Source organism: Streptomyces sp. Ru73 (assembly GCF_002920575.1).
In the GTDB taxonomy this organism is placed as follows: Bacteria; Actinomycetota; Actinomycetes; order Streptomycetales; family Streptomycetaceae; genus Streptomyces.
Map to the genome: position 1 here is coordinate 1 of NZ_PQSQ01000043.1, position 57671 is coordinate 57671.

The 57671-nt window shown below is 73.4% G+C and carries 48 protein-coding genes (1 of these 48 running past the window's edge); 16 read left to right on the plus strand and 32 right to left on the minus strand.

Annotated features, from left to right (window positions below; all coding sequences use genetic code 11):
- Positions 1 to 69 precede the first annotated feature (69 nt).
- Positions 70 to 831 carry a hypothetical protein gene (locus tag C3486_RS38795; protein WP_374936897.1) on the minus strand — a complete coding sequence of 254 codons (762 nt, stop codon included), beginning with the start codon at positions 829 to 831 and terminating at the stop codon, positions 70 to 72.
- Complete coding sequence (locus C3486_RS19460) at positions 828 to 2282, minus strand: aminotransferase class III-fold pyridoxal phosphate-dependent enzyme (protein ID WP_103834007.1); 1455 nt, start codon at positions 2280 to 2282, stop codon at positions 828 to 830. The genes C3486_RS38795 and C3486_RS19460 overlap by 4 nt, the downstream gene beginning before the upstream one ends.
- Before the next feature lie 355 nt (positions 2283 to 2637).
- On the opposite strand from C3486_RS19460, the gene C3486_RS19465 reads away from it, so the two are divergent.
- Complete coding sequence (locus C3486_RS19465; RefSeq protein ID WP_103834008.1) at positions 2638 to 3864, plus strand: serine protease; 1227 nt, start codon at positions 2638 to 2640, stop codon at positions 3862 to 3864.
- Between the two features lie 102 nt (positions 3865 to 3966).
- On the opposite strand, the gene hflX is transcribed toward C3486_RS19465, so the two are convergent.
- From hflX to miaA, 6 genes are all read right to left on the minus strand, one after another.
- Positions 3967 to 5466: a GTPase HflX gene (gene hflX, locus C3486_RS19470; protein WP_103834009.1), complete on the minus strand. Its 1500-nt coding sequence runs from the start codon at positions 5464 to 5466 to the stop codon at positions 3967 to 3969.
- Between the two features lie 205 nt (positions 5467 to 5671).
- Positions 5672 to 7219 carry a M1 family metallopeptidase gene (locus C3486_RS19475; protein WP_103834010.1) on the minus strand — a complete coding sequence of 516 codons (1548 nt, stop codon included), beginning with the start codon at positions 7217 to 7219 and terminating at the stop codon, positions 5672 to 5674.
- 165 nt (positions 7220 to 7384) lie between these two features.
- Positions 7385 to 9754: a bifunctional (p)ppGpp synthetase/guanosine-3',5'-bis(diphosphate) 3'-pyrophosphohydrolase gene (locus tag C3486_RS19480; protein ID WP_103834011.1), complete on the minus strand. Its 2370-nt coding sequence runs from the start codon at positions 9752 to 9754 to the stop codon at positions 7385 to 7387.
- A gap of 216 nt (positions 9755 to 9970) precedes the next feature.
- Positions 9971 to 10861 carry a diaminopimelate epimerase gene (dapF, locus tag C3486_RS19485; RefSeq protein WP_103834012.1) on the minus strand — a complete coding sequence of 297 codons (891 nt, stop codon included), beginning with the start codon at positions 10859 to 10861 and terminating at the stop codon, positions 9971 to 9973.
- Between the two features lie 83 nt (positions 10862 to 10944).
- Positions 10945 to 11592 (minus strand): hypothetical protein, encoded by a 648-nt coding sequence (locus C3486_RS38080; protein ID WP_258052869.1) that lies wholly within the window; start codon positions 11590 to 11592, stop codon positions 10945 to 10947.
- 182 nt (positions 11593 to 11774) lie between these two features.
- Entirely contained in the window at positions 11775 to 12725 is a 951-nt protein-coding gene (miaA, locus tag C3486_RS19495; RefSeq protein ID WP_103834013.1) for a tRNA (adenosine(37)-N6)-dimethylallyltransferase MiaA, read from the minus strand.
- Between the two features lie 172 nt (positions 12726 to 12897).
- Between miaA and C3486_RS19500 the strand changes: the two genes are divergently transcribed.
- Positions 12898 to 13185, plus strand: coding sequence for an antitoxin (locus C3486_RS19500; protein WP_103834014.1), 288 nt, complete (start codon positions 12898 to 12900; stop codon positions 13183 to 13185).
- Between the two features lie 96 nt (positions 13186 to 13281).
- On the opposite strand, the gene C3486_RS19505 is transcribed toward C3486_RS19500, so the two are convergent.
- From C3486_RS19505 to C3486_RS19520, 4 genes are all read right to left on the minus strand, one after another.
- On the minus strand, positions 13282 to 14001 hold the full coding sequence (locus C3486_RS19505) for a class III extradiol dioxygenase subunit B-like domain-containing protein (protein WP_103834015.1): 720 nt from the start codon (positions 13999 to 14001) through the stop codon (positions 13282 to 13284).
- A 148-nt stretch (positions 14002 to 14149) separates the two neighbouring features.
- Complete coding sequence (gene miaB, locus C3486_RS19510; RefSeq protein ID WP_103834016.1) at positions 14150 to 15637, minus strand: tRNA (N6-isopentenyl adenosine(37)-C2)-methylthiotransferase MiaB; 1488 nt, start codon at positions 15635 to 15637, stop codon at positions 14150 to 14152.
- A gap of 93 nt (positions 15638 to 15730) precedes the next feature.
- Positions 15731 to 18565, minus strand: a complete 2835-nt coding sequence (locus C3486_RS19515) for an FUSC family protein (RefSeq protein WP_258052870.1) — start codon at positions 18563 to 18565, stop codon at positions 15731 to 15733.
- Positions 18562 to 19020, minus strand: a complete 459-nt coding sequence (locus tag C3486_RS19520; RefSeq protein ID WP_103834017.1) for a MarR family winged helix-turn-helix transcriptional regulator — start codon at positions 19018 to 19020, stop codon at positions 18562 to 18564. Before C3486_RS19520 ends, C3486_RS19515 begins: the two co-directional genes overlap by 4 nt.
- Positions 19021 to 19137: 117 nt before the next feature.
- Between C3486_RS19520 and C3486_RS19525 the strand changes: the two genes are divergently transcribed.
- Positions 19138 to 20133 carry a TAXI family TRAP transporter solute-binding subunit gene (locus C3486_RS19525; RefSeq protein WP_103834018.1) on the plus strand — a complete coding sequence of 332 codons (996 nt, stop codon included), beginning with the start codon at positions 19138 to 19140 and terminating at the stop codon, positions 20131 to 20133.
- A gap of 48 nt (positions 20134 to 20181) precedes the next feature.
- On the opposite strand, the gene C3486_RS19530 is transcribed toward C3486_RS19525, so the two are convergent.
- Positions 20182 to 21612 (minus strand): HAMP domain-containing sensor histidine kinase, encoded by a 1431-nt coding sequence (locus C3486_RS19530; RefSeq protein ID WP_103834019.1) that lies wholly within the window; start codon positions 21610 to 21612, stop codon positions 20182 to 20184.
- 15 nt (positions 21613 to 21627) lie between these two features.
- The gene (locus tag C3486_RS19535) at positions 21628 to 22347 is read right to left on the minus strand and encodes a response regulator transcription factor (protein ID WP_103834020.1); all 720 of its coding nucleotides are present in this window, start codon (positions 22345 to 22347) and stop codon (positions 21628 to 21630) included.
- 309 nt (positions 22348 to 22656) lie between these two features.
- Here C3486_RS19535 and C3486_RS19540 point away from each other — a divergent pair, with 309 nt between their 5' ends.
- The 8 genes from C3486_RS19540 (at position 22657) to C3486_RS19575 (ending at position 30213) form a co-directional block, all read left to right on the plus strand.
- A complete protein-coding gene (locus C3486_RS19540) occupies positions 22657 to 23442 on the plus strand; it encodes an amino acid ABC transporter ATP-binding protein (protein ID WP_103834021.1) in 786 nt (261 codons plus the stop codon).
- A gap of 54 nt (positions 23443 to 23496) precedes the next feature.
- A complete protein-coding gene (locus C3486_RS19545) occupies positions 23497 to 24405 on the plus strand; it encodes a glutamate ABC transporter substrate-binding protein (RefSeq protein WP_103834022.1) in 909 nt (302 codons plus the stop codon).
- A gap of 150 nt (positions 24406 to 24555) precedes the next feature.
- Positions 24556 to 25203 (plus strand): amino acid ABC transporter permease, encoded by a 648-nt coding sequence (locus C3486_RS19550; protein WP_103834023.1) that lies wholly within the window; start codon positions 24556 to 24558, stop codon positions 25201 to 25203.
- A 73-nt stretch (positions 25204 to 25276) separates the two neighbouring features.
- Positions 25277 to 26212 (plus strand): amino acid ABC transporter permease, encoded by a 936-nt coding sequence (locus C3486_RS19555; RefSeq protein WP_103834024.1) that lies wholly within the window; start codon positions 25277 to 25279, stop codon positions 26210 to 26212.
- A gap of 487 nt (positions 26213 to 26699) precedes the next feature.
- Complete coding sequence (locus tag C3486_RS19565; RefSeq protein ID WP_103834026.1) at positions 26700 to 28838, plus strand: FAD-dependent monooxygenase; 2139 nt, start codon at positions 26700 to 26702, stop codon at positions 28836 to 28838.
- Between the two features lie 130 nt (positions 28839 to 28968).
- Positions 28969 to 29055 (plus strand): putative leader peptide, encoded by an 87-nt coding sequence (locus C3486_RS38800; RefSeq protein ID WP_324605607.1) that lies wholly within the window; start codon positions 28969 to 28971, stop codon positions 29053 to 29055.
- Positions 29056 to 29266: 211 nt separating this feature from the next.
- Positions 29267 to 29827 carry a cysteine dioxygenase gene (locus C3486_RS19570; RefSeq protein WP_103834027.1) on the plus strand — a complete coding sequence of 187 codons (561 nt, stop codon included), beginning with the start codon at positions 29267 to 29269 and terminating at the stop codon, positions 29825 to 29827.
- A complete protein-coding gene (locus C3486_RS19575; protein ID WP_103834028.1) occupies positions 29824 to 30213 on the plus strand; it encodes a rhodanese-like domain-containing protein in 390 nt (129 codons plus the stop codon). Before C3486_RS19570 ends, C3486_RS19575 begins: the two co-directional genes overlap by 4 nt.
- Positions 30214 to 30555: 342 nt before the next feature.
- Here the strand turns inward: C3486_RS19575 and recX are convergent, their stop codons facing one another.
- From recX to C3486_RS19595, 4 genes are all read right to left on the minus strand, one after another.
- Positions 30556 to 31182, minus strand: coding sequence for a recombination regulator RecX (gene recX, locus C3486_RS19580; protein WP_103834029.1), 627 nt, complete (start codon positions 31180 to 31182; stop codon positions 30556 to 30558).
- A 6-nt stretch (positions 31183 to 31188) separates the two neighbouring features.
- On the minus strand, positions 31189 to 32310 hold the full coding sequence (gene recA / locus C3486_RS19585) for a recombinase RecA (protein ID WP_103834030.1): 1122 nt from the start codon (positions 32308 to 32310) through the stop codon (positions 31189 to 31191).
- Between the two features lie 217 nt (positions 32311 to 32527).
- Positions 32528 to 33790, minus strand: coding sequence for an AI-2E family transporter (locus tag C3486_RS19590; RefSeq protein WP_103834031.1), 1263 nt, complete (start codon positions 33788 to 33790; stop codon positions 32528 to 32530).
- A 159-nt stretch (positions 33791 to 33949) separates the two neighbouring features.
- The gene (locus tag C3486_RS19595; protein WP_103834032.1) at positions 33950 to 34144 is read right to left on the minus strand and encodes a DUF3046 domain-containing protein; all 195 of its coding nucleotides are present in this window, start codon (positions 34142 to 34144) and stop codon (positions 33950 to 33952) included.
- Between the two features lie 79 nt (positions 34145 to 34223).
- Here C3486_RS19595 and C3486_RS19600 point away from each other — a divergent pair, with 79 nt between their 5' ends.
- Positions 34224 to 35147, plus strand: coding sequence for a prenyltransferase/squalene oxidase repeat-containing protein (locus C3486_RS19600; protein ID WP_103834033.1), 924 nt, complete (start codon positions 34224 to 34226; stop codon positions 35145 to 35147).
- Here the strand turns inward: C3486_RS19600 and C3486_RS19605 are convergent.
- On the minus strand, positions 35126 to 36376 hold the full coding sequence (locus C3486_RS19605) for a CdaR family transcriptional regulator (protein ID WP_258052872.1): 1251 nt from the start codon (positions 36374 to 36376) through the stop codon (positions 35126 to 35128). The genes C3486_RS19600 and C3486_RS19605 overlap by 22 nt on opposite strands.
- A 196-nt stretch (positions 36377 to 36572) precedes the next feature.
- On the opposite strand from C3486_RS19605, the gene C3486_RS19610 reads away from it, so the two are divergent.
- Together C3486_RS19610 and C3486_RS19615 are read left to right on the plus strand one after the other, a co-directional pair.
- Positions 36573 to 38015: an alkyl sulfatase dimerization domain-containing protein gene (locus C3486_RS19610; RefSeq protein WP_103834034.1), complete on the plus strand. Its 1443-nt coding sequence runs from the start codon at positions 36573 to 36575 to the stop codon at positions 38013 to 38015.
- On the plus strand, positions 38012 to 39400 hold the full coding sequence (locus C3486_RS19615; protein ID WP_146075016.1) for an MFS transporter: 1389 nt from the start codon (positions 38012 to 38014) through the stop codon (positions 39398 to 39400). Before C3486_RS19610 ends, C3486_RS19615 begins: the two co-directional genes overlap by 4 nt.
- Before the next feature lie 69 nt (positions 39401 to 39469).
- Here the strand turns inward: C3486_RS19615 and C3486_RS19620 are convergent, their stop codons facing one another.
- The 3 genes from C3486_RS19620 to C3486_RS19630 form a co-directional block, all read right to left on the minus strand.
- Positions 39470 to 39778, minus strand: a complete 309-nt coding sequence (locus C3486_RS19620; RefSeq protein ID WP_103834036.1) for an AzlD domain-containing protein — start codon at positions 39776 to 39778, stop codon at positions 39470 to 39472.
- Entirely contained in the window at positions 39775 to 40512 is a 738-nt protein-coding gene (locus C3486_RS19625) for an AzlC family ABC transporter permease (protein ID WP_258052874.1), read from the minus strand. Before C3486_RS19625 ends, C3486_RS19620 begins: the two co-directional genes overlap by 4 nt.
- Before the next feature lie 202 nt (positions 40513 to 40714).
- Positions 40715 to 41602, minus strand: a complete 888-nt coding sequence (locus C3486_RS19630) for an AraC family transcriptional regulator (protein ID WP_103834038.1) — start codon at positions 41600 to 41602, stop codon at positions 40715 to 40717.
- Between the two features lie 101 nt (positions 41603 to 41703).
- Between C3486_RS19630 and C3486_RS19635 the strand changes: the two genes are divergently transcribed.
- Both C3486_RS19635 and C3486_RS19640 read left to right on the plus strand, forming a co-directional pair.
- The gene (locus tag C3486_RS19635; RefSeq protein WP_103834039.1) at positions 41704 to 46416 is read left to right on the plus strand and encodes an ATP-dependent helicase; all 4713 of its coding nucleotides are present in this window, start codon (positions 41704 to 41706) and stop codon (positions 46414 to 46416) included.
- A gap of 73 nt (positions 46417 to 46489) precedes the next feature.
- Entirely contained in the window at positions 46490 to 47296 is an 807-nt protein-coding gene (locus C3486_RS19640) for a DNA-formamidopyrimidine glycosylase family protein (protein ID WP_103834040.1), read from the plus strand.
- Between the two features lie 106 nt (positions 47297 to 47402).
- On the opposite strand, the gene C3486_RS19645 is transcribed toward C3486_RS19640, so the two are convergent.
- The 10 genes from C3486_RS19645 to C3486_RS19690 all read right to left on the minus strand — a co-directional run.
- A complete protein-coding gene (locus C3486_RS19645; RefSeq protein ID WP_103834041.1) occupies positions 47403 to 47888 on the minus strand; it encodes a hypothetical protein in 486 nt (161 codons plus the stop codon).
- A gap of 216 nt (positions 47889 to 48104) precedes the next feature.
- Complete coding sequence (locus C3486_RS19650) at positions 48105 to 48575, minus strand: Dps family protein (RefSeq protein WP_103834042.1); 471 nt, start codon at positions 48573 to 48575, stop codon at positions 48105 to 48107.
- Between the two features lie 195 nt (positions 48576 to 48770).
- The gene (locus C3486_RS19655; RefSeq protein WP_030618852.1) at positions 48771 to 49154 is read right to left on the minus strand and encodes a helix-turn-helix domain-containing protein; all 384 of its coding nucleotides are present in this window, start codon (positions 49152 to 49154) and stop codon (positions 48771 to 48773) included.
- Between the two features lie 109 nt (positions 49155 to 49263).
- Positions 49264 to 49752: a CinA family protein gene (locus tag C3486_RS19660; RefSeq protein ID WP_103834051.1), complete on the minus strand. Its 489-nt coding sequence runs from the start codon at positions 49750 to 49752 to the stop codon at positions 49264 to 49266.
- 119 nt (positions 49753 to 49871) lie between these two features.
- On the minus strand, positions 49872 to 50564 hold the full coding sequence (gene pgsA, locus C3486_RS19665; protein WP_103834043.1) for a CDP-diacylglycerol--glycerol-3-phosphate 3-phosphatidyltransferase: 693 nt from the start codon (positions 50562 to 50564) through the stop codon (positions 49872 to 49874).
- Complete coding sequence (rimO, locus tag C3486_RS19670; protein WP_103834044.1) at positions 50561 to 52057, minus strand: 30S ribosomal protein S12 methylthiotransferase RimO; 1497 nt, start codon at positions 52055 to 52057, stop codon at positions 50561 to 50563. Before rimO ends, pgsA begins: the two co-directional genes overlap by 4 nt.
- 137 nt (positions 52058 to 52194) lie before the next feature.
- Positions 52195 to 52998 (minus strand): helix-turn-helix domain-containing protein, encoded by an 804-nt coding sequence (locus tag C3486_RS19675; RefSeq protein WP_258052873.1) that lies wholly within the window; start codon positions 52996 to 52998, stop codon positions 52195 to 52197.
- A gap of 235 nt (positions 52999 to 53233) precedes the next feature.
- The gene (locus tag C3486_RS19680; RefSeq protein WP_103834046.1) at positions 53234 to 56002 is read right to left on the minus strand and encodes a DNA translocase FtsK; all 2769 of its coding nucleotides are present in this window, start codon (positions 56000 to 56002) and stop codon (positions 53234 to 53236) included.
- Between the two features lie 192 nt (positions 56003 to 56194).
- Entirely contained in the window at positions 56195 to 56878 is a 684-nt protein-coding gene (locus tag C3486_RS19685) for a two-component system response regulator (protein WP_103834047.1), read from the minus strand.
- 253 nt (positions 56879 to 57131) lie between these two features.
- Positions 57132 to 57671, minus strand: part of the annotated coding region (locus tag C3486_RS19690; protein WP_103834052.1) for a HAMP domain-containing protein (this coding region is incomplete at its 5' end). 3216 nt of the annotated region lie beyond the right edge of the window; 540 of its 3756 annotated nt are in view.

Genomic DNA, 57671 nt, shown 5'->3' on the forward strand with positions numbered 1-57671 from the left:
GGTCCCCGGGCGGCCGCGTTGTCCCGCGGCGCGCGCCGGCCGACGCGCCGTCGTCCGCTGCCGTGCCCCTCATCGCCTCGCGGCGGAGCAGGGCTGCGAGGGTGACGGCGTCGACGGGCGGGGCGCCGGCCGGTGCGCGTTTCCAGTACGGGCGGGCCGAAGCGGTGGCAGCCGGTGCGCGACCAGTAGCGGACGGGGACGCCGGAGTGCCGTGCCGCTGGCGTCGAGCGGGAGCCGGAGGTACCCGCCGGCCGGGCGCGGGGTGCCGTTCTCACGGGTCCAGCAGCGGAGGAGGTTCTCCACGCCGGCCGCGTCCGCCGCGACCGCCGGGTCGGGGTGTTCCAGCGGATCGGGGCCCGTTTCGGGTGCGGCGGTGGCGTACGCCGAGGAGGCGGCGGAATCGTCCCGTACGTCGACCGCCACCGCTCCCCCGTCCATCCCGTCCGGCAGGCTCGCCTCGCACACGTGGCCGATGCGGCGCGCCTGGCGGGGAACGCTGGGCTCGGCGCCGGACGACGCGCCGGCCGGCCCGTCACCGTCCTCCGTAGCGCGGCGTACGTCCGGTGCCGCCGCGTCCCGGCCGGAGCCGGGTGCGCGGCCGGAGCCGGGTGCGCGGCCGCCCTCGGGGGACGCCGGGTCTTCCGGGGAGTCCTGGTGCGAGCCGTCGGAGGAGGCTCGCGCGGGTGCCTGCGACGACGGCGCGGAGGGGGCGGAGCCGTCCTGCGACGGCGGGGCCTCGTGTGCTTCGTCCACCGGGGTCTCGGCCGCGGGGGCTGCGTCCGGAGAGGGGCCGGCCGGCCCGTTCGTCGCAGGGCCAAGGCGTTCGGTCATGGGGTGGTGCCTCGCATCGTGGGGAGGGGGGAACCCGTCGGTCCCGGGGTGGGGCGGACCGCCGCCGCGATGGCGTCGGCGAGGCGGTCGAGGACGGCGTCGGCCTGTTCGTCGGTGAGGGTGAGCGGCGGGAGCAGCCGGACGACGGCGGATCCGCGGCCGCCCAGCTCCACGATCAGTCCGCGGTCCAGGCACTGCCGCTGGACCTCGGTGGCGAGCCCGGAGGCGGGTGGCGGGGCGCCGTCGGGGCCCACCGGGCCTTCCGGGTCGACCAGTTCGACGCCGAGCATCAGGCCGCGGCCGCGGACGTCGCCGACGCAGTCGTGGTGCGTGGCCAGGCCGCGCAACCGGGTGAGCATCCGTGCGCCCAGTTCAGCGGCGTGTGCGGCGAGGCCGTTCTCGCGTACGTAGGCGAGAGTGGCGGCGCCCGCTGCCATGGCGAGCTGGTTGCCGCGGAAGGTGCCGGCGTGCGCGCCGGGGCGCCAGGTGTCCAGCTCCTCGCGGTAGACGATCACCGCGAGCGGCAGGCTGCCGCCGATGGCCTTGGAGAGGACCAGGACGTCCGGGACGATGCCGCTGTGCTCGACGGCCCAGAAGGCGCCGGTGCGGCCGACGCCGGTCTGCACCTCGTCGACGATCAGCGGGACGTCGTGGGCCGTGGTGATCTCGCGCATCCGGCGCAGCCAGCTGTCGGGCGCGGGGATCACGCCGCCCTCGCCCTGCACCGGTTCCAGGATCATGCCGGCCGGGTGCGGCACGCCGCTCTTGGTGTCGGCGAGGGCGTTCTCGGCCCAGCGCGCCGACAGCTCGGCGGCGCGTTCGGCGGCGTCCTCGGCGTCCTGCGCTCCCCCGCCGCCGGCGTCCTGACCGGCGCCGCGGCCGCCGCCGGTCCCGAAGGGGCAGCGGTAGGCGTACGGATACGGGAGCCGGATCACGGAGGTGTCCCGCGCGCCCCCGGACGCGGCGAGCGCCCCCGCCGTCATGCCGTGGTACGCGCCGGTGAAGGCCATCAGGCCGGCGCGGCCGGTCGCGGTCCGTACGAGGGTCAGCGCCGCCTCGACGGCGTCGGTGCCGGCCGGGCCACAGAACTGGATCCTGCCGTGCTCGGCCAGCTCCCGCGGCAGAGTGGCGAACAGCTCGGTGGTGAAGGCGTCCTTCACCGGGGTGGCGAGGTCCAGGACGTGCAGCGGAGCGCCGGAGTCGAGGACGCCGCGGATGGCTTCGAGCACGACGGGGTGGTTGTGCCCCAGCGCCAGGGTGCCGGCACCGGAGAGGCAGTCCAGGTAGCGGCGCCCGTCGGCGCCTTCGATCGTCAGCCCGCGGGCGCGGACCGGGACGACGGGCAGCGAGCGCGCGTACGTACGAGCGGCGGACTCGCGGAGCGACTGCCGCCGCAGGATCTGCTCGCGGTCCAGCGGCGGTGCCGTCGGCGGAGGCTGGGTCAAGGCCACGGCTGTGTTGTCCTCCTGCTGTTCAACGGACCACCGGTGCGCGCTTCGGCGCCGGTGGCCGGCTGTGTGGGCCGCACCGTGAACACGGGCCGGCCTTCCCCCGTACGTACCAACGACGCCACGGGCACCGGATCACGGTCTCGGCGAAGATCCTTGACCGCCGGAACCGCGGACCCGCCCGGCGCCGTCCCCCACGGCACCGGCATAGTGGGGCTCTGCATTCCGGACCGGCCACAGGAACCGAGGGAACGGTCCGAACAAGTCCATATCGATCGCCAACGGTCGCCGAACGATCGCCCTTTCGGTCGTCGCGGCCGCCGTCCGGTCGCCGAACACACCCAGGGGGAAGCCACTCATGCGATCCATCCGCCCGTCCGCCGCCCGTCCGCGAGACGGCGGGAGAACCCGGCGCGGCGTCCGCCCGGCCGTCGCCGCGGCCGCGCTGGTCGGCGCGCTGGCGCTGACCGCCACCGCCTGCGGCCCCTCGGGGGACGACGCCGGTGCGCAGCCGGACCAGACCGCCGTCGAGCAGCCGGGCGGGGGCAAGCTGAAGATCCCCCAGGAGCTGCAGGACAAGCTCAAGGACCTCGGCGTCAACCTGGACGACTGGAAGCACGGCGAGTGGAAGAACTGGGACAAGAAGAAGTGGCTGCGTGAGGCGGGCCAGTTCGTCAACCCCTACATCAAGGGGCTGTGGGACCCGGACCGCATGAAGGACGCCGAGCAGCCCGACAAGCCGGTCGAGCCGGAGGACATCTCCGGCGACCAGGGCGTCACCGACCCCGAGCCGGCGCCCGTGCGGGCGCAGCCGGTCAGCGCGCAGTACAGCACCCACGCGCCCGGCGTCGGCAAGGTCTTCTTCGACAGCCCCGAGGGCTCGATGGTCTGCTCGGGCGCGGTGGTCGAGGACCCGGCGCACCCGGGCAAGTCGAACCTGGTGTGGACGGCGGGCCACTGCGTGCACGCGGGCAAGAACGGCGGCTGGTACCGCAACATCGCGTTCGTGCCCTCGTACAACGACAGCGCCAAGTCGGCGGCGGAGCTGCAGGGCGCCACGAAGGAGCAGCTCGCCCCGAAGGGCGTGTTCTGGGCCGACGCCGCGCAGACCTCGCAGCAGTGGATCGACCAGGGCGCGAAGAGCGGCGGCGAGGGTGCGCCGTACGACTTCGCCGTGCTGCACGTGAAGCCCGAGGCGGGCAACACCAAGTCGCTGGAGGAGACGGTCGGCAAGGCGTACCGGGTGCAGTTCAACGCGCCGGCCGTGCCGAAGATCCCGTCGATGACGGCGCAGGGCTACCCGGCCGCGAAGCCGTTCGACGGCCAGACGCTGCAGCAGTGCCCGGCGAAGCCCGGCCGGCTGTCGCTGGACGCCGCGCAGCCGACGATGTACCGGATCGGCTGCACGATGACCGCCGGGTCCTCCGGCGGACCGTGGTTCGCCGAGGACCAGCAGGGCCGGACGGCGCTGGTGTCCAACACCTCGATCGGCCCGGTGACGGCCGACTGGCTGGCCGGGCCGCACCTGGGCACCGAGGCCAAGGGCGTGTACGAGGCGGTCAGCAAGAAGTTCGCGAACCAGTGACGGGCACCGCCGCCCGGTAGCGGACATGCACGAGGGCCCGCTCCCCACGCTGGGGAGCGGGCCCTCGTACGTCGTGCGTCACGCCCTCCGGGCGCGTGCGGGTCAGCCGCCCGCGGCCGCCGGGACGTACGGCTGGAGCTCGGCGGCCAGCTCCTCGTGGACGCGTGCCTTGAGGACCGTGCCCTCCGCGGTGTGCTCCTCGGAGATCACCTCGCCCTCGGCGTGCGCCCGGCTGACCAGCTGGCCGTGGGTGTACGGCACCAGCGCCTCGATCTCGACGCTGGGCCGCGGCAGCTCCTCGTCGATGAGCGCGAGCAGCTCGTCGATGCCCTGGCCCGTACGGGCCGAGACCAGCATGGCGTGCTTCTCGTTGCGCAGCAGGCGCTGCAGCACGAGCGGGTCGGCCGCGTCCGCCTTGTTGACCACGACGATCTCCGGCACGTCCTGTGCGCCGACGTCGCGGATCACCTCGCGGACGGCCGCCAGCTGCTCCTCGGGCACCGGGTGCGAGCCGTCGACCACGTGCAGGATGAGGTCGGAGTCGCCGACCTCCTCCATCGTGGAGCGGAACGCCTCGACGAGGTGGTGCGGGAGGTGCCGGACGAAGCCGACCGTGTCGGCCAGGGTGTACAGCCGGCCGCTGGGCGTCTCGGCCCGCCGGACGGTCGGGTCCAGGGTGGCGAACAGGGCGTTCTCCACCAGGACGCCGGCGCCGGTGAGGCGGTTGAGCAGCGAGGACTTGCCCGCGTTGGTGTATCCGGCGATGGCGACCGAGGGGATCTTGTTGCGACGGCGCTCCTGGCGCTTGATGTCGCGCCCGGTCTTCATCTCCGCGATCTCCCGGCGCATCTTCGCCATCTTCTCGCGGATCCGCCGCCGGTCCGTCTCGATCTTGGTCTCACCGGGACCACGGGTGGCCATGCCGCCGCCCGCCGAGCCGGAGCCACCGCCACCCATCTGCCGGGACAGCGACTGACCCCAGCCGCGCAGCCGGGGCAGCATGTACTGCATCTGGGCCAGCGAGACCTGCGCCTTGCCCTCGCGGGACTTGGCGTGCTGGGCGAAGATGTCGAGGATCAGGGCGGTCCGGTCGACCACCTTGACCTTGACGACGTCCTCCAGGTGGATCAGCTGGCCGGGGCTCAGCTCACCGTCGCAGACGACGGTGTCGGCGCCGGACTCCAGCACGATGTCGCGCAGCTCCTGGGCCTTGCCGGAGCCGATGTAGGTCGCCGGGTCCGGCTTGTCACGGCGCTGGATCACACCGTCCAGCACCATCGCGCCCGCGGTCTCGGCCAGCGCGGCCAGCTCCGCGAGGGAATTCTCGGCGTCCTGGACCGTCCCGGAGGTCCACACGCCCACCAGCACCACGCGCTCCAGGCGCAGCTGCCGGTACTCGACCTCGGTGACGTCCTCGAGCTCGGTGGAGAGGCCCGCCACCCGGCGCAGGGCCGCACGCTCGGAACGGTCGTACTGGTCGCCGTCACGCGCCCCGTCGATCTCGTGGCTCCAGGCGACGTCCTCTTCCATCAGGGCGTCGGCCCGAAGGCTCTCGTGGAGGCGCTGTCGGTCCTGCTGAGGAAGGGAAGAAGAGGAGGTCATTTGATCCTTTGTGTCGTTGGGACGTCCCGGAACGGGCCCGCTGCGGGCCCGGGACTCTCGATCGTGACAACGTCCGGACGCTCCGGGAGATTCCCGGCGGTCCCGGCGTCGGCCCGTCGATGGTCGCACGGCGGGTGAGGTCCGTCATGCGAGTTTTCCTGCCGGGCCATTGTCCCTGGTGAACGGGGTCCTGTCAGGGCCGGGGTCAGGAGGAGCCGCCCTTCGGGGGCGGGTTCTGCTTCTGGTCCTTCCTGACGTGCCAGTCCGGGTGGCCGGGCATCGGCGGGGTGCGGGTGCCGTACAGCCAGGGGCGCAGGAAGCCGGTCAGGTCCTCGCCGTGGATGCGGGAGGCCAGCGCGACGAAGTCGGCGGTGGAGACGACGCCGTCGCGGTGCTCGGCGAACCAGGCGCGTTCCAGGCGGTCGAAGGCGGCGGCCCCCATGCGCTGCCGGAGTGCGTACAGGATCAGCGCGCTGCCGTCGTAGACCACCGGGCGGAAGATGCCGATCTTCTGGCCCGGCTTCGGGGGCTTCGGGGCCGCGGGCGGGCCGCCGGCCGCGCGCCAGGCGTCGGACTCCTCGTAGGCCCGCTTCATGCGCTCCTCCAGGGAGGCCGTGCCCTTGCTCGCACGGTCCGCGTAGCGCGCCTCGTACCAGGTGGCATGCGATTCGTTGAGCCACACGTCGGACCAGGTACGGGGGGTGACGCTGTCGCCGAACCACTGGTGTGCCAGCTCGTGCACCATCAGTGACTCCACGTACCAGGCGGGGAGCTTGTCCGTCGTGAACAGGTGCTTCTCGAAGAGGGAGAGCGTCTGCGTCTCCAGCTCGAAGCCGGTGGAGGCGTCGGCGAGCAGCACGCCGTACGTCTCGAACGGGTAGGCCCCCACCTGGCGCTCCAGCCAGCCGATCTGCCCGGGGGTCTTGGCGAGCCAGGGTTCCAGCTTCTTGCGGTCGGCGGCCGGCACCACGTCCCTGAGGGGCAGCCCGTGCGGGCCCTTACGGTGCACGACGGCCGACTTCCCGAGGGAGACCTGGGCCAGCTCGGTGGCCATCGGGTGCAGCGAGCGGTACGTCCACGTGGTCGCGGGCCCGCGGGCGGTGCGCCCCAGGGGAAGGCCGTTGGCGACGGCGGTGACGCCCCGGGGCGCGGTGATCCGGAAGGTGAAGACGGCCTTGTCCGAGGGGTGGTCGTTGCTCGGGAAGACGCGGTGCGCGGCGTCCGCCTGGTTGGCCATCGCCAGCCCGTCGCCGGTACGGACCCAGCCGCCGTCCTTGGCGCCCATGGGGTCGCTGGTGTGCCGGACGACGATCCGCATGCCCTGGCCCGGCTCGACGGGCTGTGCGGGGGTGATCACGAGGTCCTCCCCGCGCGTGGCGTGGCGCGCGGGGACGCCGTTGACCTCGACGGACCGTACGGTGCCGCGGGCGAAGTCGAGGTTGACGCGGTCCAGGTGGCCGGTGGCCCGCGCGCTGATCGTGGTGACGGCGTCCAGGGGGACGTCGTTCTTCCCGGAGTACTTCAGGGCGATGTCGTACGCGTCGACGTCGTAGCCGGGGTTGCCGAGGTACGGGTAGAGGCGGTCGCCGAGCCCTTCGGGGCCGGGCTCCGGCGCACCCGCCGCCAGGAGGGCGCCGACGGCCAGCACTGCGGGGACGGCGCGGCGGGCGGCACGGCGGCGCGGGGCTGCGGGACCCGGCAGGTCCGGCGCCTGTCGGGTGGGGGACGCGGTACGGCGGGGCGTAATGGACATGCGTTACCGCTACCAGCAGGGCCGTCCCGGCGAGCGGCGGCGCGGCAGCGCGGCACCCGAACGAGCGGTTCCGGCCGCTTCCCGGGCGCGTCGCCGGTGGACGGTGAACGCGCCCACGAAGCGGCGGGAGACGGCGCGCCCGGGAAGCGCGGGCTTCCGGGAGCTCTAGGAGCGGAGGCTCGCGGCCGGTTCGTTGCGGCCCGCGCGCAGCACATCGAAGACGCCGGGCACCTGGCGCATCGCGCGCATCAGGGAGGGCAGATCCGCGGCATCCGGGAGGTGCAGCGTGTACGTGTGCCGGACGCGCTGCTCCCGGGGCGGCTCCACGTCGGCCGAGACGACGGCGGCGCCCTGCGCAGCGATGGCCTCGGTGAGGTCGGCCAGCAGCCGGGGCCGGCTGAACGCCTCGGCGAGCAGCGTGACGCGGCAGCCCTGGTCCGGTGCCGCCGAGCGCCGCCAGTGCACCCCCACGGGCGTCCGCCCGGCCGCCGCCATCCGGGCAACGGCGGGGCACAGGGCGCGGTGCACGGTCACGGCGCCGCCGCGTACGGCGAACCCGGTGACCTTGTCGGGCGGTACGGGGGTGCAGCAGCCGGCCAGCCGGACGGTGGCGTCGGGGAGGTCGGTGACGGCGGGGACGGGCGGGCGCGGGCGGCGCGCCTCGGGGGCCGCGGCGGCGTCCTCGGGGGCGGCGCTTCCCGCTGCGGCGGCGCGGCCCCGGCCGGCGTCCCCGGCAGCCTCGGTGGACCTCTCCGCCTCCTGGGGCGCGTCGCTCCCGGTCTCGTCCGCCGGGCGCTCCGCGGTCTCGTCGGGCGCCTCCCGTTCCGCTTCCGCCTCCGCTTCCGCGCGTTCCGCTCCCGGATGGGCGCTGAGCCAGCGGGAGATGGCGAGGCGGGCCGCGGGGGTGCGGGCGTACTCCAGCCATTGCGGGGACGGTCCCGCCGCGGAGTCCGGGGCCATGAGCAGGTGCAGGCTGTCGCCGTCGCGGAGGACCGTCGAGAGGGTGGCCAGTCGGCCGTTCACACGCGCGCCGATGCAACAGTGCGCCCCGGCTCCGTGGAGTGCGTACGCGGCGTCCACGCAGCTGGCGCCCGCCGGCAGCCGGAACGCGCCGCGGTCGCCGGAGTGCCCGGCCGCCTCCCGCGCCGTGTCCCCGGCACCGAAGCCGCCGTCCGCGCGGAAGACCGTGATCTCCCGGTCCTCGGCCAGGTCGTCGCGGAGCGAGGTCCAGAACGTGTCCGGGTCGGGTGCCACCCGCTGCCACTCCAGCAGCCGCGAGAGCCAGCCGGGGCGGGTGGGGTCCACCCGCTCCCCGTCGGGCGTCTCCGTGCCCTCCGACGGGCCGTACGGGCCGCCCTCGGCGACGACGTGGGGATTGCCCAGCGCGATCACGCCTGCCTCGGCCACCCGGTGCATCCGGTGGGTGCGGATAAGCGTTTCGGCAATGTCGCCGTCCTCGCTCATCACGGCCGTGTGCAGGGACTGGTACAGGTTGAACTTGGGCGCCGCGATGAAGTCCTTGAACTCCGAGACGACGGGCGTGAAGCAGGTGTGCAGCTCCCCCAGGACCGCGTAGCAGTCCGCGTCCTCGGCGACCAGCACCAGCAACCGCCCCAGGTCAGCGCCGGTCAGCTCGCCGCGCCGTATCCGGACGCGGTGCACGGACACGAAGTGCCGCGGCCGCACGAGTACTTCGGCGTCGATGCCGGCGTCGTGCAGCACCGTGCGCATCCGCCCGGCGGCGGCCGCGAGCGGATCCGGGCGCTCGGCGTGCCGCAGCACGAGGGCGCGGGTCGCCGCGTACTCCTCGGGGTGCAGGATCGCGAAGACCAGGTCCTCCAGCTCGGTCTTGAGGGCCTGGACGCCGAGGCGCTCGGCGAGCGGGATCAGCACGTCGCGGGTGACCTTGGCGATCCTGGCCTGCTTCTCGGGGCGCATCACCCCGAGGGTGCGCATGTTGTGCAGCCGGTCCGCGAGCTTGATCGACATGACCCGGACGTCGTTGCCGGTGGCCAGCAGCATCTTGCGGAAGGTCTCGGGCTCGGCGGCGGCGCCGTAATCGACCTTCTCCAGCTTGGTGACGCCGTCGACCAGGAAGCGCACCTCCTCGCCGAACTCCGCGCCCACCTGATCGAGCGTCACGTCCGTGTCCTCGACGGTGTCGTGCAGCAGGGACGCGGTCAACGACGTGGTCTCCGCGCCCAGTTCGGCGAGGATGAGCGTCACGGCGAGGGGGTGGGTGATGTACGGCTCGCCGCTCTTGCGCATCTGCCCGCGGTGCGAGGACTCGGCGAGCGCGTACGCCCTGCTGAGGACGTCGAGGTCGGCGTGCGGGTGATGGGCGCGGTGGACCTTGGCGACGTGCTCCAGGGCGTCGGGCAGGCCGTCGCGCGGGGCCGGCCCCAGCAGCGCCGCGCGGCCGAACCGGCGCAGCCCTCTCAGCTCCAGCCGGGGGCGGCCGCGTTTTCGGGCCGCGCCCCCTGCCGGGTGGGATTCTGCGGGCGCACCGCTGGGTTCAGTGGCCTCTGCGCTCATGGGGCACCTCCGGCAGCATCGACCGGCGGCCGGACGCGATCAGGCGGTGACGGCGGTGTCCGGGCCGGTGCTTGATGCTACCGAGCCCATCACGCACCGCTCACCGCCTCTCGCCCAGAGTGAAACGGATCACCCATTCGAGCGAAACTTCGGTGCGGGCCGTGACTGTCCGGAGCCGGCTTCCGGGTGCTTTTCGGAGCCGGCCGGAGGCGGTCCTCAGATGCCTGCCGCGGCCGCCCACGAGGGGTCGATGGTGCCCTCGGCGACGATCACCGCGGGGCCGGTCATCTCCACCGTGCCGTCGGGCAGCTCGGTGATCACCAGCGTGCCGCCGAGGACGTCGACGGTGTACGTGACGGGGCTGCCCGTGACCGCCGGGTCCGCGCCGTCCCGGCGGGCGGTGGCCACGGCGACCGCGCAGGCGCCCGTGCCGCAGGAGCGGGTCTCGCCGGAGCCGCGCTCGTGCACCCGCATCGCGACGTGGCGCGGGCCGCGGTCGGCGACGAACTCGACGTTGACCCCGTCCGGATAAACCGCGGCAGGGCTGAACGGCGGAGCGCTGAGCAGGTCCCCGGCGTGGCCGAGGTCCTCGACGAAGGCGACGGCGTGCGGATTGCCCATGTTCACGTTGCGCGCGGGCCAGCTGCGCTCGCCGACCGTGACCGTGACCTGCTCCTCGGGCAGCTCGGCGCGCCCCATGACGACGGTGACGTCCCCGGTGGCGCCGTCCGCCGCGTCCTTGGCGAGGTGCACGCGGCGCACGCCCGCACGGGTGGCGATCGCCAGGTCGCCGGCCTCGGCCAGCCCGGCGTACTGCAGGTAGCGGGCGAAGACCCGGACGCCGTTGCCGCACATCTCGGCGATGGAGCCGTCGCTGTTGCGGTAGTCCATGAACCACTCGGCCTCGTCGGCCATCGCGCGCGCCTCGGGGTGCGCCGCTGACCGCACGACGTGCAGGACACCGTCGCCGCCGATGCCGGCCCTGCGGTCGCAGAGCCGTGCCACGAGGGCGGCGGGCAGCTCCAGCAGACCGTCCGGGTCGGGGACGATCACGAAGTCGTTCTCGGTGCCGTGGCCCTTGAGGAAGGCGATGCGCTCGTTGCTCACCCTTGAATCGTACGGGGCACCACCGACAGCGGCCGCATCCGGGCGCGGCAGCGGGCCGCGCTCCGTACCGGCCGGGCCGGCGGTCAGCGCAGCCGGGCCACGCGCCAGATGGCCAGGGCGGCCAGCACCAGGACGACGGCGGCGTACACCGCGACCACCCGCCAGTCGGCGCGCCGGCCGGAACCGCGGGGCGGCAGGCCCGGCCAGGTGTGGCCGACCCGGCGCGCCGCCATCATGCCGCCGCCCGCCGCGCAGCAGCACAGCAGCAGCCCGAGCATCGCGAAGACGGCCCCGCCGTCCCCGCCGAATTCGAACGCCAGCGGGAAGGCGAACATCAGTGAGCCGACGGCGGCCAGCCCCACGATGGGGGCGAGCTGCCAGAGGCGGAGACGGCGCGGCGGCCGCAGCTCCCGGAAGGACGCGGCGTCCTCGGCGGGCCGGTCGTCCTCGGGCTGCGCGTCGGGCCCGTCGGAGCCGTCGAGCGCGTCCACGTCGTCCAGCCGGACGCCGTCCCCGGGCCGGTCGCTCTCCGGGGCGTGGTGGCCGCCCGTCAGCGGCGCTTCGTCGAGGCGGTCCTCAGGGGCGATGTGCCCGTGCTCCGGGAGGCCGGCGTCCAGGGACCGGTCGGGCCCGTCGGCGAAGCCGTCGTCGTCCGGAAGGCGTGCCGCGTCCGAGGAGCCGGCGCCGACCGGCCCGGGGTCGTCGTCGAGGGCGGGGGCGCGGCCCGGCATCGGTTCCCTTCCGCCGTGCTGTCCTTCGCGCCGCACGTCCGGCTGGTGCGCTCTGCTGCGAGGGCGGGCCTCCATCGCCAATGCCCTCCCGGTTTCCAGACGCACGGCTCGGTCGATGGTCGATAATGACACGCCCTCAAGCGGCCCGATGACGGCCGGAGCGTCCCGATGCCAGGACGTGATCAGGCTGTGACCGGTCGTTCGAGCAGCGCCAGCGCGCGCTCCGGAAGCTCCCGCCGCGCGACAGCCGCGCCGCTGAGCCAGTGGACCCTCGGGTCCCGCCGGAACCAGGAGTCCTGACGGCGCGCGAAGCGCTTGGTGGCGCGTACGGTCTCGGCCCGCGCCTCGTCCTCGGTGCACTCGCCCGCGAGGTACGCCAGCACCTGCTGGTACCCGAGCGCGCGAGAGGCCGTACGCCCCTCGCGCAGGCCCTGCGCCTCCAGCGCACGTACCTCCTCCACGAGCCCCGCCTCCCACATGCGGTCGACCCGTACGGCGATCCGCTCGTCCAGTTCGGGGCGGTCCACGTCGACGCCGATCTGCACCGTGTCGGCGTAGACCTCGCGCTGGTCACCGGGGCCGGGCAGGTTGGCCGTGAAGGGCCGTCCGGTGATCTCGATGACCTCCAGGGCGCGCACGATGCGGCGGCCGTTGCTGGGCAGGATGGCGCGCGCCGCCTCGGGGTCGGCGGCGGCCAGCCGGGCGTGCAGCACCCCGCTGCCCTCGTGCTCCAGCTCGGCCTCCAGCCGGGCCCGCACCTCGGGGTCGGTGCCGGGGAACTCCAGGTTGTCCAGCGCGCCGCGCACATAGAGGCCGGAGCCGCCCACGAGGACCGCGGTGCGCCCCTCGGCGAGCAGCCGGTCGATCTCGGCGCGGGCCAGCCGCTGGTACTCCGCGACGCTCGCCGCCTGGGTGACGTCCCAGATGTCCAGGAGGTGGTGCGGCACGCCGGCCCGCTCCTCCTGGGTGAGCTTGGCGGTGCCGATGTCCATGCCCCGGTAGAGCTGCATGGAGTCGGCGTTGACGACCTCGCCGCCGAAGTGCCGGGCGAGGGCGACGCCCAGGTCGGACTTGCCGGCCGCGGTGGGGCCGACGACGGCGATGACCCGCGGAGCGGGAACTGCTGTGTTCACCGAGCCAGTGTGTCAAACCGCGCGGCCGGTTTCGAATGAGCACCGGACGGCCCGCCTCCCCCAGGAGCCGCGCGCGGCGCGGGTGACGGGGAGGTTTGGCCCGCATGAGGAGGGTAAACGCCAGGTATGGGCGCTTTTGAACCCCGCGCCCTCCGACCAAGGAAGGTGGCTCATGGGCCTGCTGGACAACCTGAAGGCCAAGGCCGGCCTCCTCAAGGGCAAGGCCGGAGACCTCGCGCTGCAGCACGGGGACAAGATCGAGCGGGGCCTGGACAAGGCCGGCAGGACGGCCGACGCCAGGACGAAGGGCAAGTACAGCGGCCAGATCGGCACCGGCACCACGAAGGCCAAGGAAGCGCTGCGCCGGATGGCCGAGGGCCAGGAGAAGCACACCCCGGGCGCGGGCGGCCGCTCCGCCGGTGAGCACGGCACCGGAAGGCGGCCCGGCGACCCGATGTGAGACCGGCAGGGCCGGAGAGAGCGGTGGCCGGGGACCACGCGGTCCCCGGCCACCGTCATGCGTCACGGGCCGCCGCACGCGGCGCCCGGTAGAGCGCTAGGACCAGGCCGCCACGAAGTACCCCACGCCGTACGGCGCCTCTTCGTGCAGCAGCTCGCCGCCCAGCCCGGCGCCCTCCGCCGCCCCGGCCAGCACCTGCCAGCTGGAGCGGCCCGACACCATGAGGGACTGCGCGGGCTCCTCGTCCAGCGCCCCGAGGGCGGCAGCGTCCGCCGAACCCAGCATGCGGGCCAGCTCCGCGTCGAACCCCTCGGCCCGCTCGTCGAAGTAACCGGGCGCCTTGACCGTGCGGCAGGCGCTGCCGTCCCCCATCACCAGCAGGGCGACACGGGCGGCCGAGGCCGCGAGCTCGCGCCCGGCACCGAGGCACTTCTCCGGTTCGAGCGGCTCGCCCACGCCGAGCGCGGTCACGGGGACGCCGTGCCAGTCGGCGCGCTCCAGCAGCCAGGCGCCGACGGCCAGTGAGGGCGGCAGCTGCCGCCCCTCGTCGGCGCCCTCGCCGTCCGGCGCGCCGAGCCGTACGGAGAGGTCGACGCCGAAGCCGGCGAACGAGCCGGGCGCGCCCTCCTTGAACGCCCCGCGGCCCGCGGGCTCGGCGGGGCCGACGACGACGAGCCGGTCGGGCCGGGCGGCCGCGAGTACGCCGACGGCGTCCGCGCAGGCGGCCCGCAGACCGTCCAGTTCGGCCGCGGCACCGCCGGCGACCTCGGGGACGAGCAGTGGCGGACAGGGACACAGAGCAGCAGCTACGAGCATGTTCCGCAGCGTATCCCCGCGGCTGCGGGGCGCTGGGCCGCGCCCTGCCCCGCGGTGCGGGAAGCGGCCGGGAGGAGGTCTGCGCGGGCACGTGCGGGGCCCGGGAGCCGTGCTGGGGCTCCCGGGGTGTCCGCGCGGCCGCGGCGGCTCAGGAGGCCGGGCAGCAGCCGCCGGCCGGCTCGGCGGGCGCGGGGGCCGGGGCGCCCACCGTCGGCAGGCCGAGCATGACGCCGGCGGGCTGCGGCGGCGCGGCGTTGCGGCGCTCCCAGGCGTCGCCGGAGCGGGTCCGGCGCACCGAGACGGCCTCGCCCTCGGCGAGCAGGTGGTGCGGCGCCGCGTACGTGATCTCGACCGTCACCATGTCGCCGGGGCGGACCTCGGCGGCGGGCTTGGTGAAGTGCACGAGGCGGTTGTCGGGCGCGCGGCCGGAGAGGCGGTGCGTGGCGCCGTCCTTGCGGCCCTCGCCCTCGGCGACCATGACCTCGACGGTGCGGCCGACCTGCTTCTTGTTCTCCTCCCAGGAGATCTCCTCCTGGAGCGCGACCAGCCGCTCGTAGCGGGCCTGGACGACCTCCTTCGGGATCTGCCCCTCCATGGTCGCGGCCGGGGTCCCGGGGCGCTTGGAGTACTGGAAGGTGAAGGCCTGCGCGAAGCGGGACTCCCGGACGACGTGCAGCGTCTGCTCGAAGTCCGCCTCGGTCTCGCCGGGGAAGCCCACGATGATGTCGGTGGAGATGGCCGCGTCCGGCATGGCGGCGCGCACCTTCTCGATGATCCCGAGGAAGCGCTCCTGGCGGTAGGAGCGGCGCATGGCCTTCAGGACGGTGTCGGAGCCGGACTGCAGCGGCATGTGGAGCTGCGGCATGACGTTCGGCGTCTCGGCCATGGCGGCGATCACGTCGTCCGTGAAGTCGCGCGGGTGCGGCGAGGTGAAGCGGACCCGCTCCAGGCCCTCGATCTTCCCGCAGGCGCGCAGCAGCTTGGAGAACGCCTCGCGGTCACCGATGTCGGAGCCGTAGGCGTTGACGTTCTGGCCGAGCAGGGTGATCTCGGAGACGCCCTCGGAGACCAGCGTCTCGATCTCGGCGAGGATGTCGCCGGGGCGGCGGTCCTTCTCCTTGCCGCGCAGCGCGGGGACGATGCAGAAGGTGCAGGTGTTGTTGCACCCCACGGAGATGGAGACCCAGGCCGCGTAGGCGCTCTCGCGGCGGGTGGGCAGCGTCGAGGGGAACGCCTCCAGGGACTCCGCGATCTCGACCTGCGCCTCTTCCTGGACGCGGGCGCGCTCCAGGAGGACCGGCAGCTTGCCGATGTTGTGCGTGCCGAAGACGACGTCCACCCAGGGCGCCTTCTTGACGATGGTGTCGCGGTCCTTCTGGGCGAGGCAGCCGCCGACGGCGATCTGCATGCCGGGCCGCGCGGCCTTCTTCGGGGCGAGCTGGCCGAGGTTGCCGTAGAGCTTGTTGTCGGCGTTCTCGCGCACCGCGCAGGTGTTGAAGACGACGACGTCCGCACCGTCGGCGCCCTCGGGCGCGGGCACGTACCCGGCGTCCTCCAGCAGGCCGGCCAGCCGCTCGGAGTCATGGACGTTCATCTGGCACCCGTGGGTGCGCACCTCGTATGTCTTCGCACTCATCTCAATCGACCAGGGTACGTGCTCCCGGAGGCCGTCCGCCCCCTCCGGGGGCATCCCGGAGGGGGCGGACGGGCAACGGCCGCGGTCAGCGGGTCAGGGGCGGGCCGGCTTCAGTTCGATGTCCTGGTGGACGTCGCCCCGGGAGGGGTCGACGGCCACGAAGCGGGCCGTCGGGGCGTGCGCGGAACCGGAGGCGATGACGGTGTAGCCGCCGGGCTCCAGGCCCGTGATGCGGTACCGGCCGCCCACCGCGCGGACGCCGGCCCTGCGCTTGCCGCGGTCGCTGACGACGGTGATCCACGCCTCGCAGCCGCGGGGGTGCTCCGGGCAGTGCAGGGAGCCGCTGACGGTGCACGTGCCGGCCGCCGAGGCGGTACGGGCGCCGGAGGGCGCCGTGCGGGCGCGGGGCCCGGCAGCGGGCGCCTGAGCGGCCGCTGCGGGCCGCTGGGCGGCCGGGGTGCCGGCCGTGGCGCCGGGGGTCACCGGGACCTGCTTGGCGCCCGGTTCGCCGTCGTGCCGGGTGTGCGCCAGCCAGGCGGCCAGCGCGGCCTGGGTGCGGCGGTCCAGGGTCGATGCGGTGTTCTTCGCGGCCGTGCCGCTCCGCTGCGCCGGCGCCGCGGCCGGCTCCGGCTCCGGGGAGGCGGCGGTGACGGTCAGGCCGCAGTCGTCGGCGTAACCGGCCAGCGCCTCGTCCAGCGCCGCCAGCTCCCGCAGCGCCACATGGAGGCGGTCGGCGCGCGGCCCGGAGGGTGCGTGCAGCGCGCCTTCCAGTTCGCGGACGAGCGGGCTGACCCGTACCCAGGTGCCGTCGGGCTCGCCGGTGGCGAAGCGGCGGTCCAGTGCGTGCAGGGACTCCACGAAGGTGGTGGTGATCCGCTCGACGCGGCGGCCCAGCTCGGGGGCGAGGTCGATGTCGATGTCGGCAGCGGCCGCGAGCGACCTGGCGTGGCCGGTGGCCGCGGTGAGCAGCGCGAGGCGGTTCTCGGCGCCGCGGCCGCGCACGCCGATCGGCATCCGTACGAGCGGCCGGGCCACGCCGCGTACCTGGTACAGCGCGGCGTCGACGCCCCGGGCCGCGCCGCGCAGCCGGACCGGCGCCGCCGGGTCCTGCCAGCGCTCGGCGACCTGCGAGACGAGGTGTTCCAGGGCGGAGACGTAGCCGCGCTCCGCCTCCTGGGCGATCTTGCGGCTGGACACGGGGAAGACCAGTGCGGCGCAGGCGGTGGCGATGAGGATGCCGAGCCCGTTGTCGAGCAGCCGCTCACTGAGCAGCGTCTCCATGCCGGTGTACGGGGTGGACAGGCCGTAGAGCTGCACGAGGGCGGTGACCAGGCCCGCGACCCAGTAGGCGTACTGGCGCTGCATCCCCCAGGAGCCGAAGGTCAGGGCGGCCACGATGACCAGGAGCGTCCAGTAGATGTGGCCGGGGCCGATGAGGCGCAGCAGGAGGACGCCGACGACGGCGCCCACGATGGTGCCGGCCATGCGGTGCCCGAACTTGCGCAGCCGCTCCTGTGTGGTGTTGGTGCCGAACAGCGTGATCATCACGCCGACCAGGCCCCAGTAGAAGCGCTGCGGGTTGATGGCGTCGGTGATCGGGCACACGATGGCGGCGGCCAGCCCGGCGTGCACGGGGGCGCGCAGGTACGGGATCACCCGCCGCCAGCCGGTCTCGCTCTGTGCCGCGATGACGCGGCGGGCGACGGCCCCGGTGCCGGCGGGGCGGTTCTGCTCCAGCGCGACGGTGGGCTGGAAGGGCACCTTGGCGCGCGCGGTGGGGGCGTTCCGGCCGAGGTCGAGCCAGTGCGCGAGGGAGTCGGCGAGCGTGTCCAGGAGGTGGCCGACCCGGCGGGCCAGCGCGGCGGCCTCGGCGTCGTCGGCGCTCGTGCCGGGGGCTTCCAGTACGGCGGTGGCCTGCTGCTGGATGAGCTGGGCTGCCGGGCGCAGCGCGTCGGCCCGGCCGAGCGGGGTGTCCCGGGCGATGACCAGGCCGACGACCATGGCCTCCCGCAGGTGCGCCGGCGCCTGGAGGCGGGTGAGCTGCTGGACGCACTGGCCGATGCCCTTGAGGGCCAGCTCGGCGTCGAAGAGGTGCCGGTGGAGCAGTTCGGCGGTGCCGGGGTCGGCGGCGACCTCGGGCTGCGCGAGACGGCCGTCGATGGTGACGGTGGTGACGTTCAGGCGGCGCAGGCTGCGCCGCATCCGCTTGACGGCGACCTCGTGGTCGGCGTCCGGGTCCAGCGCGTCGGTGGCGGCGTCGGCGACCCTGCGGGCCTCCACGACGAAGGCGCGCTGCGTACGGAGGAGGTCCTCGCGCGGCATCGGGTAGCACAGCAGGAGCCGCGTCAGGAGGATGGCGACGGCGGACGTCACGGCGACGGCGAACATCTCGCCACAGAGGTTCAGCGGGACGTTCGCCATCATGCCGACCATGAAGGCGTTGAAGAGCAGCATGCCGGCCAGCAGCGCAAGGGTCCCGAACCGGGCGAGGAAGAACGTCACCGCCAGGGCGAGCACCATGATGGTGAGTTCGAGCGCGCGGTACTGATGCAGCCAGGCGGCGAGCGGCAGCGCGGCGGAGAACGGGAACGGCATCCACAGGATGGCCCGGGTCAGCCGCTGCCAGGTGTTCTCGGCGACGGCGAACGCGCTCATCAGGCCCATCATGCCGCCGGCCATCATGCCGAGCATGGCGGGCAGGCCCAGCACGAGGGACATGCCGTAACCGGTGGCGAGTCCGGTGACCATGGCGACCAGCGTCCGCCACCCGGCCTGCAGCTGGCCGAGTCCGGGGTCGGCGGCGAGCACCCAGTCCCACCAGCGTCTCGGCCCGCCGACGCGCCGAGGGGCGATGGCGCTCTCGTGGGCCGGGTCGCGGCCCTTGCGGCCGTCGGTGATGTCCGGGCTTCCGGTGGCTGGCGTGGTCAACTGACCTCCGGTTCGATGGCGTGCAGCACGGTCGTTACGGCATCCCGGGCCGCGCCCACGGCGCGCTCCGGATCGTCGACGTTCGAGCGCAGCCCTTCGAGGAGGGCCGCGGCCATCCGCTGCCGCGCGTGCTCCAGCAGCTCCCGCCCCGCGGGGGTCAGCGACGTCTCGATGCAGCGCCGGTCGTGGGCGCTGCGCTCGCGCTGGACGAGGCCGCGCTCCTCCAGCTCCTGCAGGACCACGGTGACCCGGGGCTGGGCGATGCCCGTGTACGCGGCGAGTCCGGTGACCCGCCGGGGACCGCTGTCCAGGGCGTCCAGGAGCGAGACGTGCGTGCGTGGCAGCCCGAATTCACCGAGCCGGAAGAGTGCCTGGGAGAGCCTGCCGATGCCCCTGAGGAGGCCGCGAGCGGCGTTCTCGATGCGCTGTTCGTCGGACGTCGACGATGAATGCATATAGCAATTATATAACAGGGATATGCATCGGTCGCCAGTGGGACGGCGCACGCGGCGGGACGGACGGCCGCCGCTCGCCCCTCCCCTTCGGAGGCCGCGGCTGGCAGGATTCCCGCCATGGTCCCCAGCATTCCCCGGCCCGGCGGGCGCCGCGCGCTGCAGATGGCGGTCGCAGCGGCGGCCGTCGCAGGGCTGCTGCTGTGGTGCCTGCTGCCGGGCGGACGGCCGTCACCGAGCGGCCGGGTGACGCTGGCCACCGGGGTGCCGACCGGGGTGTACGCGCGCTACGGGGAGCTCCTGAAGCAGGACCTCGCGCACGATCTCCCGGGCCTCGACGTCACGCTCACCCGGAGCGAGGGCTCCGTCGACAACATCCGCAAACTGGTGTCCGGGCGTGCGGAATTCACCATCGCGGCGGCCGACGCGGTCGCCACGTACCAGGTACAGGGCGGCCGGGACGCCGGCCGGCTGCGGGCCTGCGCGCGGCTGTACGACGACTACATGCAGCTCGTCGTGCCCAAGGGCTCCACGGTGCGCTCGACGCGCGACCTGAAGGGGCTGCGGGTCGGGGTCGGCGCCGACGGCTCCGGAGTGCAGCTGATCACCCGGCGGCTGATGCGCGCAGCGGGGCTGGACTTCGACCGGGACATCCACGCGGAGCGGGTCGGCATCGACGCGATGCCGCGGCTCCTGGAGGACGGGAAGCTCGACGCGTTCTTCTGGTCCGGCGGGCTGCCGACCACGGCCGTGCAGCGGCTGGCCGACCGCTTCCCCGTACGGCTGGTCCAGCTCGGCGACCTGGTCGAGCCGCTGCACGCGCAGGGCAGGGGCAGCCGTTACTACCGGGCGGCGGTGATGCCGGCGGACGCCTACCCCGAGGCCCAGGACGACCGGGCCGTGAAGACCATCGCGGTGGCGAACCTGCTGGTCACCACCGACCGCGAGGACCCGGACCTGACCCGGGAGGTGACGCGGACGGTGATCGACAGCCGGGACCGCGTCGGCCGCGAGGTGCACGACGCGCAGAAGGTGGACCTGCGCACCGCCGTCTTCACCGACCCGCTGCCACTGCACGAGGGCGCCCGGCGCTACTACGTCTCGGCCAAGCCTTAGGCGGGCCGTTGAGCCACGGGCGGGCCGTGCGGCCGCCTCGCGGGGCCGTCAGCGGCCTGCCGGGGGCTCGGGGGCCGGACGGTCGCGGGGGACCGTGACGGTGACGCAGAGGCCGCGTGGCGCGTTCGGGGCGTACGAGATCTCCGCGCCGCCCGCGGCGAGCATGGCGCGGGTGATCGACAGGCCCAGCCCCGACCCGGAGACGTTCTGGTGGCGGCCGCTGCGCCAGAAGCGGTCGCCGATGCGCTCCAGCTCCTCCTCGGTGAGGCCGGGCCCGTGGTCGGCGACGGTGATCCGGACCCACTCGCCCTCGGGCGCCGCGGCGACCGTGACCTCCTCGCCGGCCGGGGTGAACTTCAGGGCGTTGTCCACGACCGCGTCCAGCGCGCTGGAGAGCGCCACCGGGTCCGCCCAGCCCGTGACCGCGCCGTGGCCCTCGTACCGCAGGGCCACGCCCTTGTCGTCGGCGAGCGGGCGCCAGGCGTCGGCACGCTCGGCGGCGAGCGCGGCGACGTCGGTGAGCTGGAGGTCGGCGGGGGTGTGCTCGGCCAGCGCCAGGTCCAGCAGGCCGTCCAGGACCCGGGCCAGCCGCTTGCCCTCCGTACGGACCGAGGCGATCTCCTCGTTCTCCGGCGGGAGTTCGAGCGCCAGCAGCTCGATGCGGAGCAGGAGGGCCGCGAGCGGGTTGCGCAGCTGGTGCGAGGCGTCGGCCACGAAGGCGCGCTGCTGCTCCAGCACGTCCTCGACGTTGTCCGCCATCTCGTTGAACGAGCGGGCCAGCCTGCGGAGTTCCGGCGGTCCCGACCCCGCGGCGACCCGCGACTTCATCCGGCCCGTGGCGATGTCGTGAGTGGCCGCGTCCAGGGTGCGTACGGGCCGCAGCACCCACCCGGTGAGCCGGAACGCCGCCCCGACCGCGACCAGCATGGCCAGCGACTCCCCCGCCACCAGCCACAGCCAGCCGTGCAGGATGCGTGACCGCAGCTGCCCGGTGGGCGAGTCGGTGAAGACCACCGCGACGACGTCACCGTCCCGGATGACCGGCGAGGCGACCGGCAGCCGGCGGTCGTCCCACGGCCACGCCTGGTGCGGGTCGTGGCTGCGCCGCCCCGCGAGCGCCTCCTCGAAGGCCTGTCGCCCTTCCCCCTCGCGCGGTACCCGCCAGCCCGCTGGCGCGGCGGCCATGGGGGTGCGGTCGCGGTAGAAGACACCGGCACGGATGCCGTACAGATCGTGGTACCGCCGCAGCTCCGTACGGAGTGTGCTCAGCCGCTCGTCCTTCGTGGAGGCACGCCCGTCGGCACCGGGACGCGCGGTGACGAACTGCGCCAGTGAGGCGAAGCGCGCCGCGTCGTCGATCCGGTCCACCACCACCCGCTGCTGCTCCGCCACCGCCTGGCTCCCGGCCAGCGGGAAGCCGAGCGCGAGCAGCACACCGGCCATCAGGACGATGAGGAGCGGGAGGAGGCGGGTGCGCACGGTACGGGACGGCCGTCAGGGACCCGGCGGCGCGGGAGCGGGCGCCACGAGCCGGTAGCCGACGCCGCGCACCGTCTCGATGAGCGCGGGCATGCGCAGCTTCGAGCGCAGCGAGGCGATGTGCACTTCGAGGGTGCGCCCGGTGCCCTCCCAGTTGGTGCGCCACACCTCACTGATGATCTGCTCCCTGCGGAACACCACCCCCGGACGCTGCGCGAGCAGCGCCAGAAGGTCGAACTCCTTGCGGGTCAGCGGGACCGTGCCGCCGTGCACGGAGACCCGGCGGGTGGCCAGTTCGATGGTGACGTCCCCAAGGCGCAGCAGGTGCTCGCCGGCCGCCTCTTCGGTGCCGTGCTCGCCGGGGCCGTGCACGGTGCGCCGGCTGACCGCGTGGATACGGGCCAGCAGCTCGCCCGTGTCGTAGGGCTTGACCACGTAGTCGTCCGCGCCGAGGTTGAGGCCGTGGATCCGGGAACGGACGTCGGACCGCGCGGTCACCATGATCACAGGGGTGCTGGTGAGCTTCCGTATCCGGCCGCAGACCTCGAATCCGTCCTGGTCGGGGAGGCCCAGGTCGAGCAGGACGACCGCGAAGGGCTCCCCGGCATCCGGGACCAGCGCGTGCAGCGCCTCTTCTCCGCTGCGCGCGTGCACCACTTCGAAGCCGTGCTTGGCGAGCACGGCGGACAGCGCCGCGGCGACGTGGTTGTCGTCCTCCACCAGCAGCAGCCGCATCGGCCCTCCCCCTTCCACCGGCTCGCGTCCCAGGCCATCAGGGCATCTACCGCGATCGACAGCGCGCGCGTCAAGAGGGAGCCGAGCCGGTACGGACATCTGTTACGCAGCCGGTACCGGCCCGTACGAGGTGGACCGTTGCGCTCCGCAAACCGGGCCGCCGAGGCGTCCACGCACCCCGCGCCCCGTTCACCCAGAGTGTCCCTTTGCAGCCGGATCGTTATGCTCAATTTCCGCTCAGATGTAATGACGCTGATCGCAGTGCGTCACTACTGTCCTCTCAACCGAGGAGGACGGAGCTACCCGCCGATGAGCGAAGTATCGGTGACCAAGGACCCCGGGGGCCCCGCCCCGGCGGCGGACGATCTGGTCGTGCTGGCAGGCGTCAACAAGCACTTCGGCGCGCTGCACGTGCTCCAGGACATCGACCTGACGATCAAGCGCGGCGAGGTCGTCGTGGTGATCGGCCCGTCCGGGTCCGGCAAGTCGACCCTGTGCCGCACGATCAACCGGCTGGAGACCGTCGACTCCGGAAGCATCACCATCGACGGCAAACCGCTGCCCCAGGAAGGCCGGGAGCTGGCACGGCTGCGTGCCGACGTCGGCATGGTCTTCCAGTCCTTCAACCTCTTCGCGCACAAGACGGTCCTGGAGAACGTGACCCTGGGCCAGCTGAAGGTCCGCAAGGCGGACAAGCGCGCGGCCGAGCAGAAGGCCCGCGCGCTGCTGGACCGGGTGGGCGTGGGCACGCAGGCGGACAAGTACCCCGCGCAGCTCTCCGGAGGCCAGCAGCAGCGCGTGGCCATCGCCCGTGCGCTGGCGATGGACCCGAAGGTGATGCTCTTCGACGAGCCGACCTCGGCCCTGGACCCGGAGATGATCAACGAGGTGCTGGAGGTCATGCAGCAGCTCGCCCGGGACGGCATGACGATGGTCGTCGTCACGCACGAGATGGGTTTCGCGCGCTCCGCGGCGAACCGCGTCGTCTTCATGGCGGACGGCCGGATCGTCGAATCGGCCGAGCCGACACAGTTCTTCGACAATCCGCGCAGCGACCGTGCCAAGGACTTCCTTTCCAAGATCCTGCATCACTGAGCCCGCAGTGGCCCCGATGACTGTCCACCCCTGCTGAACCGAAGGAACTTCACCATGAGGATGCGTAAGACGGCCGCTGCGGCCACGGTGGTGCTCGCGCTGACCGCGACGGCCACGGCGTGCGGTGGCGAGTCCGGCACGGCCGGCGACAAGCCCAAGGGCGAGAAGGTCTTCAGCGGGACGTACAAGGTCGCCGAGAACGTCAAGATCGACTCCCCGACCCTGAAGAAGGCCCAGCAGCGCGGCAAGATCATCGTGGGCGCCAAGGCGGACCAGCCGTTCCTGGGCTTCCAGGACTCCGACGGCAACCGCACGGGCTTCGACATCGAGATCGCCAAGATGATCGCGGCGGACCTCGGCTTCTCGGCCAAGCAGATCGAGTTCAAGACGGTCGACTCCAACGTCCGCGAGACCTCGATCTCCAAGGGCCAGGTCGACTACTACGTCGGCACCTACACGATCAACGACGAGCGCAAGAAGCAGGTCGGCTTCGCGGGCCCGTACTACACCGCGGGCGCCGACCTGCTGGTGCGCAAGGACGAGAAGGGCATCACCGGGCCCGACAGCGTCAAGGGCAAGAAGGTCTGCTCGATCGTGGGCTCCACCCCGCTCCAGGAGATCAAGAAGGCCAAGTACGGGGCCGAGACCACCGAGCTGTCCAAGTACTCGCTCTGCGTGAAGCAGCTGCTGGACGGCCAGGTGGACGCGGTCACCACCGACGACGCGATCCTCAAGGGCTACGCGGCGGAGCGTCCCACCAAGCTGAAGCTCGTGGGCAAGCCGTTCACCGAGGAGCCCTACGGCGTCGGCATGAACAAGAACGACAAGGCGCTGCGCGACGCGATCACCGACGCGCTCGAGGCGCACATCAAGAACGGCGACTACAAGAAGGCGTACGAGGGCACGCTGGGCAAGTCCGGCTCCCCCTACGAGGCGCCGAAGACCCCGCTGCCGCGCTACTGATCACACCGCTCGCACCGGCCCGAGCCGTCGCGCCCCGTACGCCCGCTGCGGCGGGCGTACGGGGCGCGGTGCCTCGCGAACGTCCCGCCATGGGGCCGGCCTCCCGCGCCCGTCCGCCGCCACCTCCCTCACCGCCACCGCGGAGACCCCATGAACGTACTCCTCGATCACCTCCCGCAGTTCCGCGAAGGATTCCTGGGGACCCTCGCGCTGACCGCGGCCAGCGGGGCACTCGCTCTCGTCCTGGGCGTCCTCATAGCCGGCTTCCGCGTCTCCCCGGTCCCGCCGCTGCGCGCCTTCGGCACCGCCTGGGTGACGCTGCTCCGCAATACGCCGCTGACGCTGCTCTTCCTCGTCGCGTTCTTCATCGTTCCGCAGATCTTCTTCCCCGGCACGAGCCCCTTCGTGCTGGCCATGCTCGCGCTCGGCTTCTACACCTCGTCGTTCGTCTGCGAGGCCGTGCGGTCCGGCATCAGCACCGTGCCGCTCGGTCAGGCGGAGGCCGCCCGCAGCATCGGGATGACCTTCATCCAGACCCTCCGCATGATCGTCCTGCCGCAGGCCACGCGTACCGTGATCCCGCCGCTGAGCAGCATCTTCATCGCGCTCACCAAGAACTCCGCGATCGCCGGCGCCTTCAGCAACACCGAGCTGTTCAACGTCTCCAAGCTGCTGAGCGACAAGGGCTTCGCGATCGGCTGGATCTTCCTGTGGATCGCCCTGGCCTACCTGATCATCACCTTCTCCATCAGCGGCCTGTTCCGGCTGCTGGAGCGCCGCCTGGAGGTGGCCCGATGAACGCGGTCAGCGAGAACGCCCCCACGAAGTGCCCGTCGCCCGAGCGCACGGCCGAGCGAAGCAAGGCGGAAGCATGAGCAGCAATGTCCTCTACGACGCGCCGGGCCCGAAGGCCCGCGTACGGAACCGCGTCTACACGGTCGTCGGCGCGCTCGCCGTGCTCGCCCTCATCGCCTTCGCCGTCCTGCGCCTCGCCGCCAAGGGACAGTTCGCGCCGGAGATGTGGGACATCTTCAACTACGCCGGGGTGCGCACCTCGATCCGCAACGGCGTCCTCACGACGCTCCAGGTCTTCGCGGTGGCGGCGGTGCTGTCGCTGGCCCTCGGCGTACTGCTGGCCGTCGGCCGCCTCTCCGACCACAAGCCCGTGCGCTGGCTGGCCACCGGCTTCATCGAGCTCTTCCGTGCCGTCCCGCTGCTGATCACGATCTACGTGCTGTGGGTGCTCTTCCTCAGCTACAAGTCCGAGCTGGGCTTCACCGGCGAGGGAACGCAGTTCTGGGCGCTGGTCATCGGCCTGACCGTCTACAACGGCTCCGTCCAGGCCGAGGTGCTCCGCGCGGGCATCAACTCCGTGCCCAAGGGGCAGCGCGAGGCCGCGTACGCGATCGGCATGAGCAAGACGCAGGTCATGACGTCGGTGCTGATCCCGCAGGCCGTCCGCGCGATGCTCCCGACGATCATCAGCCAGCTCGTGGTGACGCTGAAGGACACCTCCCTCGGCTACGTCATCACCTACCAGGAGCTGCTGTACGCGATCCAGCAGCTGGCCGGCAACACGGTCGTCAACGACGAGAACCCGTACGTCCCGATGATCATCGTCGGCGGTGCGATCTACGTCGCCATGTGTCTCGCGCTCTCCGCGCTCGCCAACTGGATCGAGCGCCGCGGCCGCCGCGCCAAGACCGGCATCGCGGTCGCCGAGGCGGGGCAGGCGCTCACGGCCGGCGACGCGATGGGGGCGATCGACGGGGCGACGACTCCCGGCCCGGTGAGCAAGGGCGACTGACCGGCCCGGCGGGCGAGGGCGGCCGACCGGCCCGGTGGGCAAGGGCGGCTGAACCCCCTACTCCCCGAGCAGTTTCGGTAACTGACGGAGCGAAAGGTGGCAGGGGCAGCGGCATGGGCGCCGCTGCCCCTGTCACTTGACGCGGCACGCCCGCACTAGGTTGCATACGCTGTGTGATCGCGCACCGGGCCTCAACTGCCATTTCCTGTACGTCCCGCAAGACCCTCCGGCTGAGCCCCGGTCAGTTCAGCTCACGCCGCCCGGTGCGCGCTGCCGCGGGGTGCCGGCGGACGGGTGGCGCGGGGTTGTCAGGGCCTTCCGGCGGGGTCACAAGAACGGCCGGTGCGGTAGGCGCAGCCGGGGCGGTAGGCACAGCTGGTACGGCGGGTGCAGCCGGTACGCCCGATGCAGAAGGCGCGATCGGTACGACCGGTATGACCAGCGCGCTCGTGGGTCCTGTGCGGCAGCTCCGCTTCCGGGGAGCGTCGTGGACCCGGTGATCGTGGCAGGGGCCGGTCCGGTCGGCCTCTCCCTCGCCGTCGCGCTCACGCGCCACGGCGTCCCCTGCATCGTGCTGGACGAGACCGACGGCCGCGACGAGGTACGGCCCGCCCGTACCGCCGTGCTCCGCCCCGACACCGCCGCCTTCCTGGCCCGGCTGGGCTGCGCCGAGACCCTGGGCGCCGAGGGCACCCGCTGGGCGGCCTGGCGCACCGTCCAGCGCCGCCGGCTGCTGGACCGGGTGGCGTTCGCCGCGACGGGAGCCGTGGCGGTCAGGACGGAAGAAGGCGACGGGACCCCGTACGGCGCGAAGCCCGGTGACGACGGCGCGCACGCCCCGCTCTCCCCCATACACGTGCCCCAACACGCCCTCGCCCGCGCCCTTCGCACCGTCCTCGACCACGAACCGCTCGCCGAAGTCGTCACCGACAGCCGCGTCATCGAACTGATCCAGGACCACCACGGCGTCGGCGTCCACACCCGCGGCCCCAACGGCACGTGGTGGCGCGGCAGTTACCTCATCGGCTGCGACGGCCCCCGCTCGGCCGTACGCAAGCTCCTGGACATCCGCTTCCCCGGCCGCACCGCCGTCGAGCGGCACGCCGTCGCCGCCCTGCGCACCGAACTCCCCTGGCCCGGCGAGGCCGTGCTGCACCGCGCTCCCCCGCGCCGCGGCGCCGCCGCAACGGGCCGGACCGGCGTGTGGGGCGGCACGACCGGCGAGGTGACGGCCCGGCCCCTCCCGGACGGCGTCTGGCGCCTCGACTGGCTGCTGCCGCCGGGCCGCGACCTGGTCACCCCGGACGCCCTCGTGGCCCGCATCCGGGACACGCTGGCGGGCTGGACCGAGCCCGGTACGGGAACCGGCGGGGCCCGTACCGGCGCTGGGTACGAAGGCGGCGATCCGGCCGGCGGGAACGGCGGGGCCGACTCCGCGGGCGGCTCGCCCGTCCCCCCGTACGAGCTGCTGGACACCGGCGTCCATACGGTCCACCACCGGCTGGCCCGGCGCTGGCGCTCGGGGCGCGCGTTCCTCGCCGGGGACGCCGCACATCTGCTCGGCGCGCTGGGCACGCAGGGGCTGGACGAGGGCCTGCGGGACGCCGAGAACCTCGCCTGGAAACTGGGCATCGCCTGGCACCACGGCGCCTCCGACACGCTCCTGGACAGCTACCAGACGGAGCGCAGGAGCGCCGTCGCCGCCCGCCTGCGCGCCGCTGACCAGGCGCTGCCACTGCTCCGTGACGGCGGCGCCCGCGGCCGGCTGCGGGGCGTGGTCACGGCGGCCGGCCGCGGCCGGATGACGCTGCTGACGGACGGGCACCTGGGCCGCGGACCACTGGGCGCGGCCCCTGCGTACCACCGGTCGCCGCTCGCCCCGGCCACCGTACCGGCCGGCGCGGTCCGGGTGGACACCGAGCCGGGCGGACCGGTCGAGGACGTCACGGTGACGGCTCCGGACGGTTCGGCGGTACGGCTGCGGGAGCGGCTGGGGCGCGGCCTGCTGGTCGTCCTCGTCGCGCCGGGCACGGGCGTGTGGGACCGCAGGCACTGGATGTCGGCCGGGCTCATGCCGCAGCTGACCGACGCGGTGGCCGCGCTGCCTCTGCCCGCGGAGATCCTGGTCGCGGAGCACTACCCGGGCGCCGCCGCCCACACCGTCCTGCTGATCCGCCCCGACGGCCACCTCGTCACCGCCCTCGCCGGGGTCCGCCCCGAGGAACTGCGGGCATGCGCGGAAGCACTGCTCGGAAGCGGGGCGCGCGGGGGCGCGAATGCGCCGTCGGACTCGGGGGCGGGGGCGCCGTCGGGTTCGGGGGTGGAGGCGCTGTCGGACTCGGGGATGACGGGGGAGCCGTCGGGCTCGGGGATGACGCCGGTCTCGGGTTCGGATGTGGCGGCTTGGGCCGCGGGGGCGGATTCCGGTGCGGGTGCGGGTGTGGATACGGAGGCGGATGCGGGGCCCGGGACAGCCGGTCCGGCGGGCGGTGAGCGCCTGACCGGGGATGTCGGCGCGGACGTGCCCGAGGGGCGCGGGGCGGGACGCCGCGGTACGCGCGATGACGGGGCCCTCGGTGGGGCCGACGACGGGTTCGATAGCGGGTTCGATGACGGACGCGGGTGAGGGGTCGGAACCGTGGACGGGGGGAGAGGGGCGGAGCGAGGTACGGAGCCCGGGCCGGGGCAAGGCCCGCGCTTCCGGCCCTTCATTTCGCGGTTGACCGTGCGGCGAACGCCATGCTTCACTACGGAGCGTGACAGACACTGGCTCGCACTTCTGGCGGAGGGTCCATCTCGACCTGGTCCGCTATGCGGGCTGCGTGTGTCGTCCGTCCTGCTGACCGGCTCCTGATCCGGACGCCGGTCACCGATCCCCTTTTCTTCTTCGCGCGGCACACGTGCCGCTGAGCGAACGCGCTCGGGCTACCCGCCCACCCACCGCTCCCGCGAACGTGGGCGCACTCGTCCTGAGGCCCGCCCGGGCCCCAGGCCGACGGCCACGCCACGCCGTACGCAGCCGCGCGATCCCCGCGATCATTCAGGACGGTACCCATGACCGACGCACCCTCCGCCACGACCGCCGTACGTACTCCCACGCCACCGCACGCCGCCGACACCTTCGGCCCCACCGCCTCCGAACTGCTCGGCTTCGTCCGCCGCACGGCCGCCGACGCGGACCTGATCGCGTCGCTTCCCCTCGACCCGGAGGGCCGTACGTGGATCCGACTGGACGGGCCGGGCGGCAGCGAGGCATGGATCATCGGCTGGCCGCCCGGAACGGGCACCGGCTGGCACGACCACGGCGGCTCGCGGGGCGCGTTCGCCGCGGCCGCCGGCGAACTGACCGAGCAGTCCCTCGCGGCCCAGCTGCCCACCGAGGGCTGGAAGACGCTGGAGCTCGCGGACGACGTGGACCGCGAGCGGCGGCTCAGCGACGGCCGCGGCCGGGCGTTCGGCCCGCACCATGTGCACCAGGTCCTCAACACCTCGTCCGACACCCACGCCGTGTCCGTGCACGCCTACTACCCGCCGCTGCCCCTCATGCGGCGCTACAGCCGCACAGGCCCCGTGCTGCGGCTCGAAGAGGTCGAGCGCCCGGAGGTCTGGGCGTGAGCGCGATCGACGACCTTCTGGCACGGGCCCGCGCGGAACTGGACCGCGTGGACCCGCACGAGGCCGCGGCCATCCAGCGCGACGGCGGGCTCCTGGTGGACATCCGTTACGCGGCGCTGCGCGAGCGGGACGGCACGATCCCCGGCGCGCTGATCGTGGAGCGCAACGAACTGGAGTGGCGGCTCGATCCCACGGGCGACCACCGCGCCCCCGAGGCGACGAGTCACGACCTCCCCGTCGTCGTGATCTGCAACGAGGGGTACGCGTCCAGCCTCGCCGCCGTCTCGCTCCGCCGGCTCGGCCTGCGCCACGCCACGGACCTCACAGGAGGCTTCCAGTCCTGGCACGCCGCGGGCCTACCGGTGACAGCACCGCCTCCCGGCTGACCGAGACCGCGGCTGAGCCCCCTTGCCCCGGCAAGCCATCACCGCCCCGGCAAGCCACCGCCGCGGGGCCGCCCTCTCCGTTCCCCCCAGTCCCTCCCCCGGCTCCCTTCGGGGCCCTCTCCGGGGCCCTCCCGGCTGCCTTCAGGCCCTCCGGCTCGGTGAGCCATCGCCGCAGGGCCCTCTCCGGGCCCCTTCGGGCCTCTCTTCGGGGCCACCGCTCTGGGCGACCACCTGGTTACGCCCCGGGCGGGGCCCCGAGGCGAGGGGCCGCCAGCGGGGCCGGCCCCTGACGCATATCCCCCGTCCTCAGTCCCAGCCCGTACTCAATCCCCCGGTCCGTCCTCAGTCCCCCAGCCCGTACTCATCCAGCACGTCCGGGTCCTCCGTGCCTTCCGCCTCCAGGGCCTGGCGGACGACGCGGAGGGCCAGGCCCTCCGGGTAACCCTTGCGGGCGAGCATGCCCGCGAGGCGGCGGAGGCGCTTGTCCCGGTCCAGGCCACGCGTGGAACGGAGCTTGCGGTCGACCAGTTCCCGGGCGGTCCGTTCCTCCTGTTCCGGGTCGAGCTGTCCCACGGCCTCGTCGATCAGCGTGGATTCCACGCCCTTCGTGCGCAGCTCCCGGGCCAGCGCGCGGCGGGCCAGGCCGCGGCTGTGGTGCCGGGACTCCACCCACGCCCCGGCGAACGCCGCGTCGTTGATCAGCCCGGCTTCCTCGAAGCGGGAGAGCACTTCCTCGGCCGCCTCGTCGGGGATGCCCCGCTTCTGGAGCGCATCCGCCAGCTGCTTCTTCGTACGGGGGTTTCCGGTGAGCAGGCGCAGGCAGATGGCCCGCGCCTGCTCCTCGGGTGTGCGCGGCGGCCCGTCCCCGGCCCTCGACGAGGCCGGGCCACCGCTGTCCGTGCTGCCGCCATCGGCGACGGGCGCGGCGTCGTGGTCGCCGCTGTCGGGCCAGTGCGTTCGGCGGGTCACGGCGGACTAGCTCTTGGCCGCTGCGGCCTTGGCTGCCTTGGCGCCCTTGGCCGCGGGGGCCGGGACGGTCTTGGCGGGCTCTTCCGCCGCGCCTGCCGCGTCAGCGCCGGGCTCCGCCGGGATCTCCTCGGGCTTCACGCCGATGCCCAGCTTCTCCTTGATCTTCTTCTCGACCTCGTTGGCGAGGTCGGGGTTGTCCTTGAGGAAGTTGCGGGCGTTCTCCTTGCCCTGGCCGAGCTGGTCGCCCTCGTAGGTGTACCAGGCGCCGGACTTCCGGATGAAGCCGTGCTCCACGCCCATGTCGATCAGACCGCCCTCGCGGCTGATGCCCTGGCCGTAGAGGATGTCGAACTCCGCCTGCTTGAAGGGCGGGGCGACCTTGTTCTTCACGACCTTGCAGCGGGTGCGGTTGCCGACGGGCTCCGTGCCGTCCTTCAGGGTCTCGATGCGGCGGATGTCGATGCGCACCGAGGCGTAGAACTTCAGGGCGCGGCCACCGGTCGTGGTCTCCGGCGAGCCGAACATCACGCCGATCTTCTCGCGGAGCTGGTTAATGAAGATCGCGGTGGTCTTGGACTGGTTGAGCGCGCTGGTGATCTTCCGCAGCGCCTGGCTCATCAGCCGGGCCTGGAGGCCGACGTGCGAGTCACCCATCTCACCCTCGATCTCGGCCCGCGGCACCAGGGCGGCGACGGAGTCGATCACGATGAGGTCGAGGGCGCCGGAGCGGACCAGCATGTCCGTGATCTCCAGGGCCTGCTCGCCGTTGTCCGGCTGGGAGAGGATCAGGGCGTCGGTGTCGACGCCGAGCTTCCTGGCGTACTCGGGGTCGAGGGCGTGCTCGGCGTCCACGAACGCCACCTGGCCGCCGGCCTTCTGCGCGTTGGCCACGGCGTGCAGGGTCAGGGTCGTCTTACCGGAGGACTCCGGGCCGTACACCTCCACCACGCGGCCGCGCGGGAGGCCGCCGACGCCGAGGGCCACGTCGAGCGCGGTCGATCCGGTGGGGATGACCTCGATGGGTTCGTTCGGCCGGTCACCCATGCGCATCACTGCGCCCTTGCCGAATTGCCGTTCAATCTGTGCGAGAGCGGCGTCCAGCGCCTTCTCGCGGTCAGTGCCTGCCATGGGTTCCACCCGGTTCGCTTGAGTCGATCGCTTCACGTCCATGACGCTAACGCCTGCCACTGACAATGCGCCCGGACGCGGCCCCGGCCTGTGGATAACTTCCAGGGAGCCCCAGAAAATGGGGGCCGTAGCCCTCATAAGAATGGATGTTCGATTTTGGTGTCAAGCGCGGCACGCCGCGCCCGAGCCCCGGATCGGACATCGGCTCCCGCCCCGCTCAGCCGCCGCCGGGACCGTCCTGCCGGCCTCCGCCGCTCCCTCCGCGGTCCTCGTTCCCGCCGTCGTCCCCGCGCTCCTCGTTCTCCCCTGCCGCCTTCTCGTCCTCCGCCTTCTCGGCCTGCCGGCGGTCCTCCAGCGGCGCCGGCGCGTGCTCGGCGCGGAGGATGTGGCGCACCTTGGCCAGGAGCGAGGCTCCCCGTCTGCGGCGGCCGCGGCCCAGGACCCGCGGGTCGTCCGTGACCTCGTACCGCTTGACGTACGCGCCGAGGAACCCCTGCAGGGTCGCGGTCGCCGGGATGGCGATCAGCGCGCCGACCGCGCCCAGCAGTGCCGTTCCGGCGATGACGGACCCGAAGGCGACCGCCGGGTGGATGTCCACGGTGCGCGCGGTGATCCGCGGTTGCAGGAGGTAGTTCTCCAGCTGCTGGTAGACGACGACGAAGCCGAGCACCCAGACCGCGTACCAGGGGTTCACCGTGAAGGCGATCAGCATCGGCAGCGCGCCCGCGAGGTAGGTGCCGATGGTCGGGATGAACTGGGAGACGAGGCCGACCCACATGCCGAGCGCCGGCGCGTACGGCACGCCGAGGATCTCCAGCAGGACGTAGTGCGCGATGCCGGAGATCAGGGCCATCAGGCCGCGGGAGTACAGGTAGCCGCCGGTCTTGGCGACCGCGAGCTCCCAGGCACGCAGCACCTCGGTCTGCCGGGTGGGCGGCAGTACGGAGCACAGCGCGCGGCGCAGCCGGGGGCCGTCAGCGGCGAAGTAGAACGAGAACAGTGCCACCGTGAGCAGGTTGAACAGCGAGCCCAGGACGGTCGCGGAGACGGCGAGGACGTTGTTGGCGCTGTCCTGGACGTACCGCTGGAGCCAGTCGGACTTCAGCAGGTTGTTCTGCACTTCCAGGCGCGAGAGGTGGGTGTGGAACGTCTTGTTCGTCCAGCTGATCACCGAGTCGAGGTACTGGGGAAACTCCCCGACCATCGTGGTGATCTGCCCGGCCAGCATGGAGCCGAGCAGGGTCATGAAGCCCACGCCGGCGATCAGTATGGCGAGGAAGACCAGCCCGGTGGCCACTCCGCGCCGCATGCCGCGCGCCGCCATCCAGTCCACCGCCGGCTCCACGGCCAGCGCCAGGAAGAACGCGATGAGGATGTTCAGCAGCAGCGAGATGAGCTGGTGGAACGCCCAGCTCGCCAGCTGGAAGCAGGCCAGCAGGGCCAGTGCCAGCACCATGGCGCGCGGCAGCCAGCGCGGCATCCGTGCGGCGCGCGGATCGTTCGGTCGTCGGTCGTCGGGGCCGGTGGGCTTCGGAGTCGCGGACACGGGCCAAGTCTCGCGCACAGGTCGGACATCGCGGGCCGTGACCCACGCCGCCGGGCGCGATCGGCGGCGGCCGGGGGAGCCGGCGGGTGCGCGTCAGCGCTTCTCGGGCGGCACGCCCATGACCGTGCAGACGATGCGCCAGACCTCCTTGGCGCTCCAGCCCGCGTCGAGCGCCTCGTGGACGGTCCGGCCGCCCAGCTCGGACATCACGTGGTCGCGCGCGAAGGTGTCGGCGTACGCCGCGCCGAAATGGTCCGTCATCCGCTGCCAGAAGTCCGTCAACCGCATGACACCAGTATCCCGCCCCTGAGAGTGCAGCCGTGCGCGAGCCGCTGACCGGCCGCGGGTTCCGCCCTACCGTCGGTCCATGGCCGAAACCGCAAGCCCACCGACGACCCCTCTGGCGCGCGCCGAGCACTTCATCTGGCTGACCGCGCGGGTCCTGGAACAGCGCCGCTTCGCTCATCACTTCCTCGGCGGCAGCGCGGACGCCGTCGAGACCGCGCTCGAGGCGTACCGCAACGACGACGACGGATACGGGCACGCCCTGGAGCCGGACCTGCGCGGCCCGGTCAGCCAGCCGCTGCACACGGCGCACGCGCTGGCTGTGCTGGACGCCATCGGGCGCTGCGACGGCCGCCGGGTGGAGCGGGTGTGCCGCTACCTGACGCGCATCTCGACGCCCGAGGGTGCGCTGCCCGCGCTGCACCCTTCGTTGCGCGGCTATCCGGCGGCCCCGTGGATCCCGATCGTCGATGATCCGCCGAGCGACCTGCTGGCGACCGGCCCGGTGGTGGGGCTGCTGCACCGGAACGAGGTCTGGCACGCCTGGCTCTTCCGGGCCACGGACTACTGCTGGCAGGCGGTGGAGTCCCTGGAGAAGACGCATCCCTACGGGGCGGAGGCCGCGCTCGCCTTCCTGGAGGGCGTACCGGACCGGGCGCGCGCGGCTGCTGCCGCCCAGCGCCTGGGCCGGCTGGTGCGGGACCAGGGCCTGGTGGTCACGGAGCCGGAGCGGGTGGCGGAGATTCCGGTGGCGGAGGGGTACGCACCCGGTGAGCACCACTTCGCGTACGACTACGCGCCCACGCCGGCGTCTCCGGCGCGCGGCTGGTTCACGGACGCGGAGATGGAACGGGCGCTGGACTATCTCGCCTCGCTGCAGCAGGAGGACGGCGGCTGGCCGATCAACTGGCGGGTCTGGGCGCCGGGCACCGCGCTGGAGTGCCGTCCGATGGTGACGCTGAAGGCGCTGCTGACGCTGCGCGCCTACGGGCGCGACATCGGCTGATCCCCGGGGGCGGGCGGATGCTCGGGGAGCGCCGTCCCTGAGGGCGGCCCGGGTGTGCTGTCCCTGAGGAGCAGCGCGCAGAGCGCCAGGGTGGTGCCGCGTGGTGAGGCCAGGTCGAGGCCGGTGAGCTCGGCGATCCGGGCGAGGCGGTTGTCGACGGTGTTCGGGTGCAGTCCGAGCGCCTGCGCGGTCGCGCGGCGGTCCTGGCGCGTCTCGAGATGAGTGCGCAGGGTGTCGGTCAGTTCGGGGCGGCCGTCGAGCGGGTCGAGGAGGGCGGCGATCATCGGGCTGCTCTCGTCGTGGCGCGAGAGGTGGTACTCGAGGAGCACATCGGCGAGCCGGTGGAGCGCCGGGGGCCGTCCGGCGGCATGCGCGATGCGGATCACTTCGGAGGCGGTGCGGGCCGCGTGCGGGATGTCTTCGGGGCTCTCGGCCCGCGCGGCGGCGCAGCGCACCGGGCCGTCGCCGGCGCGGGCCAGCCGCCGGGCGAGGCCGTCGGCGGGTTCGGGCGCGCCGGGTACGAGCGCGTGGCCGCCGGTGGCGTCCAGGGCGGCGAGCACGTCGGTGCCGAATTCGCGTTCCAGGGCCGTCTGCAGGCGCCGTAGCCGGCGGCGGACGGCGACGGGCGCGAGCGCGGGCCCGTCGCCCTGCGGGAGCCGCAGGGCGAGGACGGTGACGGGTCCGGCGAGCCCGAGTTCTTCCAGCGCGGTCCGGTCGGCGGGCGGCGCGCCGTCGATGAGGGCGCGCGCCAGTGTGCGGCGCTCCTCGTGCCGTTCGGCGTCCAGTGCGGCGCGTTCGTCGAGGTAGGTCTCGGCGACGGCGCCGATGACGCTGCCCTGGTTGCGGAGGAGGAAGTCGGCGAGTTCGACGAGGGCGGCCTCCTCGCCGGGGCCGGCCTCGTCGCGGAGCGTCTGCCAGAGGGCGTACGTGCCCAGTACGTGGGTGCGGAGCAGCAGGTGGAGGGGCAGGCCCTCCTCGGCGCGCTGGGCGGCGCGCTCGCGGAAGAGCGCGTGGTCGCCGTGGCGGCCGTCCTGGCCGCGCGCCCGCCGTATGAAGAGGCGCAGCCCGTGCCGCGCGGTGGCGGCGATCTCGACGTCCTTCATGTCGTCGGGCAGTTCGGCGTACCCGGGGACGTCGTCGAACACGTCCCCGCTCATCTCGCGGGCCAGTGCGTTGACCCGCTTCTCGCAGCGCAGGGCCAGGCGCCGGGCTGCTTCGGAGAGCGGCACGCGTGCCTCCTTCGTGCGGATGCGGTCACGGCCCCACGAGAGGGCAGCGGGTTGTGATGCGTCACAGTACCGGCGCCGTGAGGGTGTGACGGCGGCGGATGTTCCCTGGTCGGCGGGCGGCTCAGACTCGGTGCACCGGCCGGGGAGGGCCGTGGCGCACCGGCCGGCAGTCGATCTTCCGAAGGAGCCGCTTTCTATGACGCAGCACAGCCTCGACGATTACCTGGCCTACGTGGACCGCGTGTGGCAGGGGCAGGACACGCTGCTCGCCCACCTCTCGGGCGCGTACACGGGCGACGCTCTCGTGCGCATCGGGGAGCAGACGGGGTTCTTCCCGGCCTTCGCCAATGTGGCGGTGTTCGACACCGGGTCGGACGGGCTGGTGCTGGTGGACTCGGGGGACGTCCGCACGGCCCGGCGGCTGCATACGGCGGTGACGGCGTTCGGCACGGCGGACGGCGCGCCGCGCAAGGACGTGCGGAGCGTCGTGTACACCCACGGGCACGTGGACCACGTCTTCGGGGTCGCGCCGTTCGACGAGGACGCACGGGCGCGGGGCGTCGCCGCTCCCGAGGTGGTCGCCCATGAGGCGGTCGCGGCGCGCTTCGACCGCTACACGGAGACGGCCGGCTACAACTCCTGGATCAACCGGCGGCAGTTCGGCGTGCCGTCGCTCAACTGGCCGACCCGTTACCGCTACCCGGACACCACCTACCGGGACCGGCTCACGCTGCGCCACGGGGACCTCACCTTCGAGCTCTTCCATGCGCGCGGCGAGACCGACGACGCCACGTACGTGTGGGTCCCGGAGCTGAAGACGCTGTGCACGGGTGACCTGTTCATCTGGAACTCGCCGAACGCCGGCAACCCCCAGAAGGTGCAGCGCTATCCCGAGGACTGGGCGCGGGCCCTGCGCGCCATGGCGGAACTGGGCGCCGAAGTACTGCTCCCCGGGCACGGCGTGCCCATCGTGGGCGCGCCGCGTGTCGCGCAGGCCCTCGGGGACAGTGCCGAGCTGCTGGAGTCGCTGTGCACCCAGACGCGGGAGCTGATGAACGCGGGGCTGCGGCTGGACGAGGTCCTGCACCGGGTGCGGGTGCCGGCCGAGCTGCTCGCCAAGCCGTACCTGCATCCCGCGTATGACGAGCCGGAGTTCGTGGTCCGCAACCTGTGGCGGCTGTGGGGCGGCTGGTACGACCAGAACCCCGCGCACCTCAAGCCCGCGCCCGAGGCGGAGCTGGCCGCCGAGCTGGCGGAGGCGGCGGGCGGCGCCGCCGTACTGGCGGGCCGGGCGGCGGACCTGCTGGGCCGCGGTGAGCTGCGGCTGGCCTCGCACCTGGCGGAGACCGCGGCGCTGGCGGCGCCGGAGGACCGGGAGGTGGCGCGGGTCCGTGCGGAGGTGTACGCGAAGCGGGCCGCCGCCGAGACGTCCACGATGGCCCAGGGCGTCTTCCGGTGGGCCGCTGCGGAGTCCGCCGCGGTCGCCGAGGGGTCGGACCTCACCACGGAGCTGACGCGCAGCGAGGGAGGCCGTCGGCGGGCTGCCGGCGGCATCGCGGTCGGTGTCGTGGCGGACGCGGACGGCTGCTCGTGCGGCCCGTCGGACGGGAGCGGGGCGGCGGCCGGGCGGCTGCGGTGACGTCCGCCGCCGGGGCCGCGCCGGCCGTCGCCCCGGGCCCGGCCACCGCCGTACGGGGGCGTGCCTGGCGCACGACCTGGCTGCTGCTGGCCTTCATGCTGGTGAACTTCGCCGACAAGACGGTGATGGGCCTGGCCGCGAACCCGGTGATGCACGACCTCGGGCTGACCCGTGAGCAGTTCGGCACGGCCTCGTCGGCGTTCTTCGCGCTGTTCAGCCTGGCGGCGCTGGCGGGGTCGTACCTCACCCGTACGGTGCGCACGTCCGTCCTGCTGCTGGGGATGGCGCTCCTGTGGTCGGCGGCGCAGCTGCCGGTGCTGGTCGGTGCGGCCGGCTTCGGGGTGCTGGTCGTCACGCGCGTCCTCCTGGGGGCCGCGGAGGGGCCGGCGTCCCCGGTGGCGCTGCACCACCTGTACGGCTGGTTCGAGCAGAAGGACCGCACGCTGCCGACCGCGGTACTGCTGGCGGGCGCGGCGGCCGGCGTGGCGGTCGCAGCGCCCACGCTGGGCGCGGTGATCGGTCACTGGGGCTGGCGGTGGGCCTTCGGGGCGGTCGGCCTCGTCGGTCTCGTATGGGCTGCGGTCTGGCTCCGGTACGGCGCGGAGGGACCGCTGGCCCCTCCGGTGGGCAGACGGCGCGCCCACGGACCGGGCGGCGCGGGAGCGAGTACGGGGGCGGCGGTCCGCGTCCCCTACCGGCGGCTGCTGCTGTCGGGCACGTGGCTGGCGGCGGCGCTGGGCTCGTTCGCCGCGTACTGGACGCTGTCGGCCGGGCTGACCTGGTCGGCGGACTACTTCCAGGAGGTCGGCGGCCTCTCGCTGCGCGGCGCGAGCCTGCTGATCATGCTGTCGGCGCTCACCAAGGGAGCCGCGATGCTGGCCCACGGGGTGCTCGTGCAGCGGTCGGTCAAGCGGGCCGCTGCCGGGCTGCCGCCCCGCCTGCCGTGGCCCTCGGGGGTGAAGACCGGCCTGCTGATGATCGTGGCGGGTGCGGCGACGGTGTGGTTCGCGGCGACGGACGTGCTGTGGCTGAAGGTCGTCCTGCTGCTGGGGCCGTTGTCCGTCACGGACATCGTCCTCACGGTCGCGGCGACCGCGGTCTCCCGGATCTCCCCCGCCGACCGGCGAGGCGTCACCCTGGGCGCCCTGACCGGCGTGTTCGCGCTGGCGGGCGTGCTGGCGCCGCTCGTCATGGGGCACATCGTGGACGCGGGGGCGACAGTGGCGTCCGGGTACTTCGGCGCCTACGGGCTGATGGCCGGCCTGGTGACGGTGGCCGGTGTGGCCGTCACCTGCTTCCTGCGCCCCGAGCGGGACGCCCGGCGGCTGGGCACGGACGCACAGCCGGGCGCGGCCTTGCAGACGACGGCGGGACGCGGCCCGTAGGCGACGGCGGGGCGCGACCGTAGGCCCGCGCCCCGCCGCCCGTAGGCCGTGCTTCCGCCGCCCTTCGGGTCAGGCGCCGAGCGCCCGTACCCCGGCCGTCACCACCACCGCCACGGCGACGACCAACAGGAACGGTGCGCGCAGCACGAGGGCGAGGGCCGCCGCGCCGACGCCGGCCACCTTGGCGTCCAGCACCAGGTGGTGGCCGTCGCTGAGGGTCTGCTGGGCGGTGAGGGCGGCCAGCAGCACCACCGGCAGGAGGGCGGCGAGCCGCTTGACGAGGGGGCGCTCCAGCAGCCCGGCGGGCACCAGCAGGCCCGCGTACTTGAGCAGGTAGCAGCCGACGGCGGTGGTGCCGATCGCGATCCAGGTGTTCACCGGCTCTCCTCCTGTGCGTGCGGGGCCTTGCGGGAGCGGATGCCGCGTACGAGGAGCGCGGCGGGCGCGGCCAGCGCGGAGACCAGGACGGGAACGCCGGCGGGCAGCACCGGCAGGGTGACGAGCATGAGGACGACGGCGAGGCCGGCCGCGGCGCGCTCCAGTGTGGTCCGGAGCATGGGGCCGAGGAGCGCCAGGAACGCGGCGGGCCCGGCCGCGTCCAGGCCCCAGGCGTCGGTGTCGCCGAGCGCCTCGGCGCCCATCGCACCGGCCAGCGTGGTGAGGTTCCACAGGACGTAGAGCGTCAGCCCGGTGACGGTGAAGCCGAGGCGGGCGCTGCGCCGGCCGGGCTGGGCGAACGCGACGGCGGAGGTCTCGTCGATGACCCAGTGCGCGGCGAACGGCTTGACCAGCGCCCGGTAGCCGAGCAGCCCGGAGAGCCGCAGCCCGTAGAAGGCGTTGCGAGCGCCGAGGAAGAAGGCGCCGGCCGCGGCGGCGAACGGGTTGCCGCCCGCGCCCAGCGCGCCGACCAGCGCGAACTGCGAGGCGCCGGTGAACACGAGGAGGCTGAGCAGGCAGCTCTGCAGCACGGTCAGGCCCGCGCCGGCGGAGGTCACTCCGAAGGCGAAGCCGGAGAGGCCGACGGCGACGCCGACGCCGAGCGCGTCCCTGATGACGGCGGCGTCGGGCTTCTCCGGGGCGGCGTCCCCCGTGGTGCGCCGCGGGTCGGGTATCTCGTGAGGTGCGGTCTGTTCGATTCGTTCAGGCACGTCGCCAACGTACGCAGCGGGCGCAGCACCGTCTTGTACGTTCTTGCCGCCGCCCCGGCACCCGATTGCGGCCGGCCGCCGCCCACAAGAGACGCGCGTCGGGATCGGGCCCGCCCCACGAGAGGAGCGCAACGGCGTCGGCCACCCCACGGGCCACACGTCGGCCTCAGGCCGCCCCGCGTTCCCTCCGGTACGCGCCGGGCGGCACCCCGACGATCCTGGTGAAGTGCCGGTTCAGATGCGGTTGGTCGGCGAAGCCCACCGCGGCGGCGGCCTCGGCCGGCGTGCTGCCGCTCTCCAGGAGCCGCCGGGCGCGGCGTACCCGGGCATTGGTCAGCCAGGCGTGCGGCGGCATCCCGTACGCGTCTTTGAAGGCGCGCAGCAGCGCGAACGTGCCCGTCCCGAGCTGTGCCGCGAGCTCCTCCAGGGACGGCGGCTCGGCCAGCCGCTCCCGCAGGATGTCGCGGGCGCGTGCGGCGCGCAGGGCACCGGCCGTGCGCGGCGTGCGCGCCGGGAGGGAGCCGCCGTACGCGCGCAGCAGCCGGGCCACGACGACGCGCAGCACGCTGTCGGCGGCGAGCGCGTCGCCCTCCTCAGCGGCCCGGTGCACCTCGTGAATGAGGCGGGCGGTGTGCGGGTCCGTCACGGCGGTCTCCGTGAACCCGGGGGTGCCGCGGAGCGTGGTGGTCTCGGCGGCGATCGCGGCGACCAGTCCGGCGGACGGGTAGAGGGTGGCGTACGTCCAGCCCTCGGCGACGCCCGCCCGCGCGGTGTGCGGCACCTCCGGGTTGATCATGACGACGCTGCCGTGGCCGGCCCGTACCGTCCCCTCCGGCAGCCCGATCTCCTCGATGCCGCCGCTGACCGCGCCCAGCGTGAACCCGTCGTGGCTGTGGCGGGGGAAGGTGTGCCGGACGTACCGGGCACGCAGCAGGTCGAGGCCGGGCAGCCCGGCGGGCCGCCAGTGCCGCGCCCACTCGCCGGGCGGGCGTCCGCGCCCGCCGGTGTCCGCCGTCCGCCGGCCCGCCGCCGGGCCCCCGCCGCTGCTCCCCATGCACCCATTCTGCGTCCGGCGCGCCGCCGCTGACCTGCGCGTCCACGGTCCGGATCGGTCGCCGTCGGCCCGTTGTCAGTGGTCCGAGGCACGATGGGGTCATGGCGAGGACCGCGCTCGATTCGTTCTCCCCCGCGACCAGAGGCTGGTTCACGGGGGCCTTCCACGCGCCCACCGCCGCCCAGGACGGCGCCTGGCGGGCCATCGGCGAGGGCTCCGACGTCCTGGTCGTCGCGCCGACCGGCTCCGGAAAGACCCTCGCCGCCTTCCTCGCCTCGCTGGACTCCCTCGCGAGCACGCCGCCGCCCGCGGAGCCCAAGAAGCGCTGCCGGGTGCTGTACGTCTCGCCGCTGAAGGCCCTTGCGGTCGACGTCGAGCGCAATCTGCGCTCCCCGCTCACCGGTATCCGCCAGGAGTCCGTCCGGCTCGGGCTGCCGGAGCCGGACATCCGGGTGGGCATCCGCTCCGGCGACACCCCCGCCGCCGAGCGCCGCTCGATCGCCAACCGCCCGCCGGACATCCTGATCACCACGCCCGAATCGCTGTTCCTGATGCTGACCTCCAATGCCCGGGAGGCGCTGGAGGGCGTGGAGACGGTGATCCTGGACGAGGTGCACGCCGTCGCGGGCACCAAGCGCGGCGCGCACCTGGCGCTGTCCCTGGAGCGCCTGGACGAGCTGCTGCCCCGCCCGGCCCGCCGCATCGGCCTGTCGGCGACGGTCCGGCCCGTGGAGGAGGTCGCGCGCTTCCTGTCGCCGCGCCGCCGGGTGGAGATCGTGCAGCCCGCCTCGGGCAAGGAGTTCGACCTCTCGGTCGTGGTGCCGGTCGAGGACCTGGGAGAGCTGGGCGGCTCGCCGGTGAAGGAGACCGGTCCCGACGGGGACTCGGGCGGCGACAAGCCGTCCATCTGGCCGCACGTCGAGGAGCGCATCGCCGACCTCGTGCAGGCGCACCGCTCCACGATCGTCTTCGCGAACTCCCGGCGTCTCGCGGAGCGGCTGTGCAACCGGCTGAACGAGATCGCGTACGAGCGTGCCACGGGTGAGCCGCTGCCCGAGGACCACTCCCCCGCCGATCTGATGGCGCAGTCCGGCGGCGCCAAGGGGGCACCGGCGCTGCTGGCCAGGGCGCACCACGGCTCGGTGTCCAAGGAGCAGCGCGCGCAGGTCGAGGAGGATTTGAAGGCGGGCCGGCTGCCGGCCGTGGTGGCCACGTCCAGCCTGGAGCTGGGCATCGACATGGGCGCGGTGGACCTGGTGGTGCAGGTGGAGTCGCCGCCGTCGGTCGCCTCCGGACTGCAGCGGGTGGGCCGCGCCGGCCACCAGGTGGGCGCGGTGTCCACGGGCGTGGTCTTCCCGAAGTACCGCGGCGATCTGGTGCAGGCCGCGGTAGTCACGGAGCGGATGCGCGAGGGCGCCATCGAGGCGCTGCGCGTCCCGGCCAATCCGCTGGACGTGCTGGCGCAGCAGCTGGTCGCGATGGTCTCGATGGACGCCTGGGACGTCGAGGAGCTGCTGGCGGTGGTGCGGCGGGCCGCGCCGTTCGCGGGGCTCCCGGAGTCGGCGTACACCGGCGTGCTGGACATGCTGGCCGGGCGGTATCCCTCGGACGCGTTCGCGGAGCTGCGGCCGCGCATCGTGTGGGACCGGGTGGCGAACACCGTCACGGGGCGGCCCGGCGCCCAGCGGCTGGCCGTCACCTCGGGCGGCACGATCCCCGACCGCGGCCTCTTCGGGGTGTTCCTGGCCGGTGCCGACCCCAAGAAGGGCGGCGGCCGCGTCGGCGAGCTGGACGAGGAGATGGTGTACGAGTCGCGGGTCGGCGACGTCTTCACGCTCGGCACGACCTCCTGGCGCATCGAGGACATCACCCGGGACCGGGTGCTGGTCTCGCCCGCTCCCGGGGTGCCGGGCCGGCTGCCCTTCTGGAAGGGCGACCAGCTGGGCCGCCCGCTCGAACTGGGCCGGGCGCTCGGCGCGTTCCTCCGGGAGATCGGCGCGCTGGAGCCCGAGGCGGCCAGGGCCCGGCTCTCTGCCGCCGGGCTGGACGACTGGGCGGCGGGCAACGTCCTGAGTTACCTCGCCGAGCAGCGGGAGATCTGCGGCCACGTCCCCGACGACCACACGATCGTCGTCGAGCGCTTCCGGGACGAGCTGGGCGACTGGCGGGTGGTGGTGCACTCGCCGTTCGGCGCCCAGGTGCACGCCCCGTGGGCGCTGGCGCTGGGTGCCCGGCTCACCGAGCGGTACGGCATGGACGCACAGGTCATGCACGCCGACGACGGCATCGTGCTGCGGCTGCCGGACGCCGACCTGATGGGCCTGGACCTGCTGGACACCGACCCGGACGCGGCGGGCGCCGAGTTCGATCCCGACCAGTCGCCGGTGGGCGCCGCCGACGTCGTCTTCGACAAGGGCGAGGTCGACCAGGTGGTGACCGACCAGGTGGGCGGCTCGGCGCTGTTCGCCTCCCGCTTCCGGGAGTGCGCGGCGCGCGCCCTGCTGCTGCCCCGCCGCAATCCGGGCAAGCGCACGCCCCTGTGGCAGCAGCGCCAGCGGGCCGCGCAGCTCCTCCAGGTGGCGAGCGAGTTCGGGTCCTTCCCGATCGTCCTGGAGGCGATCCGCGAGTGCCTGCAGGACGTGTTCGACGTCCCCGGCCTGGCGGAGCTGATGGGGGACATCGAGGCGCGCCGGGTCCGGCTGGTCGAGGTGACCACCCAGGAGCCGTCGCCGTTCGCCCGCTCGCTGCTCTTCGGGTACGTGGCGCAGTTCCTGTACGAGGGCGACTCGCCGCTCGCCGAGCGCCGGGCCGCCGCGCTGTCCCTGGACTCGCGGCTGCTGGCCGAGCTGCTGGGCCAGGCCGACCTGCGGGAGCTGCTGGACCCGGAGGTGCTGGCCGACCTGGAGCGCGAGCTGCAGTGGCTGACCGACGACCGCAAGGTCAAGGACGCCGAGGGCGTCGCCGACCTGCTGCGCCTGCTCGGCCCGCTGACCGACGCGGAGCTGACCGAGCGCGGCGCCGACCCCGCCTGGGCGGCGGAGCTGGCGGGTGCCCGGCGCACCATCCGGGTACGCATCGCGGGCGCCGACCACTGGGCCGCGGTCGAGGACGCCGGGCGGCTGCGTGACGCGCTGGGCACGGCGCTGCCCGTGGGGGTGCCCGAGTCCTTCACCGAGCCGGTCAAGGACCCGCTGGGCGACCTGCTGTCCCGGTATGCGCGCACCCACGGCCCCTTCACCTCCGAGCAGGCGGCGGCCCGCTTCGGCCTCGGCACGGCCGTCACCGACGGGGCGCTGCACCGCCTCGCCGGGGCCGGCCGGGTCGTCCAGGGCGAGTTCGCGCCGTCCGGGGTGCACCAGGAGTGGTGCGACGCGCAGGTGCTGCGGCGGCTGCGGCGGCGGTCGCTGGCCGCGCTGCGGCACGAGCTGGAGCCGGTGCCGCCGCCCGCGCTGGCCGCCTTCCTGCCGCAGTGGCAGAGCGTCGGCGGCCAGGGGCTGCGCGGCATCGACGGCCTCATGCGGGCCGTGGAGCAGCTGCAGGGCGCGCCGGTCCCCGCCTCCGCGCTGGAGCGGCTGGTCCTGCCGTCCCGGGTGGCGGGCTACTCCCCCGCCCTGCTGGACGAGCTGACCTCCTCGGGCGAGGTGCTGTGGGCGGGCGCGGGCGCGCTGCCCGGCAAGGACGGCTGGATCGCGCTGTACCCGGCCGACACCGCGCCGCTCCTCCTTCCGCAGCCGCACCCCTTCGAGGTGACGCCGCTGCACCAGTCGGTGCTGGACGCGCTGGCCCCCGGGTACGGCCTGTTCTTCCGGCAGATCGCCGACCAGGTGCGGGAGGTGCGGGCCACCACGCACCCCGAGGTCACCGACCCGCAGCTGGCCGACGCCGTCTGGGACCTGGCCTGGTCCGGGCGGCTGACCAATGACACCCTCGCGCCGCTGCGCGCGCTCCTCGGCTCGGGCCGTACGGCGGGCGCCACCGCGCACCGCGCCCGCCGGGCCACCCCGCGCGGCCGGTACGGCAGCCTCACCGCCGCCACCGGACGGTCCGGCCGGCCCACCGCATCCCGGTCGGGGCCGCCCACGGTCGGCGGGCGCTGGTCGCTGCTGCCGGCCCCGGAGCCGGACCCCACCCACCGGGCGCACGCACTGGCCCACACCCTCCTGGACCGGCACGGCATCGTCACCCGTGGCGCGGTGGCCGCCGAGGGGGTCGAGGGCGGCTTCTCCGCGGCGTACCGGGTGCTGTCCGCCTTCGAGGAGACCGGCCAGGCCCGCCGTGGGTACGTGGTCGAGGGGCTGGGCGCGGCGCAGTTCGCGATGGACGGCGCGGTGGACCGGCTGCGCGCGGTCAGCACGAGCCGGGACCGTACGGCCGAGGAGACCGCGCAGGGCGGCTCCTGGCAGCCGGCCGGCCCTGCGCGCGGCGGCGGTACTCCGCGGGCCGTCGTGCTGGCGGCGGCGGACCCGGCCAACGCGTACGGCGCGGCGCTGCCCTGGCCCGAGCCACCGGAGGGCTCGTCGCACAAGCCGGGCCGCAAGGCGGGGTCGCTGGTCGTCGTGGTCGACGGCGAGCTGGCGCTGTACCTGGAGCGGGGCGGCAAGACGCTGCTGGCCTGGCAGGCCGGGGAGGAGGGCGGCGGCACCCGGGTGACGCTCGCCCTGGAGGCACTGGCGGCGGCCGTGCGGAACGGCCACGTGGGCGCGCTCACCGTCGAGCGGATCAACGGCTCGTCGGCGCTCACCTCGCCGCTCGCCGCCGAGCTGGAGAGCGCGGGCTTCCACGCGACACCGAGGGGGCTGCGACTGCGGATGTGAGTACCGGCCTCCGGGCGCCCGGCGTGGCCGGCCTCGCGCCCCGCCCGCGCGCCGCGCACGGCATGATGGGGCCATGCCCGAAGGTGACACCGTCTGGCGGGCCGCCGCCGAGCTGCACGAGGCACTGGCCGGGCGGCTGCTGACCCGTACGGACCTGCGCGTGCCGAAGCTGGCCACGACGGACCTCGCCGGGCGTGCGGTACTGGAGGTGGTGCCACGCGGCAAGCACCTGCTGACCCGCATCGAGGGCGGCTTCACGCTCCACTCGCACCTGCGGATGGACGGTGCCTGGCGGGTGTACGCGGCGGGCGAGCGCTGGCGCGGCGGCCCCGACCACCAGATCCGCGCGGTGCTGGCCACGGCGGAGCGCACCGCCGTGGGCTACCGCCTGCCCGTACTGGAACTGCTCAGGACCGCCGACGAGGACAGCGCCGTCGGCCACCTGGGCCCGGACCTCCTCGGCCCCGACTGGGACGCGGACGAGGCGCTGCGCCGGCTGCTGGCCGATCCGGACCGAGCGCTCGGGGAGGCGCTGCTGGACCAGCGCAATCTGGCCGGCATCGGCAACGTCTTCAAGTGCGAGCTGTGCTTCCTGCTGCGCGCCTCGCCCTGGCTGCCGGTGGGTGCTCTGCCGCGCCCGGAGCGGGCGGTCACTCTCGCGAAAAAGCTGCTGGAGGCGAACAAGCGGCGGGTCGCCCGTACGACGACGCCCAGCGCGCGCCCCGACCGCCGCCTGTGGGTCTACGCCCGCGCCGACCGCCCCTGCCTGCGCTGCGGCACCCCCATCCGAGTCGCCGACCAGGGCCCCTCACCGCAGGCCCGCGTCACCTACTGGTGCCCCACCTGCCAGCCGGCCCCGCCCGGCACGGCAGAGGCGTGACGGCGAAACGGCGAGACGGCCGAACGGCGTCAGAACCCGGCCAGGAGCGCGCGTCGACCGGCATGGCAGCGACGTGACGGCGACACGAACGAAATGAAAGGCCGCGTCAGAGCCGGCCAGGGCCGTCCCGCCGGTAGCGCCGTGCCTTCGTGTGCGCCTTTGTGTACGCCTTGGTGAAGCCGTCGGTGATCCGGTCCGGGAGAGCGGGGCCGTACGGCCGGCCCGCGCAGCCGCCGCGGCGGCGCCAGCCGATCACGCCGGCTCGCCCGCCACCGCGGCGCGCCTGGCGCGGTACGCAGTGCACCGGCAGCAGGCTCAGACCCCAGCCGCCCGCCACCATCGCACCCTCCACGACACCCGCTCCCTCGGGCCAGAAGAGCAGTCTCAGCACGGCCCACCACCACAGCCCGCCGAGGAGCAGCGCGGCGGTCCAGCGGCCCGGCGCCGAGCGGAGCGTTTCCACCGGACCGTGAGCCGGTGCCCCCACCGGACCGCTGCCTGGCGCCCCCACCGTGCCGCGGCCCGGTGATCCGGGCGCCGCGGCGCCCACGCCCCGGACCGGGAGCCGGGAGAAGAAGCCGCGCCATGCCATGACTGCCTCCTCCGCTCGACGCTAGTCGGCCATGAAGGTCCGGCGGGAGGGCGCACTGGGGCACGAACGGCGCGTTCCGCAATGCGCGACACGCGGTCGGACCGAACCGTTCTCCGACCGGTCCCGGCCCGCTTCGGAGCCGGTCAGCGGCGCTCAGGCCGTGGTCGGAGTCCGGCATCGTGCGCCGGAAACGGTCGGTCCGCCGTGGGGTGCGGCTCAGGCCGCCTCGGCCTGGAACATCCAGTGGTGCTTCTCCAGGTCGGCGGTGAGCCCGATGAGGATGTCCTGCGTGACCGGGTCGGGCTTGTCGGTGGCGGCGATGCGTTCCCGCATCCGCTCGATGACCGCGCCCAGGGCCCGTACGAGGGTGCCCACCGCGTCGTTGTCCTTGATCCAGCCCGCGTCGACGGTGCTGATCCCGCTGGTCTTCGCGACCGTCTCGGAGCGGCCGTCCGGGTTCACGCCGATCGCGGAGGCACGCTCGGCGACCGTGTCGGCGTGGCCGCGGGCGCTGGTGACGACGTCATCGAGCTGCAGATGGACGGAGCGGAACCGCGGGCCGACCACGTTCCAGTGCACCTGCTTGGCGACGAGGGACAGGTCGACCAGGTCGACCAGGGCGCCCTGGAGCGCGTCGCCGACCGTCTTGCGGTCGCTCTCGGACAGCGTGCTGTTGACGACAGGCATGCATTTACTCCCTGTATCAGAGCGATAGGTCCTGCTGACCTTCGTATGGCCGGTTGACCTTCGTATAAACGATGCCTCACCGCAGTAAATGCCGCAGTTCGGGGCAACACAGATCATCGCGTCACCTTGCGGCAAAACGAGGACCCTGCTGGGCGGGTGCCCAGCAGGGTCCTCTTCATGCATCGAACCGGACGGTCAGGCCGCTACGACATCCACGGCCTCCGCCGGAGCCTTGATCGTCACGCGCTCTTCGGGGACGCCCGTCAGGGAAGCGACGGACACCGCATTGAACGTGGGCCGCACCGGCGCCGGCACCGGCTCGCTCGCGGCCGCCGACTGTGCCAGCTCCGCGAGCGCCAGCTCGTCGCTGACCTCCCGCATCAGCTCGGACATCCGTACGTCCAGCGCGTCACAGATCGCCGAGAGCAGTTCGGAGGAAGCCTCCTTCTGTCCCCTCTCGACCTCGGACAAGTAGCCGAGCGACACCCGGGCGGAGGAGGAGACCTCGCGCAGGGTGCGGCCTTGACGCTGACGCTGTCGGCGCAGCACGTCACCCAGCAGGCGACGGAGCAGAATCATCGCTGGCTCCCTCCTCGGACCTCGGATCCGGATCCATCTCGCCCCACCGTACCGCCTCGGGCGTCAGCCGTGCCGGGAGCGATGTCGTGTTCACTCAGGGCTGTAAACATCAGATACCCCCGTGATGTTCCGTATCCTTTGCCCGCGCATTTCCTGTCAGTTCGCTCAGCAGCAGATCCACTGCTGCGGTGACGCTGTCCCGACGGATCCGGTCGCGATCGCCGTGCAGCGCCAGTCGGCGCACTTTTCCCTCACCGCCGGGCCCTGTGACCGCGACGTAGACCGTGCCGACCGGCTGCCCGTCCTGGGGGTCGGGGCCGGCGACCCCTGTTGTGGCAATACCCCAGTCAGCGGCGAGCACGCGTCGCACGCCCTGTGCCATTTGCCGGGCGACGTCGGCGTCCACCGCTCCCCGAGTGGCCAGAAGTGCGCCGTCCACACCCAGTACGAGGTTCTTCAGTTCCGTCGCGTACGCCGTGACCGAGCCACGGAAGCACCGGGAGGCACCCGGAACCGCGGTCAGCGCACCCGCGACCAGCCCGCCGGTCAGCGATTCGGCCACCGCGAGGGTCTGACCGCGCTCGGCCAGGGCCGCCAGCGCCCGCGCAGCGCTCTCCGGGCCGCCGGAGGTGCCGGAAGACCCGGGAACGCCCGCGAGGGCCTCAGTGCCCGTCCCAGCACCCTCCTGGGGCTCGTACGCCGCCTCCGTACCGCCGTTCACCGTGCCGGCCCCTCCCCGGAAACCGTCCCGGCGGACCGCTCGCGGAGCGCCTCGCGCGACTTGGCCAGCCCGGCCCGGCGCAGCACCACGGCCTGCTTCACGTAGTCCAGTCCCGTGAGGACGGTCAGCGCCACGGCCACCGCCATCACCCACCAGCGCAGGGTGGCCAGCGGGCCGGTCAGCACGAGGACGTACATGCCGACGCCGACCCCCTGGGCCAGCGTCTTCAGCTTGCCGCCGCGGCTGGCCGGGATGACGCCGTGCCGGATCACCCAGAAGCGCATCACCGTGATGCCGAGCTCCCGGAAGAGGATCACCGCGGTGACCCACCAGGGCAGGTCGCCGAGGACCGACAGGCAGATCAGCGCGGCACCCATGATCGCCTTGTCCGCGATCGGGTCGGCGATCTTCCCGAAGTCCGTGACCAGGTCGTACGCGCGCGCCAGGTGCCCGTCGAAGAGATCGGTGATCATGGCGACGGCGAACGCGGCCCAGGCGAAGGAGCGCCAGGCGGGGTCGTAGCCGCCGTCGTGCATCATCAGCAGCACGAAGGCCGGGACGAGGACCAGCCGCAGCATCGTGAGGATGTTGGCGATGTTCCACAGCCCGGCCTGCCGCCGGACGGTCTTCGGCCGGCCGGCTCCGCCAGCAGCGGAAGCGCCGGCGGCGGAAGCCGGGACTCCGGTCATCTGGCCGCCTCCTCGGGACACCCGGCGCCGTGCTCGGCGCCGAGCGGCAGTGGCTCCGCCACGAGGTCCACGCCCTCGGTGGCCACCACCTTTGCTTCGACCATACGACCCGGCGCCAGGTCCGTGCCGCTCGTGAGCAGGGTGACGCCGTCGGTCTCGGGCGCCTGGTGCGCCGCGCGGCCGACCACGCCGTCCTCGTCGTCGACCCGGTCGACCAGCACGGTCACGGTCTCGCCCAGCCGCTCCTCGGCACGCTGCGCGGTCAGCTCCTCGGCCAGCCGGGACAGGTGCGCCAGGCGCTCTGCCACCAGGTCGGGGTCGAGCTTGTTCTCGTAACCGGCCGCCTCGGTGCCGTCCTCGTCGGAGTAGCCGAAGACGCCGATGGCGTCGAGTCTCGCCTCGCTGATGAAGCGTTCCAGCTCGGCGAAGTCCTCCTCGGTCTCGCCGGGGAAGCCGACGATGAAGTTGGAGCGGGCACCGGCCTGCGGCGCCTTCGTACGGATCTGCGCCAGCAGGTCCAGGAAGCGGTCGGTGTCCCCGAAGCGGCGCATGGCGCGCAGCACACCGGGGGCCGAGTGCTGGAAGGACAGGTCGAAGTACGGCGCGACCTTCTCCGTGCCGGTCAGCACGTCGATCAGGCCGGGGCGCAGCTCGGCCGGCTGGAGGTAGCTGACCCGGACGCGCTCGATGCCGTCCACCGCGGCCAGCTCCGGCAGCAGCGTCTCCAGCAGGCGGATGTCACCGAGGTCCTTGCCATAAGAGGTGTTGTTCTCGGAGACCAGCATGATCTCCTTCACGCCCTGCTCGGCCAGCCAGCGGGTCTCCCCCAGCACGTCCGAGGGACGGCGGGAGACGAAGGAGCCGCGGAAGGACGGGATGGCGCAGAAGGAGCAGCGGCGGTCGCAGCCCGAGGCGAGCTTCACCGAGGCCACCGGGCTGCTGCCCAGGCGGCGGCGGAGCGGGGCGCGCGGTCCGGAGGCGGGCGCGACGCCCTCGGGCAGGTCCTCGGGGGCCGAGGCCAGCGCGTCACCGTGGCCGGGCAGCGCGACGTCGGCGCCCTGCCGCTCGGCCGGGCTGATCGGCAGCAGCTTGCGCCGGTCACGGGGGGCGTGGGCCTCGACGTTGCCGCCGCTCAGGATGGTCTGGAGGCGGCCTGAGATGTCGGTGTAGTCGTCGAAGCCGAGCACGCCGTCGGCCTCGGGGAGCGCCTCGGCCAGCTCCTTGCCGTAGCGCTCGGCCATGCAGCCCACGGCGACGACGGCCTGGGTGCGGCCGTGGTCCTTCAGATCGTTGGCTTCCAGCAGGGCATCGACGGAGTCCTTCTTGGCGGCCTCGACGAAACCACAGGTGTTGACGACGGCGACATCGGCATCGGCGGCTTCCTCGACGAGCTCCCAGCCGTCCGCTGCCAGGCGGCCTGCGAGCTCCTCCGAGTCCACCTCGTTACGGGCGCAGCCAAGGGTGACAAGGGCGACGGTACGGCGTTCGGGCATGGGGCTCAGCCTACTTCGTCCCGGACGTCCCCATGGCTGGCAGGGTTCCCGCACGGCCCCGCGCCCCGTATACGCGGCCGCCCGCCGCCTCCCGGAAGAGGCGGCGGGCGGTTCCCCGGCAGGCGGCAGGCGCGCGGTCAGCCCTCCTGAGGATCACCCGGGGTGTAGCTCAGGCGCTCCACGGAGCCCTTGTCGCCGATCTCCTTGACCTCCTTGCCGTTGACGTACAGCTGTACGGCTCCGGCGTTGCCGACGACGAGATCGATCCGCTTCTTGTCGGTGATGGTCTTGGACTGGCCCTTGCGGAGCAGGCCGTCCTCCAGGAGCTTGCCGTTGGCGTTCTTGGCGGAGACCCAGCTCTGCCCGTCCCGTGCGGTGATCTTGATGGTCACCTTGTCCTTCGGCAGCCCGGCGATGGCGCTGTCGGAGGGGTCGGGCTTGGGCTCGGCGGGCTTGGTCTTGGTCGGGGACGGCTTCACCGTGGGACTCTCGCCGACGTTGCCGTCGGCGACGGAGGCTTCCTGGCCCCTGCCACCGTCGCTGAACAGCGTGAATCCGACGAAACCGACCACGGCGACGATGGCGGCGACCATCGCGGCCGTCCAGTTCGGACGGCGGCGCTCGGGGCGGATGCGCTCCGCCTCGAAGAGCGGCGCCGCCGGCGTGGGCGCGGGCCGGCCGCCGTGCTCGGCGTCGTACTGGGCGATCAGGGGGGCCGGATCCAGCCCCACCGCACGTGCGAGTGTTCGAATATGGCCACGGGCGTACACGTCCCCGCCGCAACGCGAGAAGTCTTCCTGCTCGATCGCGTGCACGATGGGGATGCGCACCCGCGTGGTCGTACTGATCTCGTCGACGGTCAGTCCGGCGTCGACGCGGGCCTGCTGGAGGATGCGACCGACGGAAGGCCGGTCGTCTTCAGGGGAGTTGCCGATGGACACGGGGGCGCCTTTCGAGCGTGTAGCCACCTGCTGGATGTTCAGTCTAGGGGTGTACCGAAAGGGTCGGGCAAGCGGAGGGGCGGACTTTGTACGCCATCGGTAGCCCCCTCGGTACGCATCGAGGGACCGACGGACGCGCATCGCTCCGTCTCTTCCTTCAACTTGACGTATCGGCAGAAGAAACGGTTGCTTCCGATCTCTTTCCGGTGACGAGTCAGCTCTTTCGAGTGACTTGTCAGTGAGCCTCCCCCCGAATGACGGCGAGCACTCCTTCCAAATCATCCGGTTTCACCAGAACATCCCGCGCCTTGGAACCCTCGCTGGGCCCCACGATGTCCCTCGACTCCATCAGGTCCATCAGCCGCCCGGCCTTCGCGAACCCCACCCGCAGCTTGCGCTGCAGCATCGACGTGGACCCGAACTGAGTGGAAACGACCAGCTCAGCGGCCTGGCACAGCAGGTCCAGGTCGTCGCCGATGTCCTCGTCGATCTCCTTCTTCTTGCTCTGCCCCACCGTGACGTCGTCGCGGAAGACCGGAGCCATCTGCTCCTTGCAGTGCCGGACCACCGCCGCGACCTCCGCCTCCTGCACGAAGGCGCCCTGCATACGGGTCGGCTTGCTCGCCCCCATCGGCAGGAACAGGCTGTCACCCTTTCCGATGAGCTTCTCCGCACCCGGCTGGTCCAGGATGACCCGGCTGTCGGCCAGCGAGGACGTCGCGAACGCGAGCCGCGAGGGCACGTTCGCCTTGATCAGGCCCGTCACCACGTCGACCGACGGGCGCTGCGTCGCCAGCACCAGGTGGATGCCGGCGGCACGCGCCAGCTGGGTGATGCGGACGATGGAGTCCTCCACGTCCCGCGGCGCGACCATCATCAGGTCCGCCAGCTCGTCCACGATCACCAGCAGGTACGGATACGGCGACAGCTCGCGCTCGCTGCCCTCGGGGGCCGTGGCCTTGCCGCTCCGCACGGCCTCGTTGAAGTCGTCGATGTGCCGGTACCCGTACGCCGCGAGGTCGTCGTAGCGCAGGTCCATCTCGCGCACCACCCACTGCAGCGCCTCGGCGGCCCGCTTGGGGTTGGTGATGATCGGCGTGATCAGGTGCGGGATGCCCTCGTACGCGGTCAGCTCGACCCGCTTGGGGTCGATCAGCACCATCCGTACGTCCTCCGGCGTGGCCCTGGCCATGATCGAGGTGATCAGGCAGTTGATGCAGGAGGACTTGCCGGAGCCGGTGGCGCCCGCGACGAGGACGTGCGGCATCTTCGCGAGGTTCGCCGAGACGTAGCCGCCCTCGACGTCCTTGCCGAGCCCGACCACCATCGGGTGGTCGTCGCCCACCGCCTCGGCCGAGCGCAGCACGTCGCCGAGGTTGACCATCTCGCGGTCGCTGTTCGGGATCTCGATGCCGACCGCGGACTTGCCCGGGATCGGGTTGATGATCCGCACGTCCGGGCTGGCCACCGCGTACGCGATGTTCTTCGCCAGCGCGGTGATCTTCTCGACCTTCACGCCGGGGCCGAGCTCGACCTCGTACCGGGTGACCGTCGGGCCGCGGGTGAAGCCGGTGACCGCGGCGTCCACCTTGAACTCCTGGAACACCGTCGACAGCGACTGCACCACCGCGTCGTTGGCCGCGCTGCGGGTCTTGCCCGGCCCGCCGCGCTCCAACAGGTCCAGCGAGGGCAGCGCATACGTGATGTCCCCTGCGAGCTGGAGCTGCTCGGCGCGCGGCGGCAGGTCGTCGACGGGCTCCGGGGCCTTCTTGGTGAAGTCCGGGACGCTCGGCGAGGAGGGCTCACCGGCCGGTTCCGGCCCGGCGTCGCGCGCGGGCGGCACGGAGCCCCGCAGGCTCTTCGTCGCGCCGCTGTCGTCCTGCTCGCCCCGGTCGGGCTTGATGCCGCTGCTGAGATCGGCCACCAGCGGCGAGGGCTGGATGCCGTGCAGGACGGCGCCGTCCAGGTTCGCCGCGTACCCGGCGGCCACGTCCACCGCGTCCTGGGAGCGGGCGTGCTCCGGCTCCGCGGCCGGCTCCGGCGCGGTCCGGCGCTTGCGGCGCTTGGCGAGCGCCGCCTCCTCCGCGGCCTCGGGAGAGGCCTCCAGGTCCGCTGCGCGGGCCCGGCGAGGCTTGCGGGCCGGCTGCTCCAGCGGCTCGTCGGCGAAGGCGTCGGCGTCCGGCTCGTACGTCTCCAGCAGGCCCAGCCGGACGCCGAGGGCCTTGAAGCGCCGCGGAATGGCCGTGACCGGGGTCGCCGTGACCACCAGCAGGCCGAAGATGGTCAGCAGCACCAGCAGGGCCACCGACAGGGTCTGGCCGACCATGAAGAGCAGCGGTTTGCTGGCGGCCCAGCCGAGGTAGCCGCCGGCGTCCCGCACCCCCGCGACGTCCTTCTGGTCCGGGGAGCCGCAGGCGATGGCGACCTGCCCGAGCACGCCGATGACCAGGGCCGAGAGTCCGATGACGATCCGGCCGTTGGCCTCCGGCTGCTCCGGGCGGAAGAAGACGCGGGCGGCGATGCCGCCCACCAGTATCGGGACGAGCAGGTCGAGCCGGCCGAACGCGCCGGTGACCAGCATCTCGACGATGTCGCCGACCGGGCCGTTGAGGTTGGCCCAGGTGCCCGCCGCGATCACCAGGCCGAGGCCGAGGAGGGCGAGCGCGAGGCCGTCCTTGCGGTGCGCGGGGTCGAGGTTCTTCGCGCTGCGCCCCATGCTCCGGAAGAACCAGCCGACGCCGTGCGCGAGGCCCAGCCAGAGGGCGCGCACCGCGCGGTAGACACCCCCGGTGGGTGAGGGGGCCGGCTTCTTCGCCGCCGCCTTCTTCGCCGGCGCCTTCCGGGCTGCCGCCGCCTTCTTGGGCGGTGCCTTCTTCGGCGCCGCCTTCTTGGCGGCGGGCGGCTTCGCCGCGGTCTTCTTGGCGGCGCCCCCGGGGCGCCCGGCGCGCTGCTTCGAGGGGCCCGCCGTGCTCTGGGAACCCTTGCCGGACGTACGTGAGGCCATGGTGACGAGGTTACAGGCGTCACCCCGGGGTGACACGGGTGCTCGGGCCTTCACCCGTTCGTGTCGTAACCAACGCGCCATATGGGCGGTTGGCCCGGCCCCCGGCCCAACGAGCGGCGCAGCGCGGGGAACTGCCACCGGGTCAGCCGGGGCCCGGCGCGGCGTCCGCGCCGTGCGGCCGGTGCGGCGCCGTCAGTTCTGCGACGGCACGGACGGCGTGTCGCTGTTGCCCGCGCCCGGCTCCAGCGCGTCCAGCGCGCGGCGCAGCCCGGTCAGCTTCCGCTCCAGGTGTGCGGCCGTCGCCACGGCGGCCGCGTCCGCCGACTCGTCCAGCTGCTTGGACAGCGCCTCGGCCTGCTCCTCGACCGCCGCCAGCCGCGCGGAGAGCTCCGCGAGCAGCCCCGCGGCCTCCTTGGCGTCCTCGCCGCCGGCCGGCTGGCCGCCCTCGAGCTGGAGCCGCAGCAGCGACGCCTGCTCGCGCAGCTTGCAGTTCTTCATGTACAGCTCGACGAAGACCGAGACCTTGGCGCGCAGCACCCACGGGTCGAACGGCTTCGAGATGTAGTCGACCGCGCCGGCCGCGTATCCGCGGAAGGTGTGGTGCGGGCCGTGGTTGATCGCCGTGAGGAAGATGATCGGGATGTCCCGGGTCCGCTCGCGGCGCTTGATGTGCGCCGCCGTCTCGAACCCGTCCATTCCCGGCATCTGCACGTCGAGCAGAATCACCGCGAAATCGTCGGTGAGCAGCGCCTTGAGCGCTTCCTCCCCGGACGATGCCCGCACCAGCGTCTGATCGAGCGCGGAGAGGATCGCCTCCAGCGCCAGCAGATTCTCCGGCCGGTCATCGACCAGGAGGATCTTGGCCTTCTGCACCATGGCCCGTCCTCCTCGCCCCGGCACTCCACCGGACGCCGCCCCAGGGGACGGCTCCGTCATGCCGCCCGTACTTGTGCCGGTCATGGTAGCCGCACCCCGCCTGTCGCCACACCCTGTCACTGCTATGTCACCGTGCACGTAGCAGGAACGCAGCAGGAGACCAGAAGGTTCCCCGAATACCGTGCTCCCACACGTGCGCGACCACACTGAGTCAGCATATGGGCGGAGGTCCGGTCTCTCCGTACGCGTCCCGTCACTCCGCGCGCATCCATTGCCGCATGACCGCGAGCAGATGGTCGGTGTCCACCGGCTTCGTCACGTAGTCCGAAGCCCCGGACTCGATGCTCTTCTCGCGGTCACCCTTCATGGCCTTCGCGGTCAGCGCGATGATCGGCAGCCCCGCGAACTGCGGCATCCGGCGGATCGCCGCGGTCGTGGCGTAGCCGTCCATCTCCGGCATCATGATGTCCATCAGCACCACTGTCACATCATCGTGCTGTTCCAGCACCTCGATTCCCTCGCGGCCGTTCTCGGCGTAGAGCACCGACAGGCCGTGCTGCTCCAGGACGCTGGTCAGCGCGAAGACGTTGCGGATGTCGTCGTCGACGATCAGCACCTTCTCGCCGTGGAAGCCGTCGTCCTCGCCGGCCGGCGCCACCAGGTCCTGTCCGTTGCCCAGCCACGGCTCGTCCGCCGTCTGCGCCGGCTGTGCCGTCGTCGGCTGGCCGGGCAGGGCCGTGCGCTGCGGCGCCGCCGAAAGCCCGCGCCTGCGGCGCCTGTTGAGGCCGGAGAC

Excerpts from the sequence above, each read along its gene's own strand:
- C3486_RS19475 (WP_103834010.1), bottom strand. The coding sequence starts at position 7,219 with ATGTCCATTACGCCCCGCCGTACCGCGTCCCCCACCCGACAGGCGCCG.
- C3486_RS19680 (WP_103834046.1), bottom strand. The coding sequence starts at position 56,002 with ATGGCCTCACGTACGTCCGGCAAGGGTTCCCAGAGCACGGCGGGCCCC.
- C3486_RS19540 (WP_103834021.1), top strand. The coding sequence starts at position 22,657 with ATGAGCGAAGTATCGGTGACCAAGGACCCCGGGGGCCCCGCCCCGGCG.
- C3486_RS19555 (WP_103834024.1), top strand. The coding sequence starts at position 25,277 with ATGAGCAGCAATGTCCTCTACGACGCGCCGGGCCCGAAGGCCCGCGTA.
- rimO (WP_103834044.1), bottom strand. The coding sequence starts at position 52,057 with ATGCCCGAACGCCGTACCGTCGCCCTTGTCACCCTTGGCTGCGCCCGT.
- C3486_RS19645 (WP_103834041.1), bottom strand. The coding sequence starts at position 47,888 with ATGGCATGGCGCGGCTTCTTCTCCCGGCTCCCGGTCCGGGGCGTGGGC.
- C3486_RS19505 (WP_103834015.1), bottom strand. The coding sequence starts at position 14,001 with ATGCTCGTAGCTGCTGCTCTGTGTCCCTGTCCGCCACTGCTCGTCCCC.
- C3486_RS19650 (WP_103834042.1), bottom strand. The coding sequence starts at position 48,575 with ATGCCTGTCGTCAACAGCACGCTGTCCGAGAGCGACCGCAAGACGGTC.
- pgsA (WP_103834043.1), bottom strand. The coding sequence starts at position 50,564 with ATGACCGGAGTCCCGGCTTCCGCCGCCGGCGCTTCCGCTGCTGGCGGA.
- C3486_RS38795 (WP_374936897.1), bottom strand. The coding sequence starts at position 831 with ATGACCGAACGCCTTGGCCCTGCGACGAACGGGCCGGCCGGCCCCTCT.
- C3486_RS19570 (WP_103834027.1), top strand. The coding sequence starts at position 29,267 with ATGACCGACGCACCCTCCGCCACGACCGCCGTACGTACTCCCACGCCA.
- C3486_RS38080 (WP_258052869.1), bottom strand. The coding sequence starts at position 11,592 with ATGCCGGGCCGCGCCCCCGCCCTCGACGACGACCCCGGGCCGGTCGGC.
- C3486_RS19550 (WP_103834023.1), top strand. The coding sequence starts at position 24,556 with ATGAACGTACTCCTCGATCACCTCCCGCAGTTCCGCGAAGGATTCCTG.
- C3486_RS19545 (WP_103834022.1), top strand. The coding sequence starts at position 23,497 with ATGAGGATGCGTAAGACGGCCGCTGCGGCCACGGTGGTGCTCGCGCTG.
- C3486_RS19635 (WP_103834039.1), top strand. The coding sequence starts at position 41,704 with ATGGCGAGGACCGCGCTCGATTCGTTCTCCCCCGCGACCAGAGGCTGG.
- C3486_RS19595 (WP_103834032.1), bottom strand. The coding sequence starts at position 34,144 with ATGCGGTTGACGGACTTCTGGCAGCGGATGACGGACCATTTCGGCGCG.
- C3486_RS19655 (WP_030618852.1), bottom strand. The coding sequence starts at position 49,154 with ATGATTCTGCTCCGTCGCCTGCTGGGTGACGTGCTGCGCCGACAGCGT.
- C3486_RS19600 (WP_103834033.1), top strand. The coding sequence starts at position 34,224 with ATGGCCGAAACCGCAAGCCCACCGACGACCCCTCTGGCGCGCGCCGAG.
- C3486_RS19525 (WP_103834018.1), top strand. The coding sequence starts at position 19,138 with ATGGTCCCCAGCATTCCCCGGCCCGGCGGGCGCCGCGCGCTGCAGATG.
- C3486_RS19465 (WP_103834008.1), top strand. The coding sequence starts at position 2,638 with ATGCGATCCATCCGCCCGTCCGCCGCCCGTCCGCGAGACGGCGGGAGA.
- C3486_RS19630 (WP_103834038.1), bottom strand. The coding sequence starts at position 41,602 with ATGGGGAGCAGCGGCGGGGGCCCGGCGGCGGGCCGGCGGACGGCGGAC.
- C3486_RS19500 (WP_103834014.1), top strand. The coding sequence starts at position 12,898 with ATGGGCCTGCTGGACAACCTGAAGGCCAAGGCCGGCCTCCTCAAGGGC.
- miaB (WP_103834016.1), bottom strand. The coding sequence starts at position 15,637 with ATGAGTGCGAAGACATACGAGGTGCGCACCCACGGGTGCCAGATGAAC.
- C3486_RS19685 (WP_103834047.1), bottom strand. The coding sequence starts at position 56,878 with ATGGTGCAGAAGGCCAAGATCCTCCTGGTCGATGACCGGCCGGAGAAT.
- C3486_RS19640 (WP_103834040.1), top strand. The coding sequence starts at position 46,490 with ATGCCCGAAGGTGACACCGTCTGGCGGGCCGCCGCCGAGCTGCACGAG.
- C3486_RS19610 (WP_103834034.1), top strand. The coding sequence starts at position 36,573 with ATGACGCAGCACAGCCTCGACGATTACCTGGCCTACGTGGACCGCGTG.
- recA (WP_103834030.1), bottom strand. The coding sequence starts at position 32,310 with ATGGCAGGCACTGACCGCGAGAAGGCGCTGGACGCCGCTCTCGCACAG.
- C3486_RS19480 (WP_103834011.1), bottom strand. The coding sequence starts at position 9,754 with ATGAGCGCAGAGGCCACTGAACCCAGCGGTGCGCCCGCAGAATCCCAC.
- C3486_RS19535 (WP_103834020.1), bottom strand. The coding sequence starts at position 22,347 with ATGCGGCTGCTGCTGGTGGAGGACGACAACCACGTCGCCGCGGCGCTG.
- C3486_RS19590 (WP_103834031.1), bottom strand. The coding sequence starts at position 33,790 with ATGCCGCGCTGGCTGCCGCGCGCCATGGTGCTGGCACTGGCCCTGCTG.
- hflX (WP_103834009.1), bottom strand. The coding sequence starts at position 5,466 with ATGACCTCCTCTTCTTCCCTTCCTCAGCAGGACCGACAGCGCCTCCAC.
- C3486_RS19520 (WP_103834017.1), bottom strand. The coding sequence starts at position 19,020 with ATGCATTCATCGTCGACGTCCGACGAACAGCGCATCGAGAACGCCGCT.